Genomic DNA, 57,671 nt, shown 5'->3' with positions numbered 1-57,671 from the left:
CACCACCACCAATATGGGCATCGAACAAAGAGTGCGTGCTGTTAAAGCTTTTTAGTTATTTATCAATTTAGCGAAGCGGTCTTACGAATATCTTTTAATAAATTAATAAAGGGTTATTAAATTAAATAAAAGTCGCGTAAGCGACAAGTATTAAAAAATGGTATTACATACAGAGCTTCCTGTTTACAGAGATACTTATAAATTGGTTTTAGAAATTTTTGTAAGTACTAAAAATTTCCCAAAAGAATATAAGTATAGTTTGGTTAGAGATAAAGAGCGCGATGTGCTGGTATGTAAATTTTCAGATAAAAGTGGACTAGATAAAGGATATTTATACAGGAACGTTTAAGTACCTTCATAGCATGCTTTGAAGATATTGTAAAATCCTTAAAAAGCTAACATCATGACACAAAACAAACACACAGCCAATTTGTAATCAAAGACATTAAACGTCAAACCAGAAGAAAGTTTTCTTCTGAAGAGAAAATTCGTATGGTAGTAGAGAATTAAAAGGAGAAGAATCTTTGGCAGCAATCTGCCGAGGAGAAAACATCGCTCCATCATTATTCTATAAATGGAATAAAGACTTCCTTGATGCTAGCTAGAAACGCTAGTTGGGAGGTACTATACGCGAAGCCAATATAAGTGAAGTAAAAGCACTTAGAGAAGAAAACAGAGATTTAAAAGAAGTAGTTATAGAACTGACTTTGAAGAATCGTGTATTGAAAAATAGCTTGAATGGTCTCGAATAAAATTTAAGAAGTATATGCGATTTACTCAAGCAGAAAAATATGAGATCATCCAAATAGTAGAAGGTTCAGAGATTTGTTGCAATCAAACATTGAAGGGACTAAGCATCAATAAGAGTACATTCTACAATTGGTATGGTCAATATTTAAAAAAAGGATATGATGGACTAGCTCCCAAAACAAGAGTTAGAAATAGTTATTGGAACAAGATCCCTGATCAAATAAGAAATTAAGTTATAGAGTTAGCTTTAGAGTTAGCTATAGCTATGCACGCAATGATGACTTTAAACATACGATTCGTAACCATAAAAAAGTAAAAGAACTTGGTTTACAATATTTTCAAGCTATTCAGCAATTGCCTTTATTTGCTAATTTCAAACAAAAGAAAAAATTTAAAAGACTTTTTGAAGAAGAATCGTAATCATATTTTTTGCCTTAAAAAATGATGAAAAGAGCTTTAACTCGCTGAAAAGTACTATTTACGTATTGCATATTGAAATAAGTTTATTGCCCATTTATATTTGAAAAAAAACAATGGGAAAACTCGCAACATATTTCTTACTACTTTTTGCTTGTCAAGTAATAACGGGACAAAATATTTGTAGAGATTTTAAAAGTTGTAATGAACTTCAAAACTGGATCAAAGAAGTCAACAAGCTTGAATCAGAAGAACAAAAAATCAAAATAATTCAAAGAATAGAATGTGAGTAAAAATCTAAGCAAGTTGAAGATGATTTACGTCTCAGAATTTTAATTGATGGATATAAATTTTTTACCGTAAATGAAATTCCTATTGAAAGAATCATAATGTTTCAATTAATTCCAGCAAACTGTTTTTCTATAGCATATTCGTCATGTGAATCTGAAGAATTCTCTTTAGGTTCTGTTTTAATCAGTGATTTTGATAAACTCATTCTTAATCAGATTACGCAACTTACCAACATTCGAGCTAAAAGACGAGGAGGCAAAATCATACTCAAATTTGAATCTGTAACAGAGCACGATATTGAATTAAATGTTTCTGGTTTTTTAAATCAAGACTGTACAAAGCTCATAATGAAAACGAGATTAAAAATAGGAGGCAATAAAATTGTAATTAGACGCAGTGATATACTTCAATACATTGAGTTAAATTTAAAAGGAAATAAACTGAATATTTTAATATGAGATGATGTTGCCTAATAATAAAATGCTATGCAAAATTCTTGTTAGACTTCATCAATAATTATTATTCTAAATCAAGAATACATCTTCTCAATATAACGTGAAGGAGTATCGTTCATCAACGCTTTAAAGGTTTTATTAAATGTTGATTTCGAATTAAATCCAGCATCCATCGCAATAGAAAGTAAGGTTTGTTTTTTATGTTCTCCAGCTTCAACCTTTTGTAAAAAAGCTTTTACTCTGTATTCATTGATGTACTCATAGAATGTTTTTTCATATATAGAGTTTAATAACCATGATAAATTATTCGCAGTAGTCCCTAATTCCTTAGCAAGTATTTTTAAACTCAAATCAGAATGCATAAAAATATGTTCATCTTCAACTAGCACTTGTAATTTTTGTTGGATATCAGACACTTCTTCTTTTGTCATTCGATTTCGAGCAATTATTTTTTTTTCAATCGGTAAACGAACAATTTCTGGTTGCGTAAAGCTAAAATAACCCACTGTAAACAGAAAAATGGTAATACAAATCCAAATCAGTTTATAACTGATAATAGAATCAAAATTTCCCAATCCATATGTGTTAAAAATTCCAAAAGCCCAACAAAAAGCAATAGAAGAAATTCCAACTAAGACGAATGTTATATAGCGAGAAACCTTATTTATGTATATACTTGGATTTTCTATATTTTTGAGATGTTTTACAATTTTATAAGATAAATAACTATATACAATAATTGAAACCGCTCCTGTAACTTCCATGGCTAAAAAAGCATAGAACATTATTGGTGTATATTTAGAAGCTACATATTCTTCTGTAGTGATAGAAAGTGTCCATATAAAATAGATAAACAATAGGAGCGAAGGGATATAATGCTTAAAAGACAGTTTGTTATTTGGATGATTTCCAAAAACCAATTTTCTAAAATATAAATACAAAAAAGGACCAAATAAATACATGGTACATTCAGTTAAAATAGCACTGCGCCAAAACAGTATTGGGTCTAATTGGTATTGAAGCATTTCTCTGGCAAAAATAATGGTAGAAAACCCAATAATGATCATCAATATCTTGTTAGCTTCTTTATTTTTTTGCGAAACAAAGTACAACGAGATCATAAGAAAAATTCCCTGAACAATTCCAGAAAATAAGATTAGGTCTAGGAAAGTAAATGTCATCTTTTTTGAATTAAATATAATTAGAAATTATGTTGAAAAGTCTTAAAAAAATGATAATAAGACAAATGTTTATAGAAAAAATACTGTACGCTCTTTAAACCCTTTTTATATAAGGAAAGACAAACCTTAAAAGGTGCCTGCAATTTATAAATTCAAATAAAAACTAAGGTGCGTATGTGTACAAACATACTTGTTTAAGATGCTAATTCGCATTTTAGGAAGGATCAATTACTACTTTAGAATCACTTTAACATCAAAATTTATTTATTAACAAAAAACGAAAAATTAAAGGATTAACTCCTAACAAAAAATCGACCTCTAATCTAAATCATGACAAAATTAGAGGAGCTGTTCTAACAGAGTTTTGTGGCTACGGTTATTCAGATGGTTTACAATAGCGTAAACTTTTTGGAATTGTACCAGAGGAAATTGAACAGCCGATTGTACAGATCGAATTAATTGACCATGCAGTAGATTGCCAGAATGTGTTAATGATGAAAACTAAATAATTAGTAGTTAAAATTTGAACCTATGATGTATAAGAGAGCTTCTTATTCCAAAAGAAGTTCTTTTCTTATTCAGTATTTTTAAAAATCTCGGAGTAGTGTATACAACAAGACGTACAAGTAAGGCTAAAGACAATTTCTAAAACTTCATTTTCTAGTTTTGCTTCAATATTAATTTTAAAAACTATTATTATGAAAAAACAACAGTTGAAAAATTTAGCTTTAAGTAAAAAAACAGTGTCTAATTTAAACAAGACAAAAGCAAAAGGAGGTATATCTACATACTCTCTAGATCTTCAATTTTGTACTTCTGGAAATGTTGCAAGTGCAATTTTAATATGCTACGAGGGATATACTGAACAATTGTGTCACTGCTAAAATGCTTATTTTGAGTAAAAAATGTTATCAAAAAGGAATATCGCTTGATATTCCTTTTTCAATTTTGTATTTTTTATATCATAACCAAAAACTTAAAATCATGAAAAAACAAACAATTAAAAATTTAGCATTCAAAAAAAGTACAATTTCTACATTTGAAGCAATTGAAACTCTAAAAGGAGGAGGAAGAAATACTTCACATACAAGTTGTTTGTGCATGGATACTATGTGTGAATGCGATCCAGAAAAGACTTTTCTTTAAAAATCGTTTTTAATAACGTATTTGAAAAGGAATGCCAATTGGTGTTCCTTTTTTATTTTTAATTATTTTATAGAATCAATCAATATGCAAAACATGTACGCGCTTATAGATTCTATTGTAACGGCCTTGGTTTGCTTGCTTACTGCATTTGTCATTTAACGTATTTACAAGAAAGAACGAAAACAGCAAAATCTAAAAACATTAGTGTAATTAACTGGTTTAGGTTAGCAATTTTTGCATGGGGAATTGGTACCTTGATTACCTTACTCGCTACAAAATATTTTGAAGTGACCGCACAAGCCAAATGTTTGATATATTGGGGAGTTTTCATTTCTTTAATCAATTCGTTATTTATCTTATTGTCATTGCCTTCTAAAGAACATCAAAACAAACGAAATATGATAGTACAACTTGTGCAGCGTTTTTCAGTGAAAGAATTTGTGATGTTATACAGCGGTATTTTTAGCATGATTGCCTTTGTGTTTATAGCAACCTCGTATACCAATCCCGATATCAGTAGCAGTTTTATTTGGTTGATTGATATTCCAATCTCAATAGTAGTTGCACTAGCTTTATTATATGAATTGAATAGTGTATTCATCAATCGAAACATGCGATTTATGTATTTGCTTTGCTTTTTATTGTTCGTATTAATTATGATTGCGGTTTCTCACAGAATCATTCCATACGAGTTGGTTCAAGAGCATGTCAGTTCTGCTAGTTGGAGTCTGATTGGAATCATTACGGCGATTTCGTTTAAATTTATCTTTATTCTCTTATTTTATATTTATTATACAGCTGGAAATTTCTCTCTTAAAAATAACAACAACAATCTGAACTTGTAATGCTTGAAGCAGAACGAAACAGATTGCGTACTGAAAATGAAAAACTACAAATTGCCAATGAAAGTCATATTGATACCATTCAATCGTTGACAAAAAACTCAAAAAACAAGAGCAGAAAGTTTCTGAACTGCAAGAAGCATCTAAAAGTATATTTTCCGATCGGCAGAAAGAGGTATTAGCAAATTTAGGAAGTTGCGGCGAACAAAAATCCTATACAGAAATTGCAGAAGCTATGTATATCAGCGTTGATGGATTTCAGGCGCATATTTATCAAATCAAAAAAATATTAAACATTAGTGGAACTGTTGGAAAAGAACAACTCATTACGTATGCAATAGACAATAATTTATTGGAATTTGCGACTATTGAATGTGCCTAATTAAAATAAAAATTAAGTTTTATTTCATTTTTGAAACAATTAGATTTACACAAGATATAAAATAATTTCATGTTAGGAATCCTAGACTTCTTTTTCGGAAAAAAAACAACTATAAAAGTTCCTGAAATAGGAACATTCACTGCTCGCATTAAAAGAAATACACAAAAAGAAATTGTGTGGTCATGTTATGAATATTCTTCCAATATCAACAAAGAAATAACTTTTTTGCTTTTAGGAAATGCTAAAGGACCATACCAAAGGCAAATCGAAGAGACAAAATCAATTCTAAAAAATAAAGAGGAAATCAAAGAGCAAATTGCAGATCTACTTTCAGAAATTCCCTCAAATATGAAAAAAATACAACACCTAAATTTAGCAGATTTCAGATTAAAATATATAGACTTTTCTCAAAATGAAGGCATTATTCATGAGCTTTCTTACGAATCTGAAGATGGTGGATATTTTGGTGCTGTTTTTAAAGATCAAGTCATTAAAGACATATTAATATAAGCTACCCAAGTATTGTATTTTTATATGCATTATGTATGATTAAGTACATACTTAAGCACTTTACTTATTAAAAATAGCACTGCGTAACCTTTTGTAATACAGTACATAATTTCACCTTCGTATCAATCAAAAAAAACAAACAGATGAAATCAATACAATTCTTTTTTCTTAGTGTATTAGTGCCTGTTTTTGGACTAGCTCAAGAAACATCAAGCACATTAGATGCACGAATCAATGAAAATTTCAAAAATGCCACAAGTTGGTTTACCGATGTTATGTTTGCAGAAATTCCGATCATAGGAGAAGTCGGAATTCCTTGAGTATTAATTGTACTTATTTTAGGAGCAAGCTATTTTACTATCTATTTTAAACTCATCAACATCCGCGGATTCTTCACCGCAATAAAAGTAGTCAAGGGTGATTATGACGAATTAGAAAATGATCATAAAGCTGAGGTTTCAACAGCAGTTTCTTCCGAAAAACAAGGAGAAGTATCACACTTACAAGCACTCACAGCAGCCTTGTCCGCAACAGTCGGACTCGGAAATATTGCTTGAGTTGCTATTGCGCTTTCCATCGGTGGTCCAGGCGCAACTTTCTGGATGATTTTAGTTGGATTCTTAGGAATGGCTTCCAAATTTGTAGAATGTACGCTTGGTGTTAAATACCGTGAGGTGGACGAAAATGGCGTTGTATATGGCGGTCCGATGTATTAGTTACGCAAAGGATTACAAGAAAAAGGATTCAAACGTTTGGGGAAAATATTAGCAGTTGTATTTGCCATTATGTGTATTGATGGATCATTTGGAGGCGGAAATATGTTTCAAGTCAATCAAGCTTTTCAACTCTTTCAATATGTAACTGGAGGAAGCGAAAGTATCTTTTATGGAAAAGGTTGGTTATTTGGAATCATCATGGCAACGTTTGATGGAATTGTCATTATTGGGGCATCAAAAAAATAGCAAACGTTACAGACAAAGTGTTGCCTTTAATTGTTGCTACATACGTAATTGCCATTCTAATTATTTTTGGAATCAATTACCAAAGTATTCCAGCTGCATTTGGTGAAATTTTCAATGGAGCATTCAGCTATGAAGGAGTTGCAGGCGATTTCTCGGTGTATTAATACAGGGTTTTAAACGTGCAGCTTTTTCTAACGAAGCAGGAATTGGTTCATCGTCCATTGCGCATTCAGCTGTAAAAACAAATTATGCTGCGAGTGAAGGCTAGTTAGCATTATTAGAGCCCTTTATTGATACGGTAGTAGTTTGTACCATGACAGCACTGGTGTTAATCATTACGGGACAAATTACTGTTGGAACAGAAGTTTCCTATGAACAAGGAGCTATCTTGACCTCAAATGCGCTAGAAAGTGGCATATTGTGGTTTCCGGATGTATTAACCGTAGCGGTGATATTATTTGCGTTTTCTTCGATGATTTCTTGGTCGTATTATGGGCATCAGGCATGGTCATATTTATTTGGAAGAAGCAAAAAAAACGAATTTATATAAAACGATCTTTTGCATATTTGTCATCATTGGCGCTGCCGCAAGTCTACAAGCAGCAGTCGATTTTGCAGATGCGATGGTTTTTTCTATGATGGTTCCTAATATGATTGGGTTGTATTTGTTGACTCCTAAAGTAAAAGAAGAATTAAAACGGTATAGAAAAGCAATTCGTTTAAAAAAGGACAAAAAATTAATAAAAAAAATGCATCTTTTTTAAACACTTTACGTCTACTGTGTGAATTTAAATTACATATAATGGAAAATCATACAAACTGTACGTGCAACTGCGCAAGCTGCAAAAAAGGAGAATGCAATCAATGTACTTGTGAAAACTGTAACTGTGTAAATTGTAATTGCTAATAAAATGGTAAGATTGTCTTGGAAAAACTTCGTATCTTTCTTAGACAATCTTTTCGATTAGAAAAAAGAATAAATGACAACTACAGAAGTTTGGGAACATTACGCAAATGATATAAAACGCTTCATCATGAGTAAGGTGAAAGACGTCCAAATTACCGATGATTTAGTGCAAGAAGTATTTTTAAAAATACACTCAAAATTAGAAACAGTAGCTGACGAAAGTAAAATAAAACCTTGGTTACTAAGCGTCTGTAGAAATACAGTATTGGATTATTTACGAAAATCAAACAAAGAAGTTCCGTTAGAAAAAGAGGAAACCATTGTTGCAATAGAAGAATATAAACATTCTGAAAAAGATTGCTTACCTGGTATTATTAAAAATCTCCCTAAAAAATATAGAGATCCATTATTCTTGTCAGATATTAAAGGTCTCAAACAAGCAGAAATTGCAGAGAAACTCAATCTTCCACTATCAACAGTAAAATCGCAAATTCAACGCGGACGAAAACTTATTGTACAAGGATATATGGATTGCTGTGATTACAAGTTAAATGATCAGGGTTTTCTTGTGGGAGAAATCAAAGAAAAAGCACAGTGTAAAGTTTGTAATTAGTGTAGTTTTATATCTTAAAATAATTGTAAGTTGCTTAAATTCATCATGTATTCTCATGAGTTTTTTTATTAATATCAAGAAAATCTTTTAGATTCTAAGAAAGCTATATCGGAAAATTGTATTTTAGGTGTGTACCAACCAAAACCAATTATGAAGTACGTACACAAACTAGTATTCAAGTCAATAGATGTTTCTAAAGTTGCTATTTTTAGAATTTTCTTTGGATTGTTCATGACCTATCAAATGATTTATTATTACGAGATAGACTACACATTCCAGTTTATATACGGACCAGAGGTTCTATTTCCATATCAAGGTTTAGAATTTTTAGAACCATTCTCTTTAGGCATTTTAAAAGTAATTCACGCTGGTTTATTGATTTCAGCAATATTAATTACACTTGGGTTTTTGTATAGATATGCCATGATATTCTTCTTTGTAGGCTTCTTTTATTTCTCTTTTGTAGATAAAACATTGTACAACAATCATATCTATCTGATTGCGTTATTTGCTTTTGTGATGATCTTTATTGACGCAGATAAAAAGTATAGTTTGCGAGCTAAATTTTCAAAAAAATCACTGTCACATTTAGTTCCAGCTTGGCATCAAAATATTCTTATTTTTTTAATTTTGATAGTATATTTTTTTGGAGGAATTTCAAAACTATCACCCAATTGGTTGGACAGTAACTTAGTGAGTTACACGATTGATCAAGCGCAAAGCAGTGTATTAACTAACTTATTTCCAAAAGAAATGCTGATTGTTTTGATAAAATATGGCGGACTCATTTTTGACTTGAGTATTGCGTTTATTTTACTCGCTAAAAAAACACGTTGGTTAGGTGTCATACTTGTGGTATTATTTAGCTATACGAATAATTCAATCTTATTTAATGATATTGGAATCTTTCCTTTCTTCATGATTTGTGCTACCATTTTATTCTTTGATAGCAAAAAAGTTGGAAACTATGTAGATTCTATTTTTGGTCTAAAAACAACTGAAACTTCTGAGGGAGAAGGGAAGAAGTCAAAATATAGAACATTAACACTAAGTTGTCTTTTTGTTTTTGTCCTATTTCATCTCTTATTTCCATTGCGACATCATTTTTTGACAGATAATCCAGAGTGGACAAGTATAGGACAACGATTTTCTTGGCGAATGAAAATGCAGTCTAGAAATGTAACACAATTCAATATGTCGTTGATAGATCGTGCTACTTCTCAAAAATACAATTTGGATGGAAAAACCTTTGTAACCAAAAATCAATTTATACATATGCCAGAAGATCCTTATACGTTTGTGCAATTGGCAAAGTATATCAGTAAAAAACTCTATTTAGAACGCGGTTTGATAAATCCAATAATAAAAGCAGATTTGATGGTTGAGTTTAATGGAATGCCAGCACAACACATGCTCAATCCAAGAATTGATTTAACCAAAATGAGCGAAAACCAATTTGAAGAACATCCTTGGATTCCTGAATTTAAAGCATATTAATAATGATTGAATTATAACAGAAAAACTCTTAACATCTAAACCCAAGACCTAAGACCTAAGACCCAAATTACTCCACAATCGTATGCGGATAACCATCCAAAGTCCAATCGATCACCAAACCGCCAGCAAGACTTTCTGCTATCTTCTTTCCATACAAATGTTCACACAAGTACAAAGCAGCTTCAAAAGATTTTGCGCCACCAGCTGAGGTAATATACTTTCCGTCATGTACAAATAAGGTATTATCTCTAATATCTAGCTTTGGAAACATTTCGCGCATTTTTAGAATATCACTTGGAAACGTGGTAGATGCTACATTATCCAACAATCCAGCTTTCGCTAATACAAAAGCACCATCACAATGCGAAGTTATAAATGTTGCTTCTTTATCAACTTTCTGTACAAATGCAATCATCTTTTCGTCCTCTAAATCAGTATCTAAATGATGTTCGGCACTTGGTACAACCAGAATATCAATCTTAGGCATTTCATCTTTTAAATAATTAAAATCTGGTAAAATTCGCATGCCTTCAAATGTTCTTACAGGTGCATCAGTATTTGCTACTGTAAAGACATTCATCGCTTTAATATTCTCACGGAAAATAGTATGCTGAAAAATATCAAAAGGAGCCGTTAATTCTGTATTATACACGCCATCCATAATTAAAAATCCAACATTATAACGATTGGGTTCAAGTTTAGGAAATTGCTTCTTTGGCGCAGTTTCCATCTCTGTTTTTGTAGTGTTATTCTTCGTTTCTTGTCTTCCTTTCGTTTCACAACTAACAATACATAGTGTAAACGTTAAAATAACTAGGATTCTTTTCATTGTGATCAAATAGCGATTAATAATTTGTAAATTTAAACATTAAAAAATACGAACTACAACCAAATGAAATGAACTTGCTAATATTTTGATAAAAACTCAAATTATTGTTAGTGAATTCCATCTGACAAAACTTAAAAAGTAAAAGATTACAGATGAAAACCTTTTTTAAAATTACTCTAGTATTTGCGTTTTTGCTGACCGCTTGTACTAAAACTTCTACCAAAAATAAAGACACAGCAAAAGTAGATGACACGTATGTGCAAGATAACTACGACAAACAAGAAGTTACGATAGAAATGCGTGACGGAATTAAGCTTCACACAACTATCTATTCTCCAAAAGATAAAAGTCAAAAATATCCAATTTTAATGATGCGTACACCGTATAGTTGCAGACCGTATGGAGAAGATAAATTCCGCAAAAAAATTGGACCAAATACACATTTGATGAAAGAAGGAAACATCATAGTATACCAAGATGTTCGTGGACGTTGGATGAGTGAAGGTATATATGACAACATGCGTGCGTACATTCCAAACAAAACAAATAACACGCAAGTTGACGAGTCATCAGATACTTATGATACGATTGATTGGCTAGTAAAAAATGTTGAAAATAATAATGGTAGAGTAGGAACCTGGGGAATTTCATATCCTGGTTATTACTCAACTTATTCTACAATTGACGCGCATCCAGCGTTAAAAGCAGCTTCACCGCAAGCGTGTATTGGTGATTTCTTTTTTGATGACTTCCATCATAATGGCGCCTTTTTATTAAGCTATTTTAGAGCCGTTTCTTTATTTGGAACGATGAAAGATGTTCCGAAAGATTCTGCTTGGTACAAATTACCGGATTTGGGAACAAAAGATCAATATCAGTTCTTTTTAGATGCAGGACCATTGAGTAATTTGAATAGCTATTTTGAATATGAAAAATTAGACAATGTAATTGTGTCAAAATCAGATCAAGTAGATGATGTTTTTTGGAAAGAAATCATTGATCACCCAAATTATGATAGTGTATGGAAGCCAAAAGGATTAATTCAGAATTTAAAAAACATAAAATCGTCTGTAGCGACCATGATTGTTGGTGGATTTTTTGATGCTGAAGATTTATATGGACCATTTGAGACGTATAAAACGATTGAAAAATACAATCCAAACAATTACAATACGATGGTTTTTGGACCATGGGATCATGGAAGATGGGCGAGTAGTAATGTCAAAAACTTTGTAGGGAACTATTACTTTGGAGATTCAATTTCTTTGAACTTTCAACGTGATATTGAAACAAAATTTTTCAATCATTTCTTAAAAGGTGACGGAAGTAAAAATTCAGGATTGCCAGAAGCCTATGTGTTTGACACAGGAAAGAAAGCTTGGAGTAGTTATAACAGTTGGCCGCCAGCAAATGTTGTGAAGCAAGATATGTATTTGAATGCTGATCAAGAATTATCGGGAAGCCAAAAAGGAAATTCGGAAGAAGTATTTGTGAGTGATTTGAAACGTCCTGTACCATATTCAGAAGATATCAAAACAGTGTTTACACCACGAAAATATATGACCGATGATCAACGATTTGCAGCACGTCGCCCAGACGTATTGATTTTTGAAACAGAAGTTTTGGAAGAAGATTTTACCCTGTCAGGAGACATTATGGCAAAGTTACAAGTCGCTACCACAGGAACTGATGCCGATTGGATAGTAAAAGTAGTAGACGTACATCCACATGATGCTAAAGAGCAAGAAGAAGGCATGCAAGATCATTTAGCCATGAGCAACTATCATTTAATGGTACGTAGTGAAGTGATGCGTGGACGGTTCCGTAACAGTTTTGAACATCCTGAACCATTTGTGCCTAATCAAAAAACGGCTGTAAATATCAAGTTGCAAGATGTATATCACACCTTTAAAAAAGGTCATAAAGTACAAATTCAAGTACAAAGCACGTGGTTTCCGCTCATCGACTTAAATCCGCAAACGTTTGTACCTAATATTTATAAAGCAAAGGAAGAAGATTTTAAAAATCAAACACATACCGTTTTCAACGATTCAAAAATTGAATTTTCAGTGTTGAAGTAATGTAAGATGTGCTTTGCTTTCACAACGAATCAAGCCACTATTCACAACGGTTTTCGGTTTTCGAAAACCGTTTTTTTATGACTATATTCGAACAGATTTTAACAAACGAGTATATTTCTATGACAAAAAAATATATTGATTTATCTATGTAAGAATCAAAGCTCGATTTCTCAAAAGATGTTTTGCAGATTTCATTTACTAGAAAACATATTGTAAATAATCGTGTCGAATTCACTTAATGTATTATCATGCTTGAACCTTTTCTAGTTTTAAAATAGTCTAAAAATTTGGTTGATTAATAATTCAGTAGATTTGTGAGATTCAGTACTGTATTGCAAAAATAATTTGGCCATTGCGGTTTAATCAATTAATCTGGCACCAATACTTAAAAATTATCGACAAAATATATGTTTATACATCCCTTCTCTAAATTTTCATCCAAATTTCTCTTGTATTGCTTTTTGGTATGCTCACTAACAAGTTTTTCTCAAGAAGGAGATTCTTTGACAGGATATTCACATAAAAAACTCAAATCATTATATCATAATCTTACATCTGAGGATACGATTTCTGCTCGTATTTATTTAGACAAAATGCTTTCAAATGCAACAAAAGTCAACAATAGTTATCATCTTTCAGAGACAAGTATATTATTAGCGTCATTAGAAAATCGTCAAGGAAATTATACTGCAGCTAAAAGTTATATTGAAAATGCAATTGCGCTATCTAAATCTATTAACAATGAGGATTTAACAGCGCAAGGCTTTTTTATGAATGGTAGAATAGGATACCATAATGGAGATTATGAAAATGCTGTTAAGGCATATGTAGAAGCTCTCAAATACTATCAAAAAATATCACACAAGCGAATGATGAGTGATATTTCCCATAATATAGCATTAATCAAAAGTGAGTTGGGAAATCAGGATGAAGCTTTGCAAATTTTATTAAAGAATTATCATGATTCCAAAGACGTTTCTAAAGAGATTAGAGACAAAGAATTCGGTTTGTATTTTTACACAAATACATTAATGACACTTAGTAATGTATACATTCGTAAAGCCGACAAAGCTAAGACCGATTCAAAAAAGCAACAATTATTAGATTCTGCATCTATTTATAATCTTCTCGGATATCACGAAACCTTAAAAGACAATGATATAATTGGGAATGTCTATTTTATAAATGGAGAAGGAATGATTCGTTATGAAAAAGGACTATTTGATGAAGCTATAGAAAAATTAAGGACAGCTATCGAAAAAATCAAAAAGTTAAACCATCCTAGTTTATTAACCTCTGCATATTATTATAAAGGACTTAGTCATAGAAAATTGAATCAAACAGATATTGCAATTACACATCTAAAAAAAATAGATTCTATCTCAAAAAAGAATAATATTAATTATCCAACCTTACAAGGCACGTATTATACTTTGGCACAAATTTATAAAGAACATCAAGATTCCGTAAATATCTTAAAGTATCAAAACTTATACATTGAAAACGATCGTATAAACGAACATATTAATGAAACTGTTCGACAAGAAATTCACAAGAAGTATGATATAGCTCTTTTAAATTCAGAAATAGAAACACTAACAAATACTTCTAAAAAAGACAAAAATAGATATACAAAAGCTATTGTTATCATTTTCATACTCATTACATCGTTCACTATATTTTTCTTGTTTTACAAAAAACAACAGCGAAAAAATAAATTGGCTTTTGAGAAGTTAATGCAGCAATTAGAAAGCAAGAAAACAGAAGTAGCCTCAAAGTCAAATACTTCTAAAGGTATTACGATAGACAATGAAAAATTAGCTCAAATCATAGAAGAATTAGAGAGGTTTGAAGAAAACAAGTTGTTCTTAGATAAGAGTTGTGATTTGTCCTTCGTCGCTAAACAAGTAAAAACTAATAAGGCTTATTTGTCAAAAGTGATCCATTCTCACAAACAACAAAAATTTGTAGATTACATACGAGGACTCCGAATCAATTATGCATTACAAAGATTAAAAGATGATAAAGTGTTTAGATCCTATGATATTAAATCAATCGCAGAAGAATCAGGGTTTAAGTCGTCTGATACTTTCTCAAGAGCCTTTGTGAAAAATACAGGAATTTATCCTTCGTATTACATTACGAGTATCAATAAAAAACAAGCATGATTTCTTAAGTACAATCGATAATTCGATAATTATCGATTGTATTTTTTTGTAATAACCAATTCTGGAGGTACTTTACTAACTTAACATTTAAAACCCTATTGCATGAAGAAACAACGAAAATTAAGTTTACAAAAGAGTAAGATTGCAAAGATCAACTATACTACCCTTCACAGAATAAAAGGAGGAACTATTACCGATTCTGACACTACGCCTACAGCTTACCATACCTGTAACACTACCCTCACTTCAGATGATTGTAATACTAATGATACGAATTGTAATACTAATGAGACTAGTTGTACTACCGTATCACATCAAACGACTACGCAACAAACGCGTGAGCAAGGAGGTAATTCGGTTATTACTTGTGGTATAGATCCTATAGATGGAATCTAATCATCTTAGTATCATAAAAAATAAAGCCTGCTATTTGAATAAATAACAGGCTTTAATTTTTTAACTCATTTTGGAAGGATTAACAAATTCCATTTCCAGGACAAGATATGGTTTGTGGACATGTTACTTGTGTAGCTGTTGTGCCTCCGCCGCCACATGTTCCATCAGCAGAAGGATTTGGACAATTTGCATCGTGTGTTGGACAACATATTCCTAAAGGTATGCAAGACTCTGTTTTAAAACCTCCATAAATTGAATTTTGTACTTCAAGACTAGAAATTGATGTTTTGTTCAGCTTTAAGCTTTTAAGATTCTTTTTTTTCATAATTATTAAATTTTAAAATTAGTAACTGCATCAAATCTATAAGGGAAAAATTGACAATACAACAAAAGACATCGATGATTATCGAATTATCGATTATGAATCATTCACATAAATCAAATTCTTTTTGAATCAATATATAAGCTTTCCATTTTTGATCTACTGTTGTTAAGTAATCTTGTTGCATTATTGGTAGTTTTAACAAGCAGTTAATAATGCCACATGCTCTTCTTTAAACAGGCTAATTTTCTGTAAATCCTCAATTAAAAAGTTCGACTTTGGAAACCTTGGGTTTAGAATTTTAGACCGCTTTCGCTGTTAGATGTTAGACATGTTGAACATGTTTTTGCAAGAAGTTTAGCGACGTGATAATCTGTTTCTTAAGTCTACGGCTTGTATATGATTAGTTAGAAATTAATCAAATACAAGCCGAATATAAAGTCTACAGGGATTTTAGTGAATAAAAGAGCCCCAACAATAAATTAAAAATGTTATTGGCAGTAGTTTTAATCCCATTTGTTAGAGGAAGAAACCGCGATTTTGCCACCACCTGTAAAGAATAAAGCAACGGCACCAAATAAGTATAATCCTAATAGTTCAACTCCCCATCCACCATGTTGATTCAACGTGAAAATATCACTTGAATGTACAAGGAACAAAGCAAATAATGCACCAAAAGCAAAAACTGCAGCCGCCAAACGTATCCTGAATCCAATAACGATTAGTAATGGGGCAACAATTTCTGTAACATAAACACCATATGCTAGAAAAGCGGGTAGTCCTTTGCTTTCTAACATTCCTTCTATAAATGATACTCCTTTCAATTTGGCAATCCCGTGTAATAACATTAAAGCCCCAATTGCAATACGAAGTATTAATAATCCTAAGTCTGTGTTTTTATTCATTTTCCTATTGTTTAGTTAGTTATTTGTTTTCAGATTAACGGCTAACGTATTTGAGTATCATTTTGTTGCGTTATGAACTGAAGATAACAAAAGAAAATGAACCAGAAGAAAACCTACAAGATTTTGACAAGTAGGCGAGCATAAGCAATTCGCGATACAAGTTGCTCATGTAGTATTTTTAATCCAGATTATGCCATTCATGATTACAATCATTTTTACGACAAGTATTCTTCTATGCGTATCAGATTCTTTTATAAGAACAAAAAAAAATCAGCTTTAAAAAGCTGATTTTTGTTGTTGTTTTTATTTCGAAGCAAATAATTTCACATCTTCTTCTGTGACTTCGTTTCCTCCGAGAATGATTAAACGTTCAATAACATTTCGCAATTCCCTAATATTTCCTGTCCAATCATATTCTTGTAGTAACTTTACGGCGTTGTCAGAGAACTTCTTAGGCGCGTTTCCTTGCTCGTTAGCAATCTTACTTGCAAAATGATTAATCAATGATGGAATGTCATCTCTACGATCGTTTAACGCAGGAACTTTGATTAAAATTACGGCCAATCTGTGATATAAATCTTCACGGAACTTTCCGTCTGCAATTTCTTTCTTCAAATCCTTATTCGTTGCCGCAATCACACGAACATTTACTTTAATATCTTTGTCGCTTCCCACACGTTGTACACGGCTTTCTTGTAAAGCACGCAATACTTTTGCTTGAGCAGACAAACTCATGTCGCCAATTTCATCTAAGAAAATAGTTCCGCCATTGGCAGCTTCAAATTTTCCAGCTCTATCTTTGTTTGCACTAGTAAACGCTCCTTTTACATGACCGAATAATTCACTTTCAATCAATTCACTAGGAATCGCTGCACAGTTTACTTCAATCATTGGGCCTTTGCTACGATCACTTTTTTGGTGTAACCAATGTGATACCAATTCTTTTCCTGTTCCGTTTGGTCCTGTAATTAAAACACGTGCATCAGTTGGCGCAACTTTTTCAATGATATCTTTAATCTGCTGAATAGCATCAGAAGTACCAATCATTTCATAGTTTTTGCTCACTTTCTTTTTTAATCGCTTGTTTTCAACAACCAATTCTTTTTTATCTAGTGCATTACGAACTGTATTTAGCAAACGATTTAAATCTGGCGGTTTTGAAATATAGTCAAACGCACCAATACGCATTGTATTTACGGCAGTATCTAAATCACCATGACCAGAAATCATGACAAAAGGAGTTTCAGGCTTAATCTTTTTGGCAGCTTCCAATACTTCCACACCATCCATTTTAGGCATTTTTATATCACAAAGAACCAAATCATAATCTTCTTTCTTTACCATTTCAATTCCAGCCAATCCGTCTTCAGCTTGTGACACTTCATAGGTATCGTTTTCTTCTGATAATATTTTTACCAATACTCTACGGATGGCAGATTCGTCTTCTATTACTAATATTTTAGGCATATTATTCTATTTTAGAATTATAAACATGAACATCTCGCTGCGGAAATGGGATGCTTATATTATTTTCATTAAATGTGTTGTACACTTTGTATCGCAATCTACTCTGTACTTGTGGCAAATGAAAGCTATCACCAACATAAAAATACAACTTGAATTTTAAAGAACTGTCACCAAAATCTTCAAAAAAGATTTGCGGTTTCGGATCATTCAAAATAGCAGGATCTTGCATTGCGATACCCAAAAGTAACGCTTTTACTAAATCAACATCCGTACCATACGCGACTCCGACACTAATAGATTCTCTAGTTCGTTCATCATTTTGAGTCCAATTGTGTAGTATTTCATTTAAAAACTTGTGATTAGGGATGACAAGAATTTTTTCATCATGTGTAATAGCTTTGGTCGTTCGCAGTCCTACTTGGGTAATTTTTCCAACCTTTTTGTCAATTTCAATGACATCATTCACCATCACAGTTTTATCAACCAGAATGAAAATTCCAGAAATAATATCCTGAAACAATTTCTGCATTCCAAGTCCAATACCTACAAATAAGGCAGTAGAAGCGGCTAGTAATGCCGTAATATGAATCCCTGAGGCATCCAGAGATGTGATGATAGCAATGGAAAAGATAAAATATTTTAAAAAGGTAAAGACTGTTTTAAAACGATTTTTACCATCTTCGTCCAATCTTTTGGTAACTCCAATTCGAGCAAACTTAAGAATAAAATGAGTCGCAATTAATACTATAACAAGTGTTACAACAACTTGAACAGTAATGGTAATTTCTCCATGTTTATATAGAACAACGTCTAAAAATTCCCATGTACCATCCATGATATTAATATTTCAACCATTTGAATATTTCCTTGTAGCTTGGTTTCTTTCCATACATCAAAATACCAACTCGGTAAATTTTTGATGCAAACCAAACGGTTCCAGCGAAGGTAATATACAAAATTACGATTGAAATGATTTGTTCTGTTATACCAACACCAAATGGAATTCGCATGAGCATTACCACAGGCGAAGTAAACGGTATGTATGAAAACACTGTAGCAACCGTTCCATGTGGATCTTCTAACACTGTGAATCCACCAACATATACTGCTAAAATTAATGGCATTAAAATTGGCATCATAAATTGTTGTGTGTCCGTTTCATTATCTACCGCAGCTCCAATGGCAGCGTATAAAGAACTGTACAATAAGTACCCTCCAATAAAGAAAATAAAGAATGCTATAATCAGATTCACTATTGGTAAGCTGCTAATTATATATGATATAAGTACTGAAAAGTCAATATCAGCTCCTTGTGCAATTAATTCTTGTTGTTGAGCGGTTTGCGCACCAAAAAAATCAAAACCGAAGAACAGGCTTAAAATCACAATAATAGTTCCTCCAAAAACAATCCACATTAAAAATTGTGTGATTCCTGCTAAAGATGTTCCAATGATTTTTCCCATCAATAACTGAATTGGTTTTACAGAAGAAATAATGATTTCAATAATACGATTGGTCTTTTCTTCAATGACACTACGCATGATCATATTTCCGTAAATGATGATAAACATAAAGAGCAAATAACCAGCCGCAAACCCAAATCCGAGTTTGGAATAATTAATGAGTTTTGAACTCTGTTCTCCCGAAAATGTTTCTTGTCCAATGGCGACTTGCATTTTAGACTTATTTACCAAACTGATGTCCACATTATTTTGTAGTAATACTTCTTGGGTAAGTTTTTCACTGAGTCTGCTTTCTAATTTTGAAATAAAACTCTGAGAAGGTGAATCTTCAGAATAAAATTTTATTTGTCTCGCAACCTCTTCATTAGAAGCCATATTTCGAATGTGTAACAATCCATACTGTTCCGCTTCTTGTACTTGCTTTTTAGCTTCTTCTAACGTAATTCCTTGAAGAAAATGATATTTTGTGTTTTCGTCTTTTTTGTCGGTTTCTGACAGGAATATTTGCGAAATCTTTCCAGTTTCATCTAAAATAGAAATCGTGCGTTGCTTGTTATTGTTCAATTGTGTCAAATACGCAATCAACATAATAAGTCCAATAAAAATCATAGGACTTACGAATGTCATTATGATAAACGATTTGTTTTTAACTTTCGTTAAATATTCTCTTTTGATAATTAGCGGTAAATGATTCATGTCTAATTATTATTTTCTACGGTTTGAATAAATATATCGTTAACACTAGGAATAACTTCCACAAAATGATTGACTTGTCCTTGCGAAGTTAAATACGAAAGTAAATCATTAGAAGTATCGCTGTTTTCGAGTTTGATGTTAAGTTTTAAATCGTCATTGATGGATTTAAAATCAGAATCTGTCAATTCAAATTTCTGATTAAGAGTTGCTCGTAGCTTTTGATTGTCCTCAGCACCAATTCCAACTTGAAAAGTATTGCTTTTGTATTGGCGTTTTACGTCCGTTAATTTTCCGTCTAATACTTTATTTGATTTGTGAATTAACGCAATATGATCGCAGAGTTCTTCTACTGATTCCATTCTGTGTGTAGAAAAGATTACTGTAGCGCCTTCATCGCGTAGTTGTAAAATCTCATCTTTGATTCTGTTGGCATTAATTGGATCGAATCCACTAAACGGTTCGTCAAAAATTAATAGCTTCGGTTGATGCAAAACGGTTACGACAAACTGTATTTTTTGTGCCATACCTTTTGATAATTCTTGAATCTTCTTGTTCCACCAATCAGAAATCTCAAATTTTTCAAACCAATATTTCAAACGCATTTTTGCTTCCGATTTACTCAAGCCTTTTAATTGTGCTAAATACAAGGCTTGTTCGCCAACTTTCATTGATTTGTACAAACCGCGTTCCTCTGGCATATAGCCAATATCTTTTATATGAAATTGTTGAAGTGCTTCGCCATCGAGTAGTACTTGACCTTCATCTGGCGCGGTAATTTGATTGATAATTCGGATGAGTGATGTTTTTCCAGCTCCATTAGGACCAAGAAGTCCGAAGATACTTCCTTTTGGTACGTCAATAGAAACTTTGTTTAATGCGGTATACTCACCATATTTTTTTACGACGTCTTTCGCCTGAAGAATTGAACTCATGAAAAGTTTTTTTTGTAAGTAACGATCTTGTTTATTTTGTTACAAAATAATTATAAAAATTGATATGTTTTTGCAATTCCACTTTTCAGTGGTGTTTGAAAGTTTTTGATTTTGACTGTCCTTAATGAAAGGGTATTTTTATAAAATCTAAACCGTATATAAAACAAAACCCACCCTTAATGTGATCAAGGATGGGAAAAAATTGCTATGAAAAAGAAAAAATTACTAGCTGGTCTCAGCCAGTAACTTATCAAAGATAGTTTTTTTTTCGTAATACCAAAAGAATTACGAAAACATGTCTTTGACTTTTTCAAAAAATGATTTATCACTCTTCTCTGGATTTGGTACAAAATTGTCCTCTTTTGCCATTTTTTCAAAGAAGTTTTTCTGCTCTTTTGTCAATGTTTTTGGCGTCCAAACGTTGATGTGTACTAGCAAATCACCTTTTCCATATCCGTTGATACTTGGAATTCCTTTTCCGCGTAAGCGTAATATTTTTCCTGACTGAACTCCTGATTCTACTTTAATGCGAACTTTTCCAGTTACGGTATCAATTTCTTTAGAACTCCCTAAAGCGGCTTCAGAAAAGCTGATATAAAGGTCATAATGTAAATTATCACCTTCACGTTTTAAGAATTCGTGTTCTTTTTCTTCAATGACAACTAATAAATCTCCAGAAATTCCATTTCCAGGTGCTTCATTTCCTTTTCCAGAAACTTTTAATTGCATGCCTTCTACAACTCCAGCAGGAATTTTGATAGACACTGTTTCTTCCTCAGACTTCATTCCTTGTCCATCTGCTCCAGCAGGACGCTTATCAAGTACTTGTCCAGAACCATTACAGGTACTACAAGTCGTAGACGTTTGCATTCTTCCTAAAATCGTATTGGTGATGCGTGTCATTTGACCAGAACCATTACAAGTACCACAGGTTTTATACGTTACACCTGGCGCTTGTACTTTTCTGCGAACTTTTACTTTTTTCTCAACGCCATTCGCAATTTCTTCTAAGCTAAGTTTTAAACGAATTTTTAGGCTGCTTCCTTTTACGCGTCGTTGTCTTCCACCTCCGCCGAATCCACCTCCGAATCCGCCGCCGCCGCCAAATGCGCCTCCGAAAATATCACCAAACTGACTAAAAATGTCATCCATGTTCATTCCGCCACCGAAACCGCCGCCGCCAAAGCCGCCACCGTTTTCAAATGCCGCATGACCATATTGATCGTAACGTGCACGTTTGTTATCGTCGCTCAATACTTCATATGCTTCCGCTGCTTTTTTAAACATTTCTTCCGCATCTTTATCATCAGGGTTTTTGTCAGGATGATATTGAATGGCTTTTTTGCGGTAAGCTTTTTTAATTTCAGCTGCCGAAGCTCCTTTGCTTATGCCTAATATTTCGTAATAATCTTGTTTCATCTTTTTTCAACTTGTGTTAAAAGGTCGTTTTGTACTGAGACAACTCAAAAACGTTTTATTGTCCTACCACAACTTTTGGATAACGAATCACTTTGTCTCCTAATGTATATCCTTTTTCAACGACATCAATGATTTTTCCTTTCATGTCATCTGATGGTGCAGGAATTTGAGTAACTGCTTGATGGTCTTCTGCATCAAAAGTGTCACCAGCCGCTACTTGTACCTCTGCTAAACCTTTTGATTTTAGAGCTTCTCGTAGTTTCTTACTAATCAATTCGACCCCTTTTTTTAGCTCTTCTGCCTCCGTTTTGTTGATTTCAATCAAAGCTCTGTCAAAATCATCTAAGACTGGCAACATGGCAACAACAACATCTTTTCCTGCCGTTTTGAACAGTTCAACACGTTCTTTACTTGTTCTTTTCTTATAATTTTCAAATTCAGCAAATAGACGTAAAAATTTGTCTTTTTCTTTTGCTAATTCTTCTTGTAATTTTTCTTCTGCAGAAACTTCTTCTACTGTATTTTCAGCTGTTTCAGCCGTTTTTGCCTCTTCTTGTACAGCTTCTGCTTGTACTTCCGGCTGTTCTTTTTCTACGGTATTATCCTTTTTTTTGCTCATGGTATATGTCCAAAAAATATTATTGTTTGCTCTTTAGATGGCAAAAGTACTGCCATTTATGATAAAATGTCAAAATGTCACAAAAAATATTTTTTAACATTTCAGTCATGAAAATTCATCGGATTTGATAATTTTACGATTCGACTTTTAAATATTAAAATTATAATTTATGAAAAGAAAATTTGGATGCTTGATGGCCTTTATTGTTGTAAGCTTTTTGGCGGTTTCTTGTGGAGAAAAGAAGAATGAAACAAGAGCAGAAGATGCAAAAACAGAGCAGAAAATTACTTCAGAAGCAGTAAAGTATAAAGTGGATACTGAAAAAACAGTTGTGACTTGGAAAGGTTCAAAAGTAATTGGAGGAAGTCATGATGGAACTATGAAAGTATCAAAAGGTACTTTTGCCATGAAAGATGGGAAATTGGAAAGCGGAAATTTTCTAATTGATATTAATTCGTTAACTGTTTTAGATATTCCTGCGGATGATAATGGAAATGCAAGTTTGAAAAAGCATTTGTTATCAGATGATTTCTTTGATGCTGAAAAATATGGAAATGCGGCATTTTCAGTAACTGGTGTTAGTGAAAAAGAAGGGAAAACAATGATTGAAGGAAATTTAACATTGAAAGGTGTAAAGAAAAATATTTCTTTCCCAGCAAAAGTAAGTGTTGAAGGTGATAAAGCTATGATTATAAGTGAAGTGTTTACCATCAATCGTACAGATTTTGGAATGAAATATGGTTCTTCTTCGTTTACAGATACATTTAAAAATAAAGCAATTAGCGACGATGTAGAATTGTCTGTAAGTGTCGTAGCTACAAAGTAATAGGAAATACATATTTGTATAGATAAACCGACTTCGTGTCGGTTTTTTATGTTTTAACTAAAATCTCCTTTAGCCCATTTTTCTTGTAATTCCAAATATTTTTCTTTGGGTTTGCAGTTACGCCAATTAATATTATATTTTTGACAGACTTGTATGTGAAAGATAAGTCCGATGAGTGGATGAAGTACTAAAATAGTAGAGCCCAATGGTCAAACCAATGTGCTAAAACAGTAGATATACTCACATAAAAATGAATTTTCAAGGAATTTTCCATTTGGGACGCACATATTTTCCATTATTCAAATAGCCTAGCAACCAAATGAAGCTTTCAATAATTAGATATGTAATGGTAATGGTTTTCATGTTGCAAATGGGTTCCCCTTTGTACGTAATATATTAGTATAGTGATTACAAAGTTGATTGATTTCTTCAAAGTTTTCGGAGTAAAATAACTTAAAAACAGCTACTGTATCACAGCTAACACCTAGTACATAACCTGTTGGGAATTTTTTTAGTGTTACAGCAGATTCAGTAGCCTCATCTTCTTCCTTGGAAATTACAGGAAACGTTGTTTCATTTTTGGCTAGTTTGAATGCTTCAGCTTCAGTAATTTCTTTGATTGTACTCATATAAATATGCTTAAAGTGACTTTGTAGATTATTTTTTAAGTAAATCTTCCAAAGCAGGTTTTAAGTCAGGAAAATAGAATTGAAACCCTGTATTCTCTATTTTTTGTGAGTTTACTTGCTGACTTGAAAATAGCAGTGTACTCATTTCACCAAATAACATTTTCATCATGAACTTTGGAACATTAGGCATAAAGAATGGCTTTTTTAAGACACTAGCAATTTCTTTAGTAAGCACTTTGTTTGTTGCTGGATTTGGGCCGACAGCATTATATATTCCTGTTATTTTTTTTGTGAGTATATGAAGATACATGCGTGCCATGTCGTCAATATGAATCCATGACTGCCATTGTTTTCCTGAACCTACAGCTGCACCAACTCCATACTTTACAGGTTTTGCCATTTCGACTAAAGCACCACCTTTTTCAGAAAGAACGATGCCCGTTCTGAGAATGGTGACAGGAATTTCTAACGAATTGAATTGCTGGGCATGTAGTTCCCATTGTTTGACAACTTTGCCTAAAAAGTCATTGGATTCGACTTCCGCATTTTCGGTATATTTTTCGGTGAGCGAACTAGGGTAAATGGCAATTCCTGAAGCTGAAATATAATGTTTTATGGTATGATTTTTAATCGTACGAAGCGATTTGAATACTATATTTGCTGTATCTACGCGACTGCTTACAATTTCTTGTTTGTATGCTTCTGTCCAGCGTTTGGCAATGTTTGCTCCAGAAAGATTCACAATGGCATCAACACCTTCGAAACAAGTTTTATCGATTTCCCCTTTGGCAGGATTCCAATAAAAACCAGAGTAATTATCTGATTGTTGAATTTTATCTTTGCGCGTTGTTAGGTAATGCACCTTGTGATTTTGTTGTAAGCATAATTCACTTAAAGCTGAACCAATTAATCCTGTTGCACCACAGATAAGTATTCGCATAGTAATTGTTTTTCTTTTCTACAGTAAAAATACGGTAAAAAAGAATAGATTGAAGCAATGAGTCGTTATTTTGGAGATTAAATAGTATTTATTTTTGTAGCTCGAAGCATTTCTCGTTTCCCTGGCGGACCTGGAAGTCGCTCTACTGTAAAACCAACTTCTTGCATCGCTCGGCGTACACTTCCTTTGGCTGCATAGGTCACTAAAACACCATTATCTTGTAACGCATTATACATTTTTTGAAAGATATCAACTGTCCATAATTCTGGTTGAACACGTGCGCCAAAAGCATCAAAGTAAATAAGATTATAAATTTCTTGATCGTTGATTTGATCAAAAAATTGTTGTCTTTTGGTTAGCTGGAAATTTTCTGTAAGTGTAGTTTTTATTTCCCAATCAGAAGCATGCATGGTATTAAAAATGTCGGTTTCATCTTCTGCTTTGAGTTCACTTATGTAGTTTAACTGAGAAATTTCTGCGGAAGCGACAGGATAAGCTTCTACACCAATATAATTGATGAAAAATTGATGTTTCTTAGCTTCTAAAAAGGTCATAAAAGCATTCAATCCTGTACCAAATCCAATTTCTAGAATGTGAATTTGTTCAGGATTGAAAGTGTTTTTGGTATGCTGTAAGCCCGTTTTTATAAAAACGTGTTCAGCTTCTTGAATAGCACCATGAGTAGAATGATATTGTTCATTCCAATCTTCTAGATGAATTGTGGTAGATCCATCTCTAGTGGTGATAATCTTACGTTTCAAGTTTATTTTTTCAGTAATACACCATCGGCTACAAACGAAAGTGTCTTTTTTGGCTCAGTTATTTTTGCAATTTCTTCGGCTGATTTTCCGGCATCTTCTGCATAATGCTTTAATTCGTCTACAGAAGTTTCTTGAACAAATGCTTTACCATTTACAATAGCTTCACCTTTTGCGTCAAGTGGCACGAAGAATCCGTAATCTTTGAATTTTACCATGACTTCTTTTTCTTCTCCTAAGTCTAGACGCATCCAACATCCTTTTTTAGAACATACAGAGTTAATATTTGATTGGAATTTTACATTAAGAGTGGCACCTACTTTTAATCCGTTATATTTCTCATTGATTTGAGCTGCAGTCAATACATCTTCTGCATTGATTTTTTCACCAAAAGAAGCATACGCAATTTCAGGAGCTTTTGTTTCTTGTTGCTTTTCGGCTGCTTTTTCGTTTGTTTTGCGTCTTTACATCCAATTATAGCTGTTGCAGCTAATATTAAAAATACAATTTTCTTCATTTTTATTAAATATTTCTTAAAATTATTAATTCTTTGTTATGAATCTTTAATTTTACGAACTAAATTTTTGTTGAAAACTAAGATTTTTTTAAAGGTAAATATTTGTACCTTTGCACAAAATTAAGAATTTATATGATGAGTGACCTTTCTATTGATATAAAAATTTCCCAAGTTTCTGAGAGTAAAATCCAAAATGTTGATTTTGAAAATCTAGCGTTTGGAAAAGTTTTTACGGATCACATGTTTGTATGTGATTATGTAGATGGAATTTGGCAAACTCCAGAAATTCTTCCATACCAGCCACTCACTATTGATCCTTCGGCACGTGTTTTTCATTATGGACAAGCTGTTTTTGAAGGAATGAAGGCTTTTAAAGATGATGATGACAACATTTGGATGTTTCGTCCAGAAGATAATTTTGATCGTATTAATAAGTCTTCGCATCGTATGGCAATTCCTGAGTTTCCAAAAGAGTTCTTTTTTGAAGGCTTGACGACATTATTGAAAATGGAAAAGGATTGGATTCAGAAAGGAAAAGGAAATTCATTATATATTCGCCCGCTTGTCATTGCTACAGAACCAGCTATTTCTGCTTCACCTTCAAATAGTTATAAGTTTATGATTATTTGTTCACCTGCACAGTCGTATTATGCTGGAGAAGTAAAAGTATTGTTTGCAGAGAAGTTTAGTAGAGCTGCAGATGGAGGTGTCGGATATGCAAAAGCAGCTGGAAACTATGGCGCACAGTTTTATCCAACAAGTTTAGCACATGCTAAAGGATATCAGCAAATTATTTGGACTGACGCTAGTACGCATGAGTATTTGGAAGAAGCTGGAACGATGAATATTTTCTTTAGAGTAGGAGATACCTTGCTGACAGCGCCCAACAACGACCGTATTTTGGATGGAATTACGCGTAAGAGTGTGATTCAACTTGCAGAAGACAATGGGATTAATGTTGAGGTACGTCGTGTAAAAGTTGCTGAAATTAAAGAAGCAGCTCGCAACGGATCATTAAAAGAAATTTTTGGAGCAGGAACTGCAGCAGTGATAAATCCAATTGCAGGGTTTGAACATGCAGGTGATGAGTTTGATTTACCAAAAATGGAAGACTCTTATGCAACATTCTTCAAAGAAAAATTGATGAATATTCAATATAATATTTCTGAAGATCCACATGGTTGGAGATATGAGGTTTAGACTTGTTTAGATAATTAGACATCTTAGAAGGTTAGATTTTCTCTCTTCTTGGATTATTAGATATAAAAAAAGTGACTTCAATCGAAGTCACTTTTTTGTTTGTATGATACTTATTTGTCATTTAAAATTTTCGCAATGTCTGGTTTAAAATAATTTGGACCTTTCAAAACTTTTCCATCTTCACGGTAAATAGGTTTGCCATCTTCGCCAAGTTTGCTCATATTGCTACGTTGAATTTCTTCGAAAACTTCTAGAATTTTGTGTTGCATTCCGTGTTCTATGATGGTTCCACACAAAATATATAACATATCGCCTAAAGCATCAGCCACTTCTACTAAGTCATTGTTTTGTGCAGCTTCTAAATATTCTTCATTTTCTTCTTTCATAAGGTTGAAACGCAGCATGTTTCTATCTTCTCCTATGTCAGCAGTTGGTGTGTGTTTAATTCCTAAACCAAAAGCTTCATGAAATTCTGTAACGGCTTCTATTCTTCTTTTCAAATCGTATTATTTTAGATAATTATGATTTGAAATATACTTGATTATTTAGAGCGTTTTTTAGGGAAAGTTATTTTATTTTGAAACTTTTATTAACAAGTTATCCGCTTTAATTCGTAATTTTGCAGAAAATAATTTGCATTATGCCTTTTTCTACTGGTCAACTCATTTTTGCCGCTTTTTTTATTGTTGTTTTTGCCGCAGTTATGATTTATGCGTATCGCAAAGATCTTAAGCTTCACAAGCGTTATTACAAAGGAAGTTTGCTTGTTTTGTTAGTTTTTATTCTTTTCATTGCCACGATTGTAGTGATTAAGAAATTCATTGTCTCCTAAAATTTTTTTTAGTTTTTCTATTTGACATTTTTTTGTAAATTCAAGGAAAACTAACTACTAACCACCATAATATAAATACGTTTTATGCCGTTTTTAACGGCAATAGGATTCCCAAATCGTTAAAATTTATATTTGGCGCATATAGTTTGTTTGTAATTTTTAGAACCCTTACATATGATTACAGTAGCTATTGCAGAAGATCATCAAGCCTTGATTGATGGCATTATGTCGTATTTGGAATACGAAGAAGATATTACTATTGTCGGGCATGCTAACGATGGAGAAGCTTTACTCAAAATTGTTCGACGTAAACAGCCCAAAGTCGTTATTTGTGATATTCGTATGCCAAAAATGGATGGAATTGTAGCTACAAGTCATATTAAAAAGGAATTTCCACATATCAATGTATTGGCATTTACGATGTACGATCAAGATAAAGCTGTTGAGCAAATGTTAGCAGCGGGCGCGACAGGTTATATTTTAAAAAATTCACCGTTGAAAGTAGTCTTGGAAGCTATTCACACACTTGCAGAGAACAAAACGTACTATGATGCCAAGTTGAATATTGATCAGATTTCTAAAAACAGTTCGCAATCTATTTTGTCGAGACGCGAAAAGGAAATTCTGGCACTCATTGCACAGCGAAAGACTTCACAAGAAATTGCAGACTTACTATTTATTTCGAAATCTACGATAGATACACACCGAAAAAATATGATTCAGAAGCTCAACTTAAAAGGAGCTAATGAATTATTGGGCTATGCTATAGAGCAGAAATATGCTTTTTAGGAAGGTGATTTTTGCAGAATACCTATGTTTGGGTATGGATTAGTGGTTTGGAATTTTGGAGGTTTGAAAAATAATAAGTGAAAACAAATATCGAAAAAATATAAAACATAACTTTTGTTTTTGTTATTGAATACTTTAGTTAAATCAACATCTCAATTCTCAAAAAGAAAAAGAAATTAGATACTGAATCTAATTTGTAATAATTATGTATATGAGTAATAAAAATATTAAAAGATGCTGTAAAAATAGATACGTGTTAATTGTCGTGAAAAAGACAAAATGTCATTATTATCTGTAAAAAAATATAATTATATGAGAATAAATATTTAATTTGACATCAATTATACTATTTACAAAAGATTAAAACAAAACTTAATAAACATAAAATTATGAGTAGAGAAATTACAATTTCCCCAAAGTTAATAACAAAAGAATACCCACTATTTGAGGGTGAAAAATTTCAAATCTATGCAATTTTCAATAAATGGTGCGGAATTGATGGTAGAAAAGTTATGGAAGTTGAATTTAGACTCTATCCATTAGATAAATTTATGATAAGAGATGTTCATTTTTGTGCAGGAAAAGATCAACTAAGAATTAGTGTTGTTAATAAAATTGCAGATAATCCTTTTATAAAGGAATTTGGGGAAGAATCTGAATTCTATATAAACGAAGGTAAAAAAGAAGACGTTCTAATAATATATTTTGATGAAGGCGAGAAGTATGAGGATTATAAATGTGATTTTATCCCGGGCTCAAATAATAAGCCAAAACGTAAAAAAGGAAATATCTTGGTAGGTGGATAAAAATATACTCTTACACATCTCGAAAAAAATCATAATTCTAGTTAGTTTTTTTCTTACTGGTTTTTTGTTTGCTCAAAAAGTTGATTTTGATGACTTTTATTTGTTTTATGAAAGTGAAAACTTTAAAGAAAGTCTCCTAGAATTAAATAAAATAGATACTGCCAAAATTTCTAAGAATGATATGGCACATTGGTGCTTTTATTATGCAGATACTCAATCTAATTTAGATCAACAAGGTATTGCTCATAAATATATTTTAAAAGCAGAAAAAATATTTAATTCTTTAAATAAACTCTCAGATGTGATAGATTCTAAATTTTTGAGGTTAAGTATTATTTGTCATCAAAACTCGCTAGATTATGACCAGCAATCAGTTATAAATGACATCCTTTCTTATGCAGAAAAGAATAATGACTCTATTAGGTTAATGAAAATTTACTTTCAGATAGGGCACACGTTTGTGGATAACGATAACAAAGAAAAAGCTAATTATTACTACCGTACAATTTTAAAAAAAACTAAAAAAAGTATAGATACAGCACAAGCCTATATGAATATCGGAAGTGTATTTTCTACAATAGAACCAACCAATCAAGATTCAGCACTTTATTATGCAAAAAAGGCAGTTCCTATCTTAATAAAAGAAAATAATTTAGAAAGTCTGACCGCTGATTATAATAATCAAGCAGAAGCATATTATTATAAGAAAAAATATAGAAAAGCAATTCAATACCTTTTAAAAGCAGACTCTATAAATATTAATAAGAATGACAAGAAAACTAGAGTTATTCTCTATGAAAATCTAGCAAAAAATTATGATAGTATTGGTGATTATGAATTCGCAACATATTACTACAGAGATTGGATTAAATTAGCAGATTCTATAAACGATTTAGAACAAGATATCGCTATAGCTAAAGAACGAGAACGCTATCAAAATGCTGAATTAAGAGCAGAAAATCTTGAAGAAAAAGCTAATACATCTAAAAAAAACACACAGCTAATCATCTCCCTCTCCATCCTAGCGCTAGTCATCATTTCCGCATACCTACTCCAAAAAAATACGCGCAAAAAACAACTTTTAGCTGAACAAGCCAAAGATCTAGAAGTACAAAAAGTAGCTAATCTACTTAAAGAGCAAGAACTTGCTAGTATTGATGCTATGATTGAAGGTCAAGAAAAAGAACGCAAACGGATCGCAGAAGATTTACATGACGATTTAGGTGCGTTGATGGCAACCATTAATCTACATTTAGAAAATGTAGGTTCTAAAAACAGTCCAAATGCATTGGATAAAACAAAAACATTACTCAACGAAGCGTATGAAAAAATACGCAACATGTCACATGTCAAAAATGCAGGAGTCATTGCCAATGAAGGCTTATTGCGCGCCATACAAAATATGACATCAAAGATCAGTAGCGCTAACAAAATAGATATTGAAGTCATAGCACCAGAATTGAAAAACCGATTGGAAAACTCGCTTGAATTGTCCTTATTCAGAACGATTCAAGAATTATTGACCAATATTATCAAACACGCAGAAGCAACCAAAGCTACGATTCAGTTAACACAGTTCAATGAAAGTTTAAATATCATCGTAGAAGACAATGGAAAAGGCTTAGAAACTAGTAAAATCAAAGAGAACGGAATTGGATTGAGCAATATCAAAAAACGGATTACGCATTTAGATGGAACACTTTCAATTGATAGCACGCTTGGACGTGGAACTACAATTTTAATTGATATTCCACTGAAATCATAACTGCTGTAAACACAAAAATACCTACAAATGTGTATTTTTTGTATTACAAAAAAGCGCTACATTTACATAAGTAAACTACAACCACTATTCATTATGAAATCATTTTTACTCGCTTTTTTAGGATTTTTCTATATGTTGTCAATGTCAGCACAAACTATTCCTGAAAGTAAATTCATTGAACAACTAGAAACAAAACAAAAGGAACTTAATCAATTACTTGAGGCTAAAAACAGATTAGATGTTGAGGTTGCTATCTACAAAAAAAACATCGACATACTTTCTAACAATAAAGAGAAAACTAAAGAAGAAGTAAAAGAATTAGAACAGCTTATAAAGGATAAAAAAGGACTGGAAACCAATCACAAAAGCCTAATAGAAACGATCACGACAAAATGTACTGAATACAGAGAGTTTCAAACATTTTTAGGAAAATATCAAAATGTCTCACAAAAAAACTTAGACAAATATGCGGTAAGAGCTTGTGAATTGTTTGAGCCAGAAGAAATGACTGCCGCTAAACCTAAAGAAGAAGTTGTAGCAGAAGCAGAAATCGCAGAAGAAAGTGATGATGATAGAGTAAAAAAAGCATTAGAAAAACGTCAAAAAGATATAGATGATTTAGTGGAATTAAAAGATAAAAATGATGAAGCAACCACTGAAGCTAATGCTAAAATAAAAGAACTAAAATCTAAACTGAATGATGAAATTGAAACAGAAGCTAGAGAAACACTTGAAGCTTCTATCAAAGAAGAAACTGAGAAAAGAGATTTTATTGTAAAAGAAGGTGAGGAACTCGTCAAAAAAATTAAAGATTCTTGTACGAAGTTTAAAGAGTATAAAGAGTTTTTAAAAGATCATGAAAATGTAAAAAAAGAAGTTCTTGATGAATTTAAAGCTAGAAACTGTAGATTGTTTGAAGAAAATGAAAAGCTTGATCCAGAAGAATATATTATCATAGGAGATAATAAACCGGTTAAAGTAGACAGTTTATTTAGTACTAGTAGTGCTCGACAAGTTTTATCTAATGTATTTAGCATTGATAGTCAAACTAATTTAGGAACCTTTGAAATCCCTGGAGACAATTCTTTTATCAATTTTTATGTAGATGAAGATGAAGATTTTGCTGAGTTTTTTAAGGAAAGACCGCATGCAATTAGTGTGCGACAAAAGAAGAGTGAAAGTCAAACTAGTGGAGAAGGAGATGGAGAAGATGATGCCCATAAAGTATCGGTGTCATTTGATACGCGAGAAGAGCTTACCTTGGTAGATGCAATTCCAGAAGGAGCATTGTTTAAATCTATCCAGATAGAATTGCGCGAAGGCGGCATTGTAGATACACGATTGGTATTACAATCTGTAGACGGGAAGTTTGAATTTTATTTTGAAGGTGTAACTCCTGTAAGCATTTTAAATTATACACGTAAAGTCAAGAAAAGCTTTTTGCAATATTCTCATTATGTAAGTCTGGATGGAAAAGGTGTTTATAACGAAAATGCCTTGAGCAGTTTATTAGTTAGATATACAGAAGTGCTGAAATATCATCCAAATGCAGGAAGTAATTATGTGCCAGATGATGTGTCGTATAAATTTCCATCAGATGATAAGGATGAAGCTACAAAAACAGAAAGACGCTCCTATCAAGTCATAAATGACAACCATTTGCAACATGTTTTAGACTTAAGAACATATACTGATTTACTTGGTCTATTTGGTGATGAAGCCAATGGATTGTTTCAAATAGAAGGAAGAGCAGAGTTTTTTATTCATCCGTTTAATGTACGTAGAGAAGCATTTTACTATTTAAAAAAGATAATGCCGTATGTGCGCTATTCTCGATTTGATGAAGACAACGATTTCTTATTGGCAACGATGCCAGATGCTACTATGGGAATTACAAATCCGAATCCTGAAGAGCCAGACAATGCCTTTTTTAATGATAGAAAGCTAGATTTATTAGAACGATCAAACATAGAAATGGGCGTGGATATGAATGTGATTAATTTTAGATTATTCAAAGAATCACCTTTCTGGACTTCGCTATATGTACCTTTTAGTTATAATGTTACTAAGGTGCGAACAGATGCAAGTGAAGATAATAATGACACCAATTTTAAAACTTTAGGACTTGGAGTTGGATTAAATTTTGAGATTCGTCGTTTTAATAATTTCGGATTAAACTTTGGATATGAACTAAAAGGCTATTCATTCATAGGGGATTATGAGGAGTTCAACCTATCTGAACCAGGTTATATGCGAACACAAGCAGTAAAAGCAGAAATCTTTTATTATCCAGGACTTGACAAATCAAACTCTATATTCTTACGTATGCGAAGTATTAGAGATATCAGTTCTGGAAGGGGAGACTCCTTCTTTCAACTACAATTTGGATACCGATTTACACTAGGTGTTGGTGCTATAAAAGCGAGGTGATACATCATTTTTATTGTTTCTTCTGACAATTTTTGTGAATTTGCTGCGTTATTAGGTCATATCAAGACTTTTTTAAATAGACTACGCAGGGTAAAGCAAAACTACTTTCACAATCTAAAACAGAAAAACAATGAAAAAACTCTCACTTCTTGTATGTGTGCTGGGATTGCTATGTAGTTGCAGCAGTAATGATGATAATGATACGCAACCAGGATATGCAATAGAAATCAAAAATATTGAAACCTTAGTCGCTGAAAGTAAAATAAAAGTATCCTTTAAACTTACAGATGAAAACGGTATTGGCGTGTCCAATCAAACAGACAGCGATTTTAATTTGTATGAAAGAGCCATCAGTGATGGAGAAACGGAACAACTTATTGACCCAACAGAAGCTCCGCGATTAATTGTCCCAAATCCTCAAAATTATCGCTATGCAACCATGATTGTAATGGATTTAAGTGGAAGTGTCATTGATGAAATCGAAAATATAAAAAGCGCAGCAACGCTGTATGTTTCTAACTTATTTAGTGAAATCAATAGTGGCGCTTTAGAAGTTGCGATTTACTATTTTGATGGAAGAGAACAACTGCAAGAACTGATTGATTTCTCTACTTCAAGTCAAAATATTATCGCAGCTATTGCGAGTATGAATCAAAACTTACAACAAGACATATCTACCAATTTATATGGTGCAGTCGTTCAAAGTTGTGAACGAATGCAGGCGAAAAAATTAGAAATTCAAAACGATCCAAGTACAAATATTTGGTCTTCTTCAATGGTATTTTTCTCTGACGGACAAAATCAGGATTTCTTCAACAATCGCGCAGATATGAACGCAAGTATTAATGTAACTGTAGACAATACAGGTTTTTATGTAATTGGTGCAGGAAATAATGTTGATGCTAGAGTCATTGCAGATATTGGACGTAATGGACAATTTTTAATAGATAACTATTCACAATTAACCACTGGATTAAACAGTGTTTTAGACGTCATTCGTAGAGAAGCCAATAGCAATTATGAACTCGAAATCTGTACTGCAAAAAGTGGAACAAATGTAGCTTTCAGATTAGAATCTATTGGAACACCAACTAGTGGCGGCACAGGAACCTATGATACCACCGGATTTACAGGTAATAATTGTACAATTAACTAAACCTCTAAAGAAGTAAACTCAAAAGTAGTCCCGTTGAACAATCCTTTATCACTAAGTTTTAACGACGGGATTACTAATAATGCCATAAATGATAAGGTCATATAAGGAGCGCGCAGCGTGCTTCCCATTTTTTTGGATAGCTGATCCAATTCTGCGTAAGCTGCACCAATTTCCCAACCAGTTTTGTCACTCATAATTCCCGCAACAGGTAAGGAAACCACTTTCTCAACCGTATCTGACACAGCACAAATTCCACCTTTAGTTGAAATTAAAAGATTCACTGCTTTGCAAATAGCTTCATCCGAAACGCCAACAGCAATAATATTATGAGAATCATGTCCTACGGAAGAGGCAATAGCACCTTCTTTCAATCCGAAGTTCTTAATAAATGCCATCGCAGGAGTATCGTTTTGGTAACGATTGACAACCGTCATTTTTAAAATATCTTCGCCAACATTTGAGACTAAATTTCTATCTTTTACCAAGTTATCTAAAATCAATTCGTTGGTTACCAATTCACCATCAAGAGCTTCAATAACGCGAATTTGACTTTTCGTCGCTTTGACCTGAAAATCAAGTACATTTTTTAGAGAAGTGTCAAAATTATTCAGTACTTCAAATGGCACACTATCTATGTATGAATTTCCCTTAGAAGCAACTCGGATGCCGTTAATGTAGGTTTCTAAAACTTTAAAGTTTGTCAAATCTTCTAGGATGGCAAAATCTGCATCATCGCCAACTTGTAACTGTCCCACATCCAAATTATAATGCGCAACAGGATTCATACAAGCTACTTGTAATACTTTAAAAAGATCATTTCCTTTCGATACAGCACGAGCACACAATTCGTTAATATGTCCAATCAACAAATCATCAGGATGTTTATCATCAGAACAGAACATCATTTTTTCATAGTGCTCATCTAACAACGGGATAAGTGCTTCAAAATTCTTGGCAGCACTTCCTTCACGGATAATGACTTTCATGCCTTTTTGCAACTTTTCTAAAGCTTCATCATGTGTAAAGCATTCATGATCAGTAGAAATTCCTGCAGCAATATATTTGGTAATATCATCACCACGCAATCCTGGAGCATGACCATCTACAGGTTTATCAAAATGTTTTGCCCAAGTAATCTTTTTCATTACTTCTTCGTCTTCAAACAAAACACCTGGATAATTCATCATTTCTGCCAAATACTTAATTTCTGGTTTAGCCAACAAATCCTTAATATCATTGGAGTCAATCACAGCACCAGCCGATTCAAAGCTCGTCGCAGGAACACAAGAAGGCGCACCAAAATTGAACTTAAACGGAACTTTTTTTCCATTCTCAATCATAAACTCTACACCAGTTTTTCCTAGTACATTCGCAATCTCATGCGGATCAGAAACAGTAGCAACGGTTCCGTGTAACACTGCCAAACGCGCAAACTCAGAAGGCACCATCATTGAACTTTCAATATGAATATGTGCATCTACAAAGCCAGGAATAATATAGGTTTCCACATCATGAGTTGCTTCAATAATATCAGTGATTTTTCCATTGGTTACATGAATTTCACCTTTGTAAATTTTTCTATTTCTAATATCTACGATGTTTCCTTGTATGATCATATTGTTTCCTTGTATGGTAAAAAAAAGGATGCACGAATGCACCCTTTTTAAATTCTATGTAAATATAGTTTTAAATTTTATTTCTTATCCGTTAAGAAACTGTAATTCTTAGCATAGTATAACATTTGATTGTCAAACGCTGCAGGTTGCATCACCTTAATATCTTTGATTTCATTTGCAGTAGCATCCATATCTGGAACCAGTACAGGATTTGCAAAACCTTTGTATGGTTTTGATTTAAATGCTTCGTTACGTTTTAAAACTTCGGCATGAATCTTTTGATCTACTTTCACTCCATATCCTTCAACTAACGCTCTTGCTGCTTCAAAATCTCCTTCTGATTTGATACGTTGTGTTTCGCGTAATAATTCACCAAATAATTCACGTAATTTTACATAATCGTTGATGTTGTAGTAAGTTTTACCATCACGAGTTACTTTCTCAATTACATTATCTTTTGCTCCTTTTTCAAAAACCCAAGCAGAAACCCATTGTCTGTTCACCATGTGATCTTCTTCTACATCATCACCAAGGTTTAAACGAATCAATTGTGTCATTAAACCATTTCTGATATAACCATCATACGCAGCTTTTCCAGCACCTTCTGTGTCTTCAACCAATCCAAGCTCTTTAAGTTTTGGATCCATTAAATAGTACAATCCAACTAAATCTGCTCTTCCTTCTTCCATAGTAGAAGCATAGTTTTTCAAGGTTTCTTTAGGTTGCCCAACACCAGGATTAATTTGTCCAGAAGCATGCCCAATAACTTCGTGTAAGGCTGTATGTAATTTGTCAGCTAATTTTCCATACTTTTCTTCCAATTGTAATTCTTCATCGTCATGTACAAACTCTTTCAATCTTCCAGCTCCACCAATTTTAGAATATGCGTTAATGATATTAGTTAGAGAAACTGATTTAGAACCGTGCTTTTGACGAATCCAGTTGTTGTTTGGTAAGTTTACTCCAATTGGCGTACTTGGCGATGCGTCTCCAGCTTCTCCAGCAACATTAATTGATTTGTAAGTAACTCCAACCACATTTTTCTTCTTGTGGCTTTCAATCAAAGGGGAATTGTCTTCAAACCATTGTGCATTCTTATCCAAAACTTCCATCTTTTTTGACAAATCTTTATCCTGAATCTGCACAATTGTTTCATACGAACCTCTATATCCTTTAGGATCATTATACACTTCAATAAAACCGTTTATCCAGTCAATATTACCTTCTGTTGAGGTTGCCCAAGAAATGCAATATTTATCCCAAGTATCTAGACTTCCTGTTTTATAATACTCAATCAATAAACCCAAGGTTTCAGCTTGTTTTTCATTTTCAGCAACACCTTTAGCTTTTTCTAACCAATAGATAATTTTATCGATTGCTTCACCATACATTCCGCCTGATTTCCATACTTTTTCTACAAGCTTTCCGTTTTCACGAACTAACTTAGAGTTCAATCCAGCTTCAATAGGCTCTTCATCAGAGCCTTTATAAGCGGTTTTATAAAATTCGTCTACATCTGCACTTGTTATATCTGGTCCGTAAAAATTAACAGCAGAAACTAATACATTATCAACACCATCTTTTTTATTCACTTTCTTATTGTCCTTGTCATTAAAAATTACTTCGAAAGCTTCACCTTTAAGTTCTGTGTTTGTAGCAGCTAATAAACTGTTTAAGTATTCTTTTGAAAACTCAGCAGGTAGTTTATCGTTTGAGTAATGATGGTGAATCCCGTTTGAAAACCAAACACGTTTTAAATACGTTTCAAATGCTTTCCAATCATCAGTAGTCTTATCACCACTATAATTCACATATACATTCTCTAAGGCTTTACGAATCGTTAAATTATGACGATAGTTTTGATCCCACATAATATCTCTTCCGGCAAGTCCAGCCTGAGTTAAGTAGTATACTAACTTTTTTTCTTTTAAAGTCAATTCGTTAAATCCAGGGATTTCATAGCGAATAACTGCTACATCTTCAAATTCATCGACACCAAACTCCATTTTTCCGTTTTTGGCTACTTCGATAAATTTAGGTTCATAAGGATCGTCTACCTTCACTTTTTCTTTGGCTTCTTCTGCACAAGAAAATAGCATTCCCGCAGCTAAGGCTAATCCCGCAATTGATTTTAATTTCATTTGTTTGTTTTTAGAGTTTTTGTTTGATCAACTGTACTTTCAAAAGATTTCTAAAACGACAAGTATATATTTAGTTTTTGAATAATTCAGTTGTTTTTTAAATTGGTCTTTGAGATTGTAAAAAAAGAAAACTACTGATAAACGTTGTAATCTTCCAATCCCACAAATGTAATCAATTCACTAAAACATTAAAAATTTGTACATTAGCAATACTAACTAATACACCGAAACGCTATGAAAATTTTAAAGTATGTACTGCTATTGCTGCTTGTAGTTCTGGTTGCAGGCGCAATTTTTGTAGCTACAAGGCCCGATAGCTTTGAAGTTACAAGGAGTAAAGTTATCAAAGCTCCCGCTGCAGTTATTTTTAATAATGTAAGCGACTTCAAAAACTGGGAAGCTTGGAATCCATGGATGGAAAAAGATACCACAATTAAGCCGACATATCAAGAACAAACTGCGGGTATTGGCGGATCGTACAGTTGGACAGGAAAAGAAGGAGGAGGAAGTATGAAAAACCTAGCGATGGTAGCAAACCAATCCTTAGAACAAGAACTAAAGTTTGATGATTTTGATCCAAGTAAGGTTGTTTGGGAACTAGAAGAGCTAGAAGACGGAACTAATGTAACTTGGAAGATGATCGGAGAAAACTTGCCTTTTGCATTTAAAGCAGTATTGGCTTTGAATGGCGGAATGGACAATATGGTTGGAGGAGATTATGAAAAAGGATTGGAAAATCTTGATAAAGTCATTACAGAACATATGAAAAATAATCCTCCACAATCATCGTTTCGATTGAGCGTTGTGAGTCAAGAAGATGGAGGTGCACAACAATTCATTGGATATCATCAAAAAATAACTACAGATGCTGCTATGGAGGACATGACAAAATTATTTATGACCTACATGCCAAAAGCTGGTATGTATGCTGCAACTCATCAATTGGAAAACTATACGCCAGGTTCTTTACACTTAAAATGGGATGAAGAAACCAAAGAAGCAGAATTCTATGTTGGGCTTTTAGTAGGAAATCAAGATACATTGCCTCAGTCTGATATGACAATTACAAAAATAGATGCAGGGAAAGTGATTAAGATTTCAAAATTTGGACCGTATGGAATTGGAGATATGGAAGCACATCAAAAGATAGCTGCATATATGTCTGATAACAAATTAGCGCAAGCTGGCCCATCATGGGAATTGTATGTAAATGATCCTACGAAAGTAAAACCAGAAGACGTACAAACAGATATTTATTATCCAATAAAATCAACCCAGTAAATAACCATAATCCTCTTCTAGAAAGATTGCCTGAACTATAATCATAATGAGTAATTTTACCAATCTTTTAATTTAGTACATAATATGAAGTCACTTTTATTAGTTTTCCTTGGCGGCGGATTTGGAAGTACACTGCGATTCCTTCTCGGGAAATATATAAATAGTTCCGCGACAGGAATTCCATATGGAACTTTTGCTGCAAATATTCTAGGAAGCTTATTAATAGGAATCATTTTAGGGCTGGCATCCAAAAACCAAGCCATCAGCGAACAGTATACCTTATTACTTGCCACAGGCTTTTGTGGAGGTTTTACCACATTTTCTACGTTTGCTTATGAAAACCATGTCTTTTTAAAATCGGGAGATTTTATGACATTTGCTATGTACACAATTGCTAGTTTTGTGATTGGCTTTGCAGCAGTTTTCTTAGGAATATATGTCGTAAAATATCTTTAGTTTAATGCTTCTCAAAAGCTTTTATACCAGCATTAATTTCTGTCTTTAAAAAATTTACCCTTGGCGGAATAGGACATGAATATTTATCATTGTATGCGCAGTATGGATTATAGGATTTATTGAAATCAATTTCGATCGTGTTACCAGTAGGAATTTTTAAGTCAATATAACGACCGCCTCCGTAGCTAGCAAATCCGTTAGTTTCGTCTGTAAACGGCAGAAAAAGATAATTGCGATATTCTTCCTGATTCATTAACTCTTGATTTTGATATACTTCTAATGAAAATTCCTTTCCTTTTAGAGTAAACGTAGCAATTCCAAAAAGTTTATATTCTGGCGTTCTTTCTTTTGTAGTAGGCATTTTAAAAACAGGCGAGTTTGGTGTCGTTGTAAATGTAGCATTCACTCTATAAGTATTATCTACAGGAAAAAAATCCAAGCCTTCAAAGGTTTTCAAATCTTTAGCTTTCAATGGAGAAGTAGATGCATCTTTATACTCAGCATTCAATTTTTGTTGAAATTCAGTTTCTCCAATAACCGCTTTTCTCTTCTCAGAACAACTAATATTTAGCAGTAAAACACATAAAAACAAAAAAATATTTTTCATCAGTTAGCATCAGATTTAGTTAAAAATATAGAATAACCTATGGATACCAAAAATACAACTTGTCATCAAAAAATAGAAGATTTTTATTTTTTGTATTCTTTTTTTACGTAGTTTTGATTCAAATAAACAAAAAAATGAGAATCAATACAGTAAATAAGTATGTACAGAGAACTTCTTGGAGAGGAAGTCTGGACACTTGTATATTGTGCTGATATAGATATCATATATAACAATTATAAAAAGTCCGACTTCACAGTCGGACTTTTTATTTTTAGGAGTATTTCAAATCAAAAAACAACTAAACACTAATCAATCAAAAATTAACAATCATGAAAAAAATGTACACCAATTACATTGATTCATTCAAAGGATTATCCAAAGAGATATGGTATCTAGCGCTCATTTCGTTAGTAAACAGAGCGGGAACCATGGTAATTCCGTTTTTATCACTCTATTTAATTAAAGAATTAAATTTTTCAGAAAGTGATGCAGGGTCTATTCTTGTATTTTTTGGAATTGGTTCAGCATTAGGCTCAATTTTAGGGGGGAAACTAGTAGATAAAATAGGTTTCTATAAAGTGATGATAATTAGTTTATTACTCACTGGTTTTGGATTTATAGGTTTACAATACATAAAATCATTTTGGGGTTTATGTTTTGGAATTTTAGGAGTCATGACTATTGCTGATACTTTTCGCCCAGCCATATTTGTATCGCTAAAAGCGTATAGTACCGTTGAAAATAGAACACAGTCTCTAGCCTTGATTCGTTTGGCAATTAACTTAGGTATGGGAATTGGCCCAACATTTGCAGGCTGGATTATCGTTAATAAAGGATACGATTTGTTGTTTTGGATCGATGGTGTTACGTGCGTCATTGCTATCATTGTATTTAGAATTTTGGTGAAAGAACGTAGACTTAAGAAAGAAAAAAACAAAGAAGAAGAGGAAGAAGCTTTGAAATCAAAAGGAACCGTATATGGAGATGGTAGTTATTGGATTTTCTTTGCTATTTGTTTCTTAATGGGAATGGTATTTTTTCAATTAATGATAACCATGCCTGTATATCAAAATGTACAATTCGGTCTCACAGAATATCAAACAGGTTGGATTATGTTTATTAATGTAGCCATCATTGTTGTGGTAGAGATGCCATTTATTAAATATTTGGAGAAATTAAATATTTCAAGTACCAAGCTAATTACCTATGCTTGTATTTTATTTGGATTAAGCTTCTATGTATTGGTATATAATTTTTGGATAGGAATTTTATTTGTAAATATTGTGATTATTACCATTGCTGAAATGATAGGTTTTCCATATACAAATACATTTGCGATCAATAGAGCCAAAGAAGGTTATGAAGGAAGCTATATGGCATTATATGCGTTGTCGTTTTCATTAGCTCATATTTTTAGTTCTAAAATTGGGTTTGAAATTGTAGCAAATTATGGATATCAAATAAATTGGCTGGTCACTGGAACCTTTGGTGTCATAGCTACAATATTAGCTATATGGCTACATAAAAGAACTCAAAAAGGATTATAAATTATGAATTTAAATCAAGTAACGATTTCATCAACTAATGTTGCCACAGCAACAGAATTTTATAAAAAACTAGGATTGCGTCTCATTGTAGACGCACTTCCTAGATATGTACGTTTTGAATGTCCTGATGGCGACGCTACGTTTTCTATTCATCATGTAGAAGAAGTGTCTGAAAACAGTAACGTTACACTATATTTTGAAGATGAAAACTTAGATGAAACAGTAAAAATTTTACAAGAAAAAGGCATTGTGTTTAAAAGTCTTCCAGAAAACAAATCATGGCGATGGCGAGAAGCACACCTTAATGATTTTGATGGACATCATTTAATTTTATTCAAAGCTGGTGAGGATCGAAAAAATCCACCCTGGAGAGTTAACTAATTCAGAATTCAGAATTATTTTAGAAACGTCTTTGCGAGAATTTTAGAGAAGATTTGTGGCAATCTGTTTCTCTTACAATGAAATTATTTTTCTATTGACAGACTACCACGTCATAAATTCCTCGTAGTGACGTTTCAAATTTTAGATTGTAGATACTTCCATAATTCAACACTTACATTCAGAATTATTTTAGATTCCAAATTTTACACTTACACCAGTCTGTAAATCAGGATTGTTATTGACTGTAAAGTCTTGTTGGATGTAAAAAGAAGTTGATATTTTTCGTGTAAACGTATATACAAATGTCCAATAATTGGTATCTTTATATAAATGACGTGTTCCATGTCCCCAAGAATTAAATGAGTCTTCATCACGGACATAAATATTGTAATCGTCTTCGTCTTTTTGGTGTAAACTGGTTTGTAAATAATAATTCAAACCAAACGAATGATAGGTTTTTCCTTTGGATATAAATGTATATTCTGCATTTACTTCAAAGCTTCCGATGAAGTCATTGGTTCCAAAATCAAAATTATCATTCTGTAAATCGATAGCATTCTTACGAAGTAAATTGGCACCTAATCCGAATAAAACAAAATTACGATCGTTAAGGTCAAATTGTTTTACAGCAGCAGCAGAAGCACCAATATCCATAGCCATGTTGTATTTTGAAAGATTGGTTCCTACATGTGCTCCCAAATTGAAATAGATTTTTTTATCGTTCAAAAAAGTAGGATAGTAGTAGTAATGCGTTTCAATTCCTGCAGTTAAAAAATCGCCATTTCCAAGATTAAAAGTTCTTCCATTACGATCGGTATATAAAAATTTAGCTTTATCCAATCCAAAAACACGTCTGTCAAAAGGATCATCTCCACCAGCAACATTATCATGGAAAAACTCAATAAAACGATCGGTTGTCAATGCAGATAGCGGAAACTTTCCATTGGTCAATACAAAAGCTCTTAAACCAACAATAAGTTCTTGGTTTTTTGCAGTTGGAATTGTCAAATTAGCTCTCAATCCTTTGATCACACCATCGGTTTCAATTTCAAAATAACCAGCATCAAGCGTTTCTTCGTCAACAAAATATTGTCTACTGAACCATTCTATATTGCTCATTTCTCTTTGTATTGCCGGATCATTTGGAATATACGTTTTTACATTTGGTCCCCAAACGTTTCCACTTTCAAGCGCAATATCTATTTCCATTCTGCGTGAAGCTTTCAACTTAAAATTATGATTCAATCGGGAAATAAAAATACCAAAAGGGTTGGCAGACAGAATGCTGGGCTTGGAAATTCCGTTTTTACTATACGCAGGAATTGAATCTTGATCGCTTTGTGCGAACAAAGACAAACTCAAGCTCAAAAATAAAATAAACACTAAATTTTCCTTATTCATGATGCAATACTAATAATTTGAGACAGCTAAACTACAAAAAAAGTGAAGTACAATCCGTATATTTAGCCTTCAAAGAAAAATAGTAATAGATGAAGCATTTTGATACCAATACTTTTAAAATCACTGAACCAGTAAGAATAAGTGAATTATCTACTGAACTTGATTTAGAAGAATCTAAAAAAGAAATCAAAAAAGAACTGGAAGATCTTCGAGAAGATTTAGGGAAGCTGCAAGATACGTTGTATGCACACGGAAAGTATGGTGTGCTGGTTTGCATACAAGGGATGGACACCGCAGGAAAAGATAGTATGATTCGTGAGGTTTTTAAAGACTTTAATACGCGTGGAATTGTTGTACATAGTTTTAAAGTGCCAACAGAGTTGGAATTGAAACACGATTATTTGTGGAGACATTATATAGCGCTTCCAGCAAGAGGGAAATTTTCTATTTTTAATAGGACACATTATGAAAATGTATTGGTAACACGGGTTCATCCGTATTATATTATGGGAGAAAATATCCCTGGAGTAGAGACCGTTGACGATGTAAATGATGAATTTTGGGCAAAACGTTTTGAGCAAATCAATAATTTTGAAAAACACATTGCCGAAAATGGAACGATTATCTTTAAGTTTTTCTTGAACCTTTCAAAAGATGAACAGAAAGACAGATTGCTTCGTCGTTTAGAACTCAAAGAAAAAAACTGGAAGTTTTCACCAGGCGACTTAAAAGAACGAAAGCTTTGGGATAAATACCAAGAATGCTATGAAGATGTTTTAAACAAAACAAGCAAACCACATGCACCTTGGTTTGCAATTCCTGCAGATGATAAGCCTACGGCACGTTATATTGTAGCAAAAATTATATATGATACTTTACGAGAATACTCTGATATTGAAGAGCCAGAATTGGATGATGATATCAAAGCAAACCTTGAAGAATATAAAAAACAATTAGAGTCAGAGTAAATTTATAATACTACCAAAATGAAAAAAATCTTAGTTTTACTATGGCTAGCAAGCGCTATTAGTTTTGCGCAAAGTGATGATGAAAAACAACTTAAAAAAGTATACTCCGAATCATTACTTAATGGAAAAAGTTATGCTTGGCTAGATCATTTATCGAACAAAATTGGTGGACGACTTTCTGGATCCACTAACGCTGCAAAAGCTGTTCAATATACCAAAGCAGAATTAGAAGCTTTAGGTTTGGATAAAGTGTGGTTGCAAGAAGTGATGGTGCCTAAATGGGAAAGAGGAAAGCCAGAAGAAGCATTTATTGTAATGGGTTCAAAAAAAGTAATGGTGCCTATTTGTGCGCTAGGAGGTTCTGTAGCAACGCCAGAAGCAGGCATAGAAGCTGAGGTAATTGAAGTGCAAAATTTTGAAGAATTAAAAACCCTCGGAAAAGAAAAAATACAAGGAAAAATAGTCTTTTATAATCGCCCAATGCAAGCAGACTTAATCAGTACGTTTGAAGCTTATGGAGGTTGTGTAAATCAACGTTATGCAGGAGCAAAAGAAGCAATTCAATACGGAGCAATTGGTGTTGTAGTGCGTTCTATGAACTTACGTTTAGACGATTATCCACATACCGGAAGTATGAGTTATGGCGATATTGCTGTGGCAGACCGTATTCCTGCGGCAGCTATCAGTACCAAAGGTGCAGATTTATTGAGCAAAGCACTTAAATTAAATCCGAATGTAAAATTCAAATTCTCACAACACTGTAAACAGTATGAAGATGTTTTGTCACATAATGTCATTGGAGAAATTACAGGAAGCGAATTTCCGAATGAAATCATTATTGTTGGCGGACATTTAGATTCGTGGGATTTGGGAGACGGTTCGCATGATGATGGCGCTGGTGTAGTACAAAGTATGGAAGTATTGCGTTTATTCAAAGAAACAGGATACAAACCAAAGCGTACCATTAGAGTTGTGTTATTCATGAACGAAGAAAATGGATTGCGTGGTGGGCGTAAATATGCAGAAGTAGCCAAAACAAAAGGCGAGAAGCACATATTTGCTTTAGAAAGTGATGCAGGTGGATTTACACCAAGAGGTTTCTCTTTTGACTGTTCTGATGGAAATTTTACACAGGTAGAAAGCTGGCGAAAACTTTTCAAACCATATTTAATTCATTATTTTGAAAAAGGAGGAAGTGGTGCTGATATTGGACCATTAAAAGATGATCAAATTGTATTGGCAGGGTTACGTCCGGATTCGCAACGTTATTTTGATCACCATCATGCTGAAAATGATACTTTTGATGCGGTCAACAAACGTGAATTAGAATTAGGCGCAGCAACCATGACTTCACTAGTCTATTTATTTGATAAATATGGAACAGTAAAGGAGAAGAAAATAAAAGGATAATTATCTTCAAAAGATGTCAATAGAGCCGTTTCAACTTGTTTTGAGATAACTTTCCTATTTTAGAAAATTTACTGTTCATAATTTGTTACCAGTGAATAACAAAGATTGGGATTTAGTGTTAATCCATTTTCGAAATCTGCTGTGTAATTTCCTTCCAAACAATTCCATGCACTTTAAAAAAGATATAAAAGCAAAAAATATAGGTTTATTTTATTTTGTGTATGGAGTATCATTTTAATTTAGGATGAAAAGTAAAAGCGAGACTTGGTTAAGGTATCGCTTTTCTTTTTTTAGAATCGTAATTCATCGAAGAACAATTAATCTTCATTATCTATTGGACATCCTACAAATAGAGAAATTCCTCCGTCACAGTTTCCTGTACAATTTCCTCTACTGCAGTTCCATGCAGTTTGGATTGGAGTGCAACCATCTGTACATCCAATTGTACAACGTCCTGCTGTAAATCCTCCAGTTACTTTTTCTTGCCCAACGCTAGAAATGTTCTTCTTGTTTAATTTCAAGCCTTTTAAATTCTTTTTTTTCATAATAATAATTTTAACGGTTAATACTGAATCAAAACTATGCAAAGTCAAAAGCGTAAAAAAAGGCACATTCTAAAGATTTATAAATTTCAGCTTAAGATTTATAAATTTTGAATAAAAATAAAATTGAGGGATTTGATTTTAATTAACTGATTAACATATAGTTAATTTGGTTTTATTTGTTTTCTATACCTAATGAAAGCAAAATAAAGCCCTTTTTTTGTTGTGAATATTTCATGCGTACAGATAGATTTAAAAAATGAGAAACAAGTTTGCTGTAAACCAATATAACCAGAGGTTTATCAAAGAATTTTTGAAGTAGTGTAGCGGTTTCAAAATTCTTTTTTTGGAAGTAAATAACAGGTAAAAAATGAGTAAAGTTTTATCGGGAGATACTATAAGTACAAGGTTTGTAAGAATAAAGTTGTATATTCAAATAAATTGTATTGTTATGAAAGAATTAAATCAAATAACACGTTTGATGGTATTTGTTCTTATTTTTTTATTCCCTAATGCATGTGTTTTTGGACACAACCTAGATACCCCTATACATCAAACGGAGTTTACAAAATTATCAAAAACCGCGTCAAAGAAATCTCCCTATTTCTATGATGCAGGAAATCAAAAAATGAAATCTAGTTCTACAGATAGTATTTCTATTTATAAAGAATTAGCATTACAGCATGCGCGAAATCGTGATCTGGAACAAATGACAGTATCTGTAGATACGTATATAAAAATGAGTCATGATATAAATTTTGTACATGCTAGTGAATTTAGCGCATTTAAACATGTAGCGCCTTTTCAAAAGATATTTAAAAAATATAGTTTGAACTTTACTGCTTACAATCTATTCTATTTGTTTTCAGCGTTGATTGGTTTTTTTATTGCAATCGTCATGAATTTTAAGAGAAATAAGAATAGAAACGCCATCATATTTATAAGCATTTTTATACTGATACGTTCGCTGTTTATACTACATTTATTTTTATATGATTCAAATTTGAAATACAGATTTCCGCATGCCTTATTTATGTCAACTCTATTTGTGTTTGTGGACGGACCGTTACTGTATTTCTACTTTAAAAGTATTACCAAAAAATATGTGTTTAAAAAGCAACACCTATTACATCTCGTTCCTACCATTGTTATTATGACGGTGTTACTTCCTATCTTAGTACTTCCCGAGGAAGAAAAATTAAAAGTAATGCTTTACACAAGCACGATTGACTATAAATCATTTTTGCCACCAATGGTGTTTGTGAAATTAACATTGCTTTTTGGATATGGTTATTTTGTATATAAGATATACTACAAAGACATCCATAAGAATTCAGAAATCAGTGAGCGCGTACAAAAATGGCAGCGAAATTTAATGGGACTCATTACCTTATACATCTTAAGCTTTACGTTCTATTGTTTAACAGTAATTCGCATTATTCCTAAGAGTGAGTTTTTGTATCACTTTCAAATATGGGTAATGACTTCTATGGTATTATACATAGGTTTTATGGCATACATTCAACCAAAAATTATTACCAATAGTTATGTGATTAGAATCAATAGTAAATATAGAAACTCTGGATTGACGGAAAGTTTGTCGCAAGAATTGAAAGAGCAACTCTTGTATTTATTAAATGAAGAAAAAATATATAAGCAAAATGATATCAACTTAGAAAAGCTTTCTAAAAAGTTGAATACAACTAGGCACAATACGTCACAAGTAATCAATGAGCATTTTGAATTGAATTTCTTTGAACTCATTAACCAATATCGTATTACAGAAGCTTCTCAGATTTTAAAAAATGACATACATCATAATTTAAATATCATTGATGTAGCCTACGAAGTTGGATTCAATAACAAAGTAACTTTCAATAAATCATTCAAAAAACATTTTGCACAAACACCTACACAGTATGTAAAAATGTATCGTGTAGCGTAGCATTAAATCCAAAACATGATTTATAAAAGAAAGTCTTCAGTGGAAAATTGAAGACTTTTATTTTTAGTTATATTTTCAATATTGCTTTTATTCGTTGCCATATTGAATTATCAGTATTCTCAGTAGAAAGGATATGAGTTTTGGCTAACATTTTGATATCTCCAAGCTCATGATTCCAAAAATAAATTTCATCTTTCAAAATCCCATCTCCATCATGTAGCAATATGATTTGATTCCCAGAACCATCAGCACCAATAGCGATTGTATTTTTAGGAAAACCTCTACATTCTCTAGCATTCTTAGTTTCAAGTGCAATATGATTGCAAGTTCGTCGAATCCTCTTGTTATCAGATTTGTCAAAAAAAGGATACAATTCAAACTCCTGTTTCTTAATGATAGATTCTCCTCCGTTTAATTTAAGCATTCGCTTTTTAAATGCAAGAGGAAATACAACATTCAGTTCTGATAGTACTTCTACGATATATTTTTCTTCAATAGGAAAAGCCATACTTAAAACTAGATTAACTACTAAGAACTTCAAAATGATGTTACATCTATTTAAGTAAAATTAAGGTAAACCTTTGTCGGTAAGGGTAACATCTATAGGGATTCCCTCAAAATCATTAAAGATCTAGTTCTTTTATCAAAGCAAAAAAGTAGTGTGAATCCTTTATATCATCTTTAAAACTGTATTCCCGCACATATTAAACAATAAAGAGTACGTATAAACTTCACTTCACTTTTTTAACCTTTAAACGAGTACTAACTAAAAAAGTTTATTTAAATGAAAAAGAATTACATCACAATGCTTTTACTATTTCTGTTCAATGTCAGTGTAGTATTAGCACAAGAAAAAAATGTTTCAGGTAATATTGTAGATGGTAAAGGCACTCCATTATTAGGAGTTACAGTTCTTATCAAGGGAACTACTAATGGAACACAGACAGATTTTGATGGAAACTACAATATTAGCTGTAAAAGGGAAGACATATTGGTGTTTTCCTATGTAGGGTTTAAAACCAAAGAAGAAGTTGTAACAGACAAATCAGTGATAAACATCACTTTAGAAGAAGATGTAACCTCATTAAGTGAAGTGTTGATTGTTGGATATGGAAAATCTAGTAAAGTCGATAATACAGGAGCTATTACAAAAATTAAATCTGAACAATTAGACAATGTGCCAGTAGCTTCGATACAAGAAGCACTTTCTGGAAAAGCTTCAGGAGTTTTTATAGAAAGTCAAAGTGGTAAGATTGATGGAGCTATCAAGGTGAGAATTCGTGGAACTAATTCCATTGGCGGAAATAACGAACCTTTATATGTTGTTGATGGTTTGGTAATTGCTGGCGGAACCAGAGATATCAATTTCAACAATGTAGAATCGTTAGAAGTACTAAAAGATGCTGCCGCAACGGCTATTTATGGTTCAAGAGGAGCAAACGGAGTGATCTTAATCACTACCAAAAAAGGAAAGCAAGGAACAACACGATTCAATGTTGATTTTCAAAGCGGTACAAGTGAGCCTACTAACTTGAGAGACTTTATGAATGCAGCGCAATACAGAGACTTTTTCAGAGTAGCTGCCGTAAATTCTTTTGGAGAAGATACAGGGAATTTCTTTGCAGATACTATTTTGGGCGATTTGTCGCAAGGACAAGATGTCAATACAGATTGGCAAGATTTAGCTTTTAGAAATGCGAAACTATTACAGTTTAGTGTAGGCGCTTCGGGCGGAAATGAAAAAAGCAGATTTTATACCAATCTATCGTACGATCATCAAGAAGGAATTTTGATAGGAAACGATTTAAAGAAACTCAACGGAATTCTTAATTACGAACATACCGTAAGCGACCGTATGCGTTTGGGAATTAGTGCTACATTAAGTCGCTTAGAAACCAATACTGTTGCAGGTGATAATGCCTTTGCTACACCAATTCAATTAGTAGCGCAAGCACCAATTTCACCAGTGAGAAATGAAAATGGAGATTTAATTCGCTATGATCAAGTAGGAAGCATCATCAGCGGTTACTACAGTGCCTTAATTGAAGATGAAAACTCTACAAGAAATAATGTATCAGATAGAATTTTGGCAAATGTATATGCAGATTACCAATTTAATGATTGGTTAAATATTCGTGGTGAACTCGGATTAGATAGAGGATCGAGAAAAGCATTTGTATTTCAAAACTCAAATACACAAGGAAATGAAATTACAGGAGGATTTGGATCTACAACAATTACAAAATTTCAAACCTTCTCACCAAAAATATTTGCTACCATTGACAAAAAAATCAATGACAATCATGATATAAACCTAGTCTTAGGAACAGAAGCACAAAAAACACGAACGGAAGCAGCAGGTGGAAGTGCTACAGGATTTATCTCCGGATTAGATCAAACAGGAACTGGAGCAGTACCAACAGGTGTTGTGGGAACTACGGCAAACAATGGATTTTATTCGTACTTCGGAAGGTTAACGTATAAATTGAACAACAAATACATTGTAGGATTTACTGGAAGATATGATAAAAGTTCAGCATTTGACGATGGTGTGTTTTTTCCAGCAGTTTCAGGAGCTTGGAAAATTTCTGAAGAATCATTCTTAAAAGGTTCAAAAACTATCAGTTTTATGAAACTAAGAAGTAGTTACGGAATCAGCGGAAACAACTTTAACGGATTCCCTAGTTTAGCATTATTCTCTCCAGTAGCATACAATAAATTAGCAGGATTGTCTCCAACGCAATTAGCAAACAATGAATTGTCTTGGGAAACAACATCTACGTTTGATGTTGGATTAGAATTAGGTTTTTTAGATAACAGAATCAATCTTGAGGTAAACTATTACAACAAACAAACGGAAGATTTAATTCAAAGAAGACCTATTGACGCGACTTCTGGATTTACAGGATTTTCAGCAAACGTTGGGAATATAGAAAACAAAGGATTTGAAGTTACCTTAAATACGATTAATGTAGATACGGAAGATTTTAAATGGGAAACCAATATCAATTTTGCTAAAAATGACAATAAAGTAACAAAACTGATCAATGGGCAGCCAATTCTAAGCACCAACGATCGATACATGAATGCACTTATAGAAGGAGAGCCAATCGGAGTATTTTACGGCAGAGAATATGCTGGGGTTGATCCAGACAATGGAGATGCTTTATATTTCTTAAACGATGGTTCAGGCGGAACAACGAACGATCCAAATGCAGCAAACTTTAAAGTGTTAGGAAGTCCAAATCCAGACTGGGTAGCAGGAATTAGCAATCAATTACGATACAAAAACTTCGACCTTAATTTCTTGTTCAATATCGTTCAAGGAAACAAAATTCATAGAGCGGCAGATGGCTTTATGGTTGGAGGAGACTTTATAGACAATCAATTGGCAAGCGAATTAAACTATTGGACTCCAGAAAATCCAAACACAGACATTCCACAACCAAGATTAGTGGGAGGAAACGGAACAGCAACATCAAGCAGATTTTTACAAGATGGTTCGTATGTGCGATTAAAAACAATCTCTTTAGGATATAATTTTAGTCCAAAACTACTAGAAAAAATAAGCTTATCAGACTTACGAATCTATGTGACAGGACAAAACCTATTAACATTTACTAAGTACGATGGATGGGATCCGGAAGTAAGTACAGACTTTTTGGCAAATGGAAGCAATGTATTTCAAGGTGTAGATTTCTATTCGGCGCCGCAAGCAAAAACAATAACACTAGGAGTAAAAGTTGGATTTTAAAAACATAAGAAAATGAAGCAGATAAAAAATAAATATAAAGTATATCTAATGGTAATCATTGCATATGTGTCATTTTCATGTGAAGATTATGTAGATGTTGAACCATTAAACACACTGAGTGCAAGTAGTGCATTAAACAGTAGTGAAAAAGTAATTGGAGCGCTTAATGGCGTATACAATACAATGTCGAGTACAGCTTTGTTAGGAGGTGATTTAATTTTTGTAGCAGAACTCTTAGCAGCTGATGGAAAAATTACCTTTGGAGGAACCTTCAATGATCCGCGTCAAATCATAAACAAACAAATTTTAACTACAAATAGTAGAGTTACGAATATATTCAATATTGGTTATAGTGCCATCAACAGAGCAAATTTGGTGCTAGAAGCTATTGACATTGTAGATGAAGCAGATAGAGATAGAGTAGAAGGAGAAGCACTTTTTGCAAGAGCGCTCATTCACTTTGAATTGATAAAACTATTTGCAAAACCATATAGCGATGGCAATGCAAGTTCAAACTTAGGAATTGTACTCAAAACAGAAGCAAGTCCTTTCAACGGAGGCGATATCTCTTCTGATTGTAACTCAAGAAGTACAGTAGAACAAGTATATGACAGAATTTTAGCAGATTTAATAGCGGCGAGCGCTTTAGTTCCAACAAGCAATGGAATATATGCTAACAAATCCACCGTAAATGCAGTTTTAGCAAGAGTGTATTTGCAAATGGGGAACTATGCAGGTGCAAGAGATGCTGCAAATGACGCTATCAATGACTCAGGAGCAAGTTTAGTTCCTACCTATAGATTTGCTTTTGCGCAAGATGCAAATACGTCCGAAGATATCTTTTCAATACAAGTATCAGAAATTGATGGAGCAAACGGAATGAATACCTTTTTGGCGCCAAGTGCACAAGGTGGTAGAGGAGATGTGCGAATTACAGATGGTTTTGCCAATTTCCTAACTGCTGAAAACAGAGGATTCAATGCAAACTCAAATGTTGCCATGATTATAGGCAGCTACACAACCAAATGGTACAACCAATTTGGAAATGTTCAAATGGTACGACTACCAGAATTACTATTAATGCGTGCAGAGGCAAACTTAGAACTAGGAACTTCGGTTGGCGCAACGCCTCAACAAGACTTAAATACAGTGAGAGCTAGAGTTGGACTACCTAGTGTAACTGCTACAATTAATAGTGTATTTAATGAAAGAATCTCTGAATTAGCTTTTGAAGGACAATATTTACATGATTTCAAAAGAAGACAATTAACAATTGAAGGTTTTTCTTTTGATGCGAATGAATTGGTATTTCCGATTCCACAAAATCAAATCAATGCATGTCCAGACACACAACAAAATGCTGGATACTAAACCTAAGTCATGTATTAGCAGTCTTTACAGGATGATAAAGTTTAATAAAAGGACAATTTTGATTACTGCTAAACTGCTAATGCATGCAAAAGCTAAAAAAACATTATTAGTTTTTTAGTTAGGCACTTCTTCGAGGCAAAACACAAAAGAAGTGTTCTCAAAAAATAAGGCTTTCAAAATTTTGAAAGCCTTATTGATGTTATAGTATAATTGTATTAGTCAAAATAACTAAACGTTTCTCCATCTTTAATCGTTAACAATGTTTCGTAAATCAAACGAATAACATTCTCAACATCATTTTTATGTACAGTCTCCACAGTTGTATGCATATAACGTAGAGGTAATGAGATTAACGCTGAAGGAACACCACCATTGCTATACGCAAAAGCATCTGTGTCGGTTCCTGTAGAACGACTAGATGCCATACGTTGGAAAGGAATATTTTTCTTCTCCGCTGTTTCTATAATTCGTTCACGTAACTTATTCTGTACTGCAGGTGCATACGAAATTACAGGTCCATCGCCCATTTTAGTTTCTCCTTGTGTCTTCTTATTAATCATTGGAGTTGTAGTATCATGGCAAACATCTGTTACAATAGCTACATCAGGTTGAATCGTTTGTGTAATCATTTCAGCACCACGCAACCCAATTTCTTCTTGTACAGAATTGGTAACATACAATCCAAAAGGAAGCTTTACTTTATTCTCATGTAACAAACGTGCTACTTCAGCAATCATAAATCCACCAGCTCTATTATCAATAGCTCTACAAACAAACTTATCCCTATTCAATACATGGAATTCATCAGGATATGTAATTACACAACCTACATGTACACCAAGCGCTTCAACTTCTTTCTTATTAGAGCATCCAACATCAATAAAAATATTATCCATTTTTGGAGGTTCTTCTTTCGCTCTATTTCTTGTATGAATAGCTGGCCATCCAAAAACACCTTTTACAATTCCTTTCTTCGTGTGAATATTCACCCATTTAGATGGAGCAATCTGATGATCACTTCCTCCATTTCGAATCACATATAGCAATCCATTCTCGGTAATATAATTTACATACCATGAAATCTCATCGGCATGTCCTTCAATTACAACTTTATATTTTGCTTTAGGATTAATAACTCCAACAGCAGTTCCGTAAGAATCCGTAATAAATTCATCTACATAAGGTTTCAAATAATCCATCCAAATCTTCTGTCCATTCCACTCATAACCAGTTGGAGCTGCATTATTCAAATATTTTTCCAAAAAAGTCATTGACTTTTTATTGATAATTTTCTTTTTTGCCATAAAATTTTAAATTAATTCAAACGAAAATAACAATATTAAAACAGAATTAATAATTGAACTCATGTAAACTTTTAAGATTTAAGTAAAAAAGAGAACTCAAAAAAGCAATTTCTAGAAAAATAAAAAAAGGTTAAACAAGTTTACAATAAGAGAACGAATTATTACATTTGATATAAAATTGAAAGAATTTCAGTGACCACATGAAAAAGATGAGTCTCATCATATTATTAATCTCTTTTGTCAGTCAAGCGCAAATCTTTACACAGGACACAACAAAAGTAAAGCAATTCATCATTGAAGGTGATACCATTGCACGTACTACAATAGAACTAGATGAGGTATTAGTGTTGAATAAATTGAAATTCTCATCAAAAAAGGAACGTATTCGCTATCTTGTCTTGCGTAGAAAAACACTCAAAGTATATCCTTATGCCAAACTAGCTGCTGACCGTTTAGTCAAACTAAATGAACGTCTCGATAAAATAGATTCTAAATCCAAACGAAGAAAATATACCAAAAGAGTACAAAAATTCATTGAAGACGAACTAACGGCCAAGTTAAAAAAGCTAACCAAAACAGAAGGACAAATACTAGTAAAGCTAATTCATCGACAAACAGGCGAAACAGCGTTCAAATTAGTAAAGCGTTTACGAAGTGGCTGGAAAGCTTTTTGGTATAATGCTACAGCAAACCTATTCAATATATCTTTAAAAAGAGAATTCAAGCCAGAAACCAACCACGAAGACTACCTTATAGAAGACATACTTCAACGAGCCTTCAATAACAATCAACTAAAAAGGCAACCATCTGCTTTGCCATTCTCTTATGTTGAGTTAACCGATAAATGGTCTGGAAAAACTCAAAAAAAGAAATAGTTATACCTAATCCCTAACACCCTATTTTCCATCTTTCGGTTTCCCTTTGCTTTTTTAATTAGCAAAAAAGCAACTGGTCACGTTTTCGTCAGTCGCTCTCTATGGATGTATTTTCAAAAGTCAATAATAACATCCTAAGTATATAATAAGGATATAATAAGTATTTATGTTGTA

53 protein-coding genes and 1 pseudogene (1 of these 54 running past the window's edge) are annotated in these 57,671 nt (G+C 32.9%); 32 read left to right on the top strand and 22 right to left on the bottom strand.

Features of this window, described 5'->3' with window-relative positions:
- From MK119_RS11350 to MK119_RS11335, 4 genes are all read left to right on the top strand, one after another.
- Positions 1–55, top strand: the end of a protein-coding gene (locus MK119_RS11350) for a hypothetical protein (protein ID WP_290678551.1). 1,046 nt of this gene lie to the left of the window's left edge; only the last 55 of its 1,101 coding nucleotides appear in the window; its start codon lies off the left edge, out of view; the stop codon is at positions 53–55.
- A gap of 102 nt (positions 56–157) precedes the next feature.
- Positions 158–349, top strand: coding sequence for a hypothetical protein (locus tag MK119_RS11345; protein WP_290678548.1), 192 nt, complete (start codon positions 158–160; stop codon positions 347–349).
- A gap of 417 nt (positions 350–766) precedes the next feature.
- Entirely contained in the window at positions 767–982 is a 216-nt protein-coding gene (locus MK119_RS11340; protein WP_290678545.1) for a hypothetical protein, read from the top strand.
- Between the two features lie 574 nt (positions 983–1,556).
- Positions 1,557–1,916 (top strand): hypothetical protein, encoded by a 360-nt coding sequence (locus tag MK119_RS11335; protein WP_290678542.1) that lies wholly within the window; start codon positions 1,557–1,559, stop codon positions 1,914–1,916.
- 71 nt (positions 1,917–1,987) lie between these two features.
- Here MK119_RS11335 and MK119_RS11330 read toward each other — a convergent pair whose 3' ends face one another.
- A complete protein-coding gene (locus MK119_RS11330) occupies positions 1,988–3,094 on the bottom strand; it encodes a helix-turn-helix domain-containing protein (protein WP_290678539.1) in 1,107 nt (368 codons plus the stop codon).
- Positions 3,095–4,078: 984 nt separating this feature from the next.
- On the opposite strand from MK119_RS11330, the gene MK119_RS11325 reads away from it, so the two are divergent.
- The 7 genes and pseudogenes from MK119_RS11325 to MK119_RS11295 all read left to right on the top strand — a co-directional run bounded on the left by MK119_RS11325 (position 4,079) and on the right by MK119_RS11295 (position 9,953).
- A complete protein-coding gene (locus MK119_RS11325; RefSeq protein WP_290678536.1) occupies positions 4,079–4,240 on the top strand; it encodes a hypothetical protein in 162 nt (53 codons plus the stop codon).
- A gap of 131 nt (positions 4,241–4,371) precedes the next feature.
- On the top strand, positions 4,372–5,085 hold the full coding sequence (locus MK119_RS11320) for a hypothetical protein (RefSeq protein ID WP_290678533.1): 714 nt from the start codon (positions 4,372–4,374) through the stop codon (positions 5,083–5,085).
- Positions 5,086–5,317: 232 nt separating this feature from the next.
- Positions 5,318–5,464: a hypothetical protein gene (locus MK119_RS11315; protein WP_290678530.1), complete on the top strand. Its 147-nt coding sequence runs from the start codon at positions 5,318–5,320 to the stop codon at positions 5,462–5,464.
- Between the two features lie 69 nt (positions 5,465–5,533).
- On the top strand, positions 5,534–5,974 hold the full coding sequence (locus tag MK119_RS11310) for a hypothetical protein (RefSeq protein ID WP_290678527.1): 441 nt from the start codon (positions 5,534–5,536) through the stop codon (positions 5,972–5,974).
- A gap of 143 nt (positions 5,975–6,117) precedes the next feature.
- Positions 6,118–7,700 (top strand): annotated as a pseudogene (locus MK119_RS11305) (alanine/glycine:cation symporter family protein).
- Between the two features lie 216 nt (positions 7,701–7,916).
- Positions 7,917–8,456: a sigma-70 family RNA polymerase sigma factor gene (locus MK119_RS11300; protein ID WP_290678524.1), complete on the top strand. Its 540-nt coding sequence runs from the start codon at positions 7,917–7,919 to the stop codon at positions 8,454–8,456.
- Positions 8,457–8,606: 150 nt separating this feature from the next.
- Positions 8,607–9,953 carry an HTTM domain-containing protein gene (locus MK119_RS11295; protein WP_290678522.1) on the top strand — a complete coding sequence of 449 codons (1,347 nt, stop codon included), beginning with the start codon at positions 8,607–8,609 and terminating at the stop codon, positions 9,951–9,953.
- A gap of 67 nt (positions 9,954–10,020) precedes the next feature.
- On the opposite strand, the gene MK119_RS11290 is transcribed toward MK119_RS11295, so the two are convergent.
- The gene (locus MK119_RS11290) at positions 10,021–10,683 is read right to left on the bottom strand and encodes a DJ-1/PfpI family protein (protein WP_290678687.1); all 663 of its coding nucleotides are present in this window, start codon (positions 10,681–10,683) and stop codon (positions 10,021–10,023) included.
- Positions 10,684–10,934: 251 nt separating this feature from the next.
- Between MK119_RS11290 and MK119_RS11285 the strand changes: the two genes are divergently transcribed.
- The 3 genes from MK119_RS11285 to MK119_RS11275 all read left to right on the top strand — a co-directional run bounded on the left by MK119_RS11285 (position 10,935) and on the right by MK119_RS11275 (position 15,427).
- Positions 10,935–12,863 (top strand): CocE/NonD family hydrolase, encoded by a 1,929-nt coding sequence (locus MK119_RS11285; protein ID WP_290678520.1) that lies wholly within the window; start codon positions 10,935–10,937, stop codon positions 12,861–12,863.
- Between the two features lie 503 nt (positions 12,864–13,366).
- Complete coding sequence (locus MK119_RS11280) at positions 13,367–15,031, top strand: AraC family transcriptional regulator (protein ID WP_290678517.1); 1,665 nt, start codon at positions 13,367–13,369, stop codon at positions 15,029–15,031.
- Positions 15,032–15,133: 102 nt separating this feature from the next.
- A complete protein-coding gene (locus MK119_RS11275) occupies positions 15,134–15,427 on the top strand; it encodes a class I lanthipeptide (RefSeq protein ID WP_290678514.1) in 294 nt (97 codons plus the stop codon).
- 79 nt (positions 15,428–15,506) lie between these two features.
- Here the strand turns inward: MK119_RS11275 and MK119_RS11270 are convergent, their stop codons facing one another.
- From MK119_RS11270 to MK119_RS11235, 8 genes are all read right to left on the bottom strand, one after another.
- Positions 15,507–15,752: a hypothetical protein gene (locus MK119_RS11270; RefSeq protein ID WP_290678511.1), complete on the bottom strand. Its 246-nt coding sequence runs from the start codon at positions 15,750–15,752 to the stop codon at positions 15,507–15,509.
- 503 nt (positions 15,753–16,255) lie between these two features.
- On the bottom strand, positions 16,256–16,654 hold the full coding sequence (locus tag MK119_RS11265) for a DoxX family protein (RefSeq protein ID WP_290678508.1): 399 nt from the start codon (positions 16,652–16,654) through the stop codon (positions 16,256–16,258).
- A gap of 303 nt (positions 16,655–16,957) precedes the next feature.
- On the bottom strand, positions 16,958–18,121 hold the full coding sequence (locus tag MK119_RS11260) for a sigma-54 dependent transcriptional regulator (protein ID WP_290678505.1): 1,164 nt from the start codon (positions 18,119–18,121) through the stop codon (positions 16,958–16,960).
- 1 nt (position 18,122) lies between these two features.
- Positions 18,123–18,956, bottom strand: a complete 834-nt coding sequence (locus MK119_RS11255; protein WP_290678502.1) for a mechanosensitive ion channel domain-containing protein — start codon at positions 18,954–18,956, stop codon at positions 18,123–18,125.
- Positions 18,957–18,960: 4 nt separating this feature from the next.
- A complete protein-coding gene (locus MK119_RS11250) occupies positions 18,961–20,280 on the bottom strand; it encodes an ABC transporter permease (protein WP_290678500.1) in 1,320 nt (439 codons plus the stop codon).
- Between the two features lie 2 nt (positions 20,281–20,282).
- A complete protein-coding gene (locus MK119_RS11245; RefSeq protein WP_290678497.1) occupies positions 20,283–21,212 on the bottom strand; it encodes an ABC transporter ATP-binding protein in 930 nt (309 codons plus the stop codon).
- A 285-nt stretch (positions 21,213–21,497) separates the two neighbouring features.
- Positions 21,498–22,631: a molecular chaperone DnaJ gene (gene dnaJ / locus MK119_RS11240; RefSeq protein ID WP_290678495.1), complete on the bottom strand. Its 1,134-nt coding sequence runs from the start codon at positions 22,629–22,631 to the stop codon at positions 21,498–21,500.
- Positions 22,632–22,686: 55 nt separating this feature from the next.
- The gene (locus MK119_RS11235) at positions 22,687–23,250 is read right to left on the bottom strand and encodes a nucleotide exchange factor GrpE (RefSeq protein WP_290678491.1); all 564 of its coding nucleotides are present in this window, start codon (positions 23,248–23,250) and stop codon (positions 22,687–22,689) included.
- A 169-nt stretch (positions 23,251–23,419) separates the two neighbouring features.
- Between MK119_RS11235 and MK119_RS11230 the strand changes: the two genes are divergently transcribed.
- Positions 23,420–24,076, top strand: coding sequence for a YceI family protein (locus MK119_RS11230; protein WP_290678488.1), 657 nt, complete (start codon positions 23,420–23,422; stop codon positions 24,074–24,076).
- Between the two features lie 359 nt (positions 24,077–24,435).
- Here MK119_RS11230 and MK119_RS11225 read toward each other — a convergent pair whose 3' ends face one another.
- From MK119_RS11225 to MK119_RS11210, 4 genes are all read right to left on the bottom strand, one after another.
- On the bottom strand, positions 24,436–24,705 hold the full coding sequence (locus MK119_RS11225; RefSeq protein ID WP_290678485.1) for a hypothetical protein: 270 nt from the start codon (positions 24,703–24,705) through the stop codon (positions 24,436–24,438).
- A 28-nt stretch (positions 24,706–24,733) separates the two neighbouring features.
- Positions 24,734–25,645: a TIGR01777 family oxidoreductase gene (locus MK119_RS11220; RefSeq protein ID WP_290678482.1), complete on the bottom strand. Its 912-nt coding sequence runs from the start codon at positions 25,643–25,645 to the stop codon at positions 24,734–24,736.
- Positions 25,646–25,722: 77 nt separating this feature from the next.
- On the bottom strand, positions 25,723–26,406 hold the full coding sequence (gene mnmD, locus MK119_RS11215) for a tRNA (5-methylaminomethyl-2-thiouridine)(34)-methyltransferase MnmD (protein WP_290678479.1): 684 nt from the start codon (positions 26,404–26,406) through the stop codon (positions 25,723–25,725).
- A gap of 2 nt (positions 26,407–26,408) precedes the next feature.
- Complete coding sequence (locus MK119_RS11210) at positions 26,409–26,765, bottom strand: DUF4920 domain-containing protein (RefSeq protein ID WP_366512795.1); 357 nt, start codon at positions 26,763–26,765, stop codon at positions 26,409–26,411.
- Between the two features lie 290 nt (positions 26,766–27,055).
- On the opposite strand from MK119_RS11210, the gene MK119_RS11205 reads away from it, so the two are divergent.
- Entirely contained in the window at positions 27,056–28,120 is a 1,065-nt protein-coding gene (locus tag MK119_RS11205) for a branched-chain amino acid aminotransferase (RefSeq protein ID WP_290678684.1), read from the top strand.
- 110 nt (positions 28,121–28,230) lie between these two features.
- Here MK119_RS11205 and MK119_RS11200 read toward each other — a convergent pair whose 3' ends face one another.
- Positions 28,231–28,620: a nucleoside triphosphate pyrophosphohydrolase family protein gene (locus MK119_RS11200; RefSeq protein ID WP_290678476.1), complete on the bottom strand. Its 390-nt coding sequence runs from the start codon at positions 28,618–28,620 to the stop codon at positions 28,231–28,233.
- 140 nt (positions 28,621–28,760) lie between these two features.
- On the opposite strand from MK119_RS11200, the gene MK119_RS11195 reads away from it, so the two are divergent.
- The 6 genes from MK119_RS11195 (at position 28,761) to MK119_RS11170 (ending at position 35,898) form a co-directional block, all read left to right on the top strand.
- On the top strand, positions 28,761–28,952 hold the full coding sequence (locus MK119_RS11195) for a hypothetical protein (protein WP_290678473.1): 192 nt from the start codon (positions 28,761–28,763) through the stop codon (positions 28,950–28,952).
- A gap of 174 nt (positions 28,953–29,126) precedes the next feature.
- On the top strand, positions 29,127–29,741 hold the full coding sequence (locus MK119_RS11190; RefSeq protein ID WP_290678470.1) for a response regulator transcription factor: 615 nt from the start codon (positions 29,127–29,129) through the stop codon (positions 29,739–29,741).
- 389 nt (positions 29,742–30,130) lie between these two features.
- Positions 30,131–30,547, top strand: a complete 417-nt coding sequence (locus MK119_RS11185) for a hypothetical protein (protein WP_290678467.1) — start codon at positions 30,131–30,133, stop codon at positions 30,545–30,547.
- Between the two features lie 64 nt (positions 30,548–30,611).
- Positions 30,612–32,312 carry a sensor histidine kinase gene (locus MK119_RS11180; protein WP_290678463.1) on the top strand — a complete coding sequence of 567 codons (1,701 nt, stop codon included), beginning with the start codon at positions 30,612–30,614 and terminating at the stop codon, positions 32,310–32,312.
- Between the two features lie 93 nt (positions 32,313–32,405).
- Positions 32,406–34,742 (top strand): hypothetical protein, encoded by a 2,337-nt coding sequence (locus MK119_RS11175; protein ID WP_290678460.1) that lies wholly within the window; start codon positions 32,406–32,408, stop codon positions 34,740–34,742.
- Between the two features lie 130 nt (positions 34,743–34,872).
- Positions 34,873–35,898, top strand: a complete 1,026-nt coding sequence (locus tag MK119_RS11170; RefSeq protein WP_290678457.1) for a hypothetical protein — start codon at positions 34,873–34,875, stop codon at positions 35,896–35,898.
- Here the strand turns inward: MK119_RS11170 and ade are convergent.
- Positions 35,895–37,514 carry an adenine deaminase gene (gene ade / locus MK119_RS11165; protein ID WP_290678454.1) on the bottom strand — a complete coding sequence of 540 codons (1,620 nt, stop codon included), beginning with the start codon at positions 37,512–37,514 and terminating at the stop codon, positions 35,895–35,897. The genes MK119_RS11170 and ade overlap by 4 nt on opposite strands.
- A 77-nt stretch (positions 37,515–37,591) precedes the next feature.
- On the bottom strand, positions 37,592–39,655 hold the full coding sequence (locus MK119_RS11160; RefSeq protein ID WP_290678451.1) for a dihydrofolate reductase: 2,064 nt from the start codon (positions 39,653–39,655) through the stop codon (positions 37,592–37,594).
- Between the two features lie 234 nt (positions 39,656–39,889).
- On the opposite strand from MK119_RS11160, the gene MK119_RS11155 reads away from it, so the two are divergent.
- Together MK119_RS11155 and crcB are read left to right on the top strand one after the other, a co-directional pair.
- Entirely contained in the window at positions 39,890–40,936 is a 1,047-nt protein-coding gene (locus MK119_RS11155) for an SRPBCC family protein (RefSeq protein WP_290678448.1), read from the top strand.
- A gap of 84 nt (positions 40,937–41,020) precedes the next feature.
- Positions 41,021–41,392: a fluoride efflux transporter CrcB gene (gene crcB, locus MK119_RS11150; protein WP_290678445.1), complete on the top strand. Its 372-nt coding sequence runs from the start codon at positions 41,021–41,023 to the stop codon at positions 41,390–41,392.
- A gap of 1 nt (position 41,393) precedes the next feature.
- Here crcB and MK119_RS11145 read toward each other — a convergent pair whose 3' ends face one another.
- Entirely contained in the window at positions 41,394–41,999 is a 606-nt protein-coding gene (locus MK119_RS11145; protein ID WP_290678442.1) for a DUF1684 domain-containing protein, read from the bottom strand.
- A 329-nt stretch (positions 42,000–42,328) separates the two neighbouring features.
- Here MK119_RS11145 and MK119_RS11140 point away from each other — a divergent pair, with 329 nt between their 5' ends.
- Together MK119_RS11140 and MK119_RS11135 are read left to right on the top strand one after the other, a co-directional pair.
- Positions 42,329–43,546, top strand: coding sequence for an MFS transporter (locus tag MK119_RS11140; RefSeq protein WP_290678439.1), 1,218 nt, complete (start codon positions 42,329–42,331; stop codon positions 43,544–43,546).
- Positions 43,547–43,549: 3 nt separating this feature from the next.
- A complete protein-coding gene (locus MK119_RS11135; RefSeq protein WP_290678436.1) occupies positions 43,550–43,927 on the top strand; it encodes a VOC family protein in 378 nt (125 codons plus the stop codon).
- Between the two features lie 189 nt (positions 43,928–44,116).
- Here the strand turns inward: MK119_RS11135 and MK119_RS11130 are convergent, their stop codons facing one another.
- Positions 44,117–45,328 (bottom strand): hypothetical protein, encoded by a 1,212-nt coding sequence (locus MK119_RS11130; RefSeq protein WP_290678433.1) that lies wholly within the window; start codon positions 45,326–45,328, stop codon positions 44,117–44,119.
- An 89-nt stretch (positions 45,329–45,417) separates the two neighbouring features.
- On the opposite strand from MK119_RS11130, the gene MK119_RS11125 reads away from it, so the two are divergent.
- Positions 45,418–46,296, top strand: a complete 879-nt coding sequence (locus tag MK119_RS11125; RefSeq protein WP_290678430.1) for a PPK2 family polyphosphate kinase — start codon at positions 45,418–45,420, stop codon at positions 46,294–46,296.
- Between the two features lie 18 nt (positions 46,297–46,314).
- Positions 46,315–47,706, top strand: coding sequence for a M20/M25/M40 family metallo-hydrolase (locus MK119_RS11120; RefSeq protein WP_290678428.1), 1,392 nt, complete (start codon positions 46,315–46,317; stop codon positions 47,704–47,706).
- Positions 47,707–48,023: 317 nt separating this feature from the next.
- Here the strand turns inward: MK119_RS11120 and MK119_RS11115 are convergent, their stop codons facing one another.
- Positions 48,024–48,251 (bottom strand): hypothetical protein, encoded by a 228-nt coding sequence (locus tag MK119_RS11115; protein ID WP_290678426.1) that lies wholly within the window; start codon positions 48,249–48,251, stop codon positions 48,024–48,026.
- A gap of 448 nt (positions 48,252–48,699) precedes the next feature.
- Between MK119_RS11115 and MK119_RS11110 the strand changes: the two genes are divergently transcribed.
- Positions 48,700–50,193: a helix-turn-helix transcriptional regulator gene (locus tag MK119_RS11110; RefSeq protein ID WP_290678424.1), complete on the top strand. Its 1,494-nt coding sequence runs from the start codon at positions 48,700–48,702 to the stop codon at positions 50,191–50,193.
- 67 nt (positions 50,194–50,260) lie between these two features.
- Here the strand turns inward: MK119_RS11110 and MK119_RS11105 are convergent, their stop codons facing one another.
- Positions 50,261–50,701 carry an SMI1/KNR4 family protein gene (locus MK119_RS11105; protein WP_290678422.1) on the bottom strand — a complete coding sequence of 147 codons (441 nt, stop codon included), beginning with the start codon at positions 50,699–50,701 and terminating at the stop codon, positions 50,261–50,263.
- A gap of 276 nt (positions 50,702–50,977) precedes the next feature.
- Between MK119_RS11105 and MK119_RS11100 the strand changes: the two genes are divergently transcribed.
- Together MK119_RS11100 and MK119_RS11095 are read left to right on the top strand one after the other, a co-directional pair.
- A complete protein-coding gene (locus tag MK119_RS11100; RefSeq protein WP_290678420.1) occupies positions 50,978–53,947 on the top strand; it encodes a TonB-dependent receptor in 2,970 nt (989 codons plus the stop codon).
- A gap of 12 nt (positions 53,948–53,959) precedes the next feature.
- Positions 53,960–55,318: a RagB/SusD family nutrient uptake outer membrane protein gene (locus MK119_RS11095; protein ID WP_290678417.1), complete on the top strand. Its 1,359-nt coding sequence runs from the start codon at positions 53,960–53,962 to the stop codon at positions 55,316–55,318.
- A gap of 215 nt (positions 55,319–55,533) precedes the next feature.
- Here MK119_RS11095 and MK119_RS11090 read toward each other — a convergent pair whose 3' ends face one another.
- Positions 55,534–56,622: a M42 family metallopeptidase gene (locus MK119_RS11090; protein WP_290678414.1), complete on the bottom strand. Its 1,089-nt coding sequence runs from the start codon at positions 56,620–56,622 to the stop codon at positions 55,534–55,536.
- Positions 56,623–56,822: 200 nt separating this feature from the next.
- On the opposite strand from MK119_RS11090, the gene MK119_RS11085 reads away from it, so the two are divergent.
- Positions 56,823–57,497, top strand: coding sequence for a DUF4294 domain-containing protein (locus tag MK119_RS11085; RefSeq protein WP_290678412.1), 675 nt, complete (start codon positions 56,823–56,825; stop codon positions 57,495–57,497).
- The last annotated feature ends 174 nt before the right edge of the window (positions 57,498–57,671 follow it).

This window comes from Kordia sp., from assembly GCF_022447245.1.
Classification (GTDB): Bacteria; Bacteroidota; Bacteroidia; order Flavobacteriales; family Flavobacteriaceae; genus Kordia.
This window is presented reverse-complemented; position numbering and strand designations above follow the sequence as displayed.

Coding starts and splice junctions, on each gene's coding strand:
- MK119_RS11345 (WP_290678548.1), top strand. CDS start 158: ATGGTATTACATACAGAGCTTCCTGTTTACAGAGATACTTATAAATTG.
- MK119_RS11340 (WP_290678545.1), top strand. CDS start 767: ATGCGATTTACTCAAGCAGAAAAATATGAGATCATCCAAATAGTAGAA.
- MK119_RS11335 (WP_290678542.1), top strand. CDS start 1,557: ATGTTTCAATTAATTCCAGCAAACTGTTTTTCTATAGCATATTCGTCA.
- MK119_RS11330 (WP_290678539.1), bottom strand. CDS start 3,094: ATGACATTTACTTTCCTAGACCTAATCTTATTTTCTGGAATTGTTCAG.
- MK119_RS11325 (WP_290678536.1), top strand. CDS start 4,079: ATGAAAAAACAAACAATTAAAAATTTAGCATTCAAAAAAAGTACAATT.
- MK119_RS11315 (WP_290678530.1), top strand. CDS start 5,318: ATGTATATCAGCGTTGATGGATTTCAGGCGCATATTTATCAAATCAAA.
- MK119_RS11310 (WP_290678527.1), top strand. CDS start 5,534: ATGTTAGGAATCCTAGACTTCTTTTTCGGAAAAAAAACAACTATAAAA.
- MK119_RS11300 (WP_290678524.1), top strand. CDS start 7,917: ATGACAACTACAGAAGTTTGGGAACATTACGCAAATGATATAAAACGC.
- MK119_RS11295 (WP_290678522.1), top strand. CDS start 8,607: ATGAAGTACGTACACAAACTAGTATTCAAGTCAATAGATGTTTCTAAA.
- MK119_RS11290 (WP_290678687.1), bottom strand. CDS start 10,683: ATGGAAACTGCGCCAAAGAAGCAATTTCCTAAACTTGAACCCAATCGT.
- MK119_RS11285 (WP_290678520.1), top strand. CDS start 10,935: ATGAAAACCTTTTTTAAAATTACTCTAGTATTTGCGTTTTTGCTGACC.
- MK119_RS11275 (WP_290678514.1), top strand. CDS start 15,134: ATGAAGAAACAACGAAAATTAAGTTTACAAAAGAGTAAGATTGCAAAG.
- MK119_RS11270 (WP_290678511.1), bottom strand. CDS start 15,752: ATGAAAAAAAAGAATCTTAAAAGCTTAAAGCTGAACAAAACATCAATT.
- MK119_RS11265 (WP_290678508.1), bottom strand. CDS start 16,654: ATGAATAAAAACACAGACTTAGGATTATTAATACTTCGTATTGCAATT.
- MK119_RS11260 (WP_290678505.1), bottom strand. CDS start 18,121: ATGCCTAAAATATTAGTAATAGAAGACGAATCTGCCATCCGTAGAGTA.
- MK119_RS11255 (WP_290678502.1), bottom strand. CDS start 18,956: ATGGATGGTACATGGGAATTTTTAGACGTTGTTCTATATAAACATGGA.
- MK119_RS11250 (WP_290678500.1), bottom strand. CDS start 20,280: ATGAATCATTTACCGCTAATTATCAAAAGAGAATATTTAACGAAAGTT.
- MK119_RS11245 (WP_290678497.1), bottom strand. CDS start 21,212: ATGAGTTCAATTCTTCAGGCGAAAGACGTCGTAAAAAAATATGGTGAG.
- dnaJ (WP_290678495.1), bottom strand. CDS start 22,631: ATGAAACAAGATTATTACGAAATATTAGGCATAAGCAAAGGAGCTTCG.
- MK119_RS11235 (WP_290678491.1), bottom strand. CDS start 23,250: ATGAGCAAAAAAAAGGATAATACCGTAGAAAAAGAACAGCCGGAAGTA.
- MK119_RS11230 (WP_290678488.1), top strand. CDS start 23,420: ATGAAAAGAAAATTTGGATGCTTGATGGCCTTTATTGTTGTAAGCTTT.
- MK119_RS11225 (WP_290678485.1), bottom strand. CDS start 24,705: ATGAGTACAATCAAAGAAATTACTGAAGCTGAAGCATTCAAACTAGCC.
- MK119_RS11220 (WP_290678482.1), bottom strand. CDS start 25,645: ATGCGAATACTTATCTGTGGTGCAACAGGATTAATTGGTTCAGCTTTA.
- MK119_RS11205 (WP_290678684.1), top strand. CDS start 27,056: ATGAGTGACCTTTCTATTGATATAAAAATTTCCCAAGTTTCTGAGAGT.
- MK119_RS11195 (WP_290678473.1), top strand. CDS start 28,761: ATGCCTTTTTCTACTGGTCAACTCATTTTTGCCGCTTTTTTTATTGTT.
- MK119_RS11190 (WP_290678470.1), top strand. CDS start 29,127: ATGATTACAGTAGCTATTGCAGAAGATCATCAAGCCTTGATTGATGGC.
- MK119_RS11185 (WP_290678467.1), top strand. CDS start 30,131: ATGAGTAGAGAAATTACAATTTCCCCAAAGTTAATAACAAAAGAATAC.
- MK119_RS11175 (WP_290678460.1), top strand. CDS start 32,406: ATGAAATCATTTTTACTCGCTTTTTTAGGATTTTTCTATATGTTGTCA.
- MK119_RS11170 (WP_290678457.1), top strand. CDS start 34,873: ATGAAAAAACTCTCACTTCTTGTATGTGTGCTGGGATTGCTATGTAGT.
- ade (WP_290678454.1), bottom strand. CDS start 37,514: ATGATCATACAAGGAAACATCGTAGATATTAGAAATAGAAAAATTTAC.
- MK119_RS11160 (WP_290678451.1), bottom strand. CDS start 39,655: ATGAAATTAAAATCAATTGCGGGATTAGCCTTAGCTGCGGGAATGCTA.
- MK119_RS11155 (WP_290678448.1), top strand. CDS start 39,890: ATGAAAATTTTAAAGTATGTACTGCTATTGCTGCTTGTAGTTCTGGTT.
- crcB (WP_290678445.1), top strand. CDS start 41,021: ATGAAGTCACTTTTATTAGTTTTCCTTGGCGGCGGATTTGGAAGTACA.
- MK119_RS11145 (WP_290678442.1), bottom strand. CDS start 41,999: ATGAAAAATATTTTTTTGTTTTTATGTGTTTTACTGCTAAATATTAGT.
- MK119_RS11140 (WP_290678439.1), top strand. CDS start 42,329: ATGAAAAAAATGTACACCAATTACATTGATTCATTCAAAGGATTATCC.
- MK119_RS11135 (WP_290678436.1), top strand. CDS start 43,550: ATGAATTTAAATCAAGTAACGATTTCATCAACTAATGTTGCCACAGCA.
- MK119_RS11130 (WP_290678433.1), bottom strand. CDS start 45,328: ATGAATAAGGAAAATTTAGTGTTTATTTTATTTTTGAGCTTGAGTTTG.
- MK119_RS11125 (WP_290678430.1), top strand. CDS start 45,418: ATGAAGCATTTTGATACCAATACTTTTAAAATCACTGAACCAGTAAGA.
- MK119_RS11120 (WP_290678428.1), top strand. CDS start 46,315: ATGAAAAAAATCTTAGTTTTACTATGGCTAGCAAGCGCTATTAGTTTT.
- MK119_RS11115 (WP_290678426.1), bottom strand. CDS start 48,251: ATGAAAAAAAAGAATTTAAAAGGCTTGAAATTAAACAAGAAGAACATT.
- MK119_RS11110 (WP_290678424.1), top strand. CDS start 48,700: ATGAAAGAATTAAATCAAATAACACGTTTGATGGTATTTGTTCTTATT.
- MK119_RS11105 (WP_290678422.1), bottom strand. CDS start 50,701: ATGGCTTTTCCTATTGAAGAAAAATATATCGTAGAAGTACTATCAGAA.
- MK119_RS11100 (WP_290678420.1), top strand. CDS start 50,978: ATGAAAAAGAATTACATCACAATGCTTTTACTATTTCTGTTCAATGTC.
- MK119_RS11095 (WP_290678417.1), top strand. CDS start 53,960: ATGAAGCAGATAAAAAATAAATATAAAGTATATCTAATGGTAATCATT.
- MK119_RS11090 (WP_290678414.1), bottom strand. CDS start 56,622: ATGGCAAAAAAGAAAATTATCAATAAAAAGTCAATGACTTTTTTGGAA.
- MK119_RS11085 (WP_290678412.1), top strand. CDS start 56,823: ATGAAAAAGATGAGTCTCATCATATTATTAATCTCTTTTGTCAGTCAA.